A 57,136-nucleotide genomic window follows, 5' to 3' on the forward strand; every position below is an offset into this window, starting at 1 on the left:
CCCGGTAGAGCCGACCGTTGGTCGGCTGCACGTGTCGCCCCACGTGTCTGCACCAACGGCAGCCGACCAACGGTCGGCTCTACGTCGGAGGGGACCACGTATGCGCGCCGGTGACGCTGTACACACTCCGCCGCTGCCTTCAAGACTGCCGCCTGCGCCGCCCATCACCGAGAATGGCCGCATGACCACCGCCATTTTCCGCGACGACACGCTCACCCGCGAGCGCATGCAGGCCATCATTGCCGCGCATCCGCGCGCGGCCGCCTTCGAGAACTGCACGTTCGATCACGGCGACTTCTCGCGGCTGGACATGGATGGGTTCCAGTTCAACCAGTGCTCGGTCACCGGTGCGAACTGGCTGGCCGCCTCGCTGGAAGAAACCCAGTGGACGAAGTGCCGCGGCAGCCAATGCGATTTCAGCTCGGCGCTGCTCAGCGATGCGCGTTTCGCGCACTGCGATCTGAACAACAGTCACTGGCGGCGCGCGACGCTGTCCTCGGTGCAGTTCCAGGACTGCAAGCTGACCGGCGCGCATCTGCAGGAAGTGACCGGCTGGGCGCTGGAATTCCGCGATTGCCTGCTGGTCAGCGCGGACCTGCGTGGGATGTCGTTCCGCAAGGCGCAGTTGGAGGGCATGGATTTTTCCGAGGCCGAGCTGTCCGGCTGCGATTTCCGCGATGCGGTGTTCAACGGCGGCAGCCTGCGCAATGCACAGACGCGGTTGACGCGCTTTGAAGGCGCCGACCTGCGCGGCACCGACATCAGCGGGCTCAACGTGATGGATGCCAAGCTGTTCAAGAAGGCGGTGATTTCACAGCGCCAGGCGGCGGCCGCGTTGGCGTCGTTCGGGTTGATCGTGGCGTAAGGGCGAACCGACCAACGGTCGGTTACACCCGGTAGTGCCGGCCGCTGGCCGGCTCTCATGACTGTCAGACCGACGGAGCAGCCGGCCAGCGGCCGGCACTACCGCGGCCGTCGGTTCCATCGCTGGACTCAGGCCAACAGGCGCTCGATCAAGCGCTGGTACAACGCCGGCAGCGCTTCCAGGTCCGCCACGCGGATGTTCTCGTCGACCTGATGGATGCTCGCATTGACCGGCCCTACTTCGATGCACTGCGCGCCCAGCGGCGCGATGAAGCGCGCATCGGAGGTGCCGCCACCGGTGCTCTCTTCCGGCGGTGCACCCGCAAACTCACCCAGTACCTCGCGGGCGACCCTGCGCAGCGTGCCTTCCGGGGTATAGAACGGCTCACCGCTGCGATGCCACTTGAGCGTGTACTGGAGTGCATGACGCTCCAGCAGCGCAGCGATCTCCTGCTCCAGCGCGGGCGCGTTCCAGTGCGGGTTGTAGCGCAGGTTGAACAGCACCTGCAGCTCACCCGGAATCACATTGTTGGCCCCGGTGCCGGCATGGATGTTGGAGACCTGCAGGCTGGTCGGCGGGAAGCTCTCGAAGCCATCATCCCAGTGCCGTGCGGTGAGTTCGGCCAGGGCCGCAGCGGCCAGATGGATCGGATTGCGCGCCTTGTCCGGATACGCCACATGGCCCTGCACGCCGTTCACCGTCAGCGTCGCCGAGAGGCTGCCGCGGCGGCCCACGCGCAGCAGATCACCCAGCACCGCGGTGGAGGACGGCTCACCGGTGATGCACCAGTCGATTTCCTGACCGCGCTCGCGGAAGATATCGGCCACGCGACGCACACCGTCGATGGCATCGCCTTCCTCGTCGCTGGTCAGCAGCACCGCCAGCGTGCCGGCATGATCGGGATGCGCGGCCACGAACTGCTCGGCGGCGACCACGAAGGCGGCCACGCTGCCTTTCATGTCGGCCGCGCCACGTCCGTACAGCACGCCGTCACGGATCTGGGGATCGAACGGATCGCTGGTCCAGGCCGAGACCGGGCCGGTCGGCACCACGTCGGTATGCCCGAGCAGCACCAGCACCGGTGCGCCCTGCCCGTGTGTGGCCCACAGGTTGTCGACCTCGCCCAGGCGCAGCTGTTCGCAGTGAAAGCCGGCGCGTTCAAGACGGCCGGCCAGCAGCGCCTGGCAACCGGCGTCCTCGGGCGTGACCGAGGCGCGCGCGATCAGGTCGCAGGTCAAGGCAACGACGTCGTTCACGCGCCCACTCCGAACCGCTGCTTGAAGCCGTTGTCCGAGAAGCCCTGGGTCATCACGCCATCGGCGCTCACCACCACCGGGCGCTTGATCAGCTGCGGGTACTCGCGCAGCAGCAGCTTCCATTCGGCCTCCGAATCGGCCGCCTTGCGGTTCTCCGGCAGCTGCCGCCACGTGGTGGAGGACCTGTTGATCAACGCGGGAAAGCCACCGGCCTGGGCCGCCCAGTCGATCAGGGTTTCCGGCGTTGGCTTGTGCTCACGGTAGTCGACGAAGGTATACGGCACCTGGAAACGGTCCAGCCACTTGGTGGCCTTCTTGCAGGTGTCGCAGTTCTTCAATCCATACACGGTGGTGGTCATGGCGTGCCCGGCTCAGTCGGCCAGGCCGCGCAGCAGGTCGTTCACGCTGGTCTTGCTGCGGGTCTTGGCATCGACCTGCTTGACGATCACCGCGCAGTACAGCGAGTGCGAGCCGTCCTTGGACGGCAGCTGGCCGGACACCACCACGCTGTACGGCGGCACCGAGCCGTAGCTGATTTCGCCGGTGGCGCGGTTGTAGACGCGGGTGCTCTGGCCGAGGAACACGCCCATGCCGATCACGCTGTGGTGGCCGACCACGAAGCCTTCCACCACTTCCGAACGCGCACCGATGAAGCAATGGTCTTCGATGATGGTCGGGCTGGCCTGCAGCGGCTCGAGCACGCCGCCGATGCCGGCGCCGCCGGACAGATGGCAGTGCTTGCCGATCTGCGCGCACGAACCCACCGTGGCCCAGGTGTCGACCATGGTGCCCTCGCCCACGTAGGCGCCGATGTTGGTGAAGCTCGGCATCAGCACCACGTCCTTGCCGAAGTAGCTGCCGCGGCGCGCGATCGCGCCGGGCACCACGCGCACGCCGGCGCGGCGGAACTTGGCTTCATCGAAGCCGGCAAAGCGCGATTCGACCTTGTCCCAGAACGGCGCCGGACGCGCGTCGACCACGGCCATGTCGTTGACGCGGAAGTACAGCAGCACCGCCTTCTTCAGCCATTCGTTGACCTTCCAGCCACCGTGGCCATCGGGCTCGGCGACGCGGAATTCGCCGGTTTCCAGGCCATCAATGACGCGGCCGACCAGCGGCTTGGTGGAGCCTTCGATCTCGTGCAGGGTCAGCGTCGCGCGGCGCTCGAAGGCGCTTTCGATGCCGAACTTGAGTTCTTCCACACCCGGCGTGGCCGGCTTGCGCAGCGACTTGCGCGCGATGGTGGCATCACGGCTGGCACTGCGCTTGGCGGCGCTCTCGGCCGGGGTAGCAGCGACCTTGCGGGCCGGCGCCTTTTTGACCGGCGCTTTCTTCACCGCGGGCGCCGCCTTCTTTGCGGCAGCGGTCTTCTTCACCGCAGGCGCGGCAGCAGGGGTCTTGGCCGCCGCGGTCTTCGCGGCAGTCTTCTTGGCAGGCTTGGTGGCCATCAGTGGGGGTCTCCGGCTTTTCGATCAGGGTCCAGGCAGGCGAGCATGGCGTCTTGCAGCTGCTGTCTGGCGGATTCGGTGAGGGCGTGATCATGCTCATCGCTGATCACGAACATGTCTTCGGCGCGTTCGCCGAAGGTGGCGATGCGCGCATCATGCACGCGCAGCCGCTGGTTGCGCAGCACGAACGCCACGTCGGCCAGCAGGCCGGGGCGGTCGGGCGCGACCAGGCTGAAACGGGTGCTGGTGGTCTCGCCATCGGTGACATCGCGGAACTCGATGCGCGGGGCGAAACGGAAGTGCCGCAGCTGGCGCGGAATGACCCGCCGCGACGGACGCAGCCGGGTCAGGTCGCCGGACAGCGCTTCACGCAGGCCGGCCTCCAGGCGCAGCGCATCGCCATCGGCGAAGCTGTCGGCCGGGGTCACTTCAAACGTATCGAAGATGGTATCCACCGGGCCGTCCAGCACACGCGCGCGGTGGATGCCGTAGCCCTTGCGGTCCAGCGTCATCACGATCGCGGCGAACAGGCCATCGCGGTCCGGCGAGTGCACGAACACCTCCAGCGCGTGGTCGTCCGGGGTGATCCGGCGCACCTTGACCAGGGTCTGGCCCTGCTTGACCGGTACCAGCGCGGCGGCCTGCCAGGCAAGCTGCTCGGGCCGCAGCCGGATGAAGCTCTCATCGGGCATCACGGTGAACTGACGCTCGATCGTCGCGTCGTCGTAGCCGCGCTCGCGCACCAGCTGGCGCACTGATTCGCGGGCTTCGGCCACCCGCTCGGCGGCCGGCATCTGGTTCTCCAGCCCGTCGCGCAGCGCGCGCCGTGCCGCGAAATACAGGTCGGCCAGCAAGCGGTCCTTCCAGGCATTCCACAGTTTTGGGCTGGTCCCGGCAATGTCGGCGCAGGTCAGCAGATACAGGTAATCGAGCCGGTCGCGGCTGGCCACCAGGGTGGCGAAGCGATGGATCACGTCCGGATCGGAGATGTCCTGTTTCTGCGCGGTGACCGACATGCGCAGGTGCTGCTCGACCAGCCAGGCCACCAGCTCCGTATCGGAACTGCTCAGCGCCAGCGCCTGGCAGAATTCGCGCGCATCCACCGCACCGAGTTCGGAGTGATCGCCGCCGCGGCCCTTGGCGATGTCATGGAACAGGCCGGCCAGCAGCAGCAGTTCCGGTTTGCGCAGGCGCGGCCAGACCTCATGCGCGATCGAGAAACGCTCGTCGGCGCGGCTGCTGGCGAATAGGCCGATGTTCCGCAGCACCATCAGGGTGTGCTGGTCCACGGTGTAGACGTGAAACAGATCGAACTGCATGCGCCCGGAGACCTGCGCGAATGCGGGGATCCACTGACCGAGCACGCCCAGGCGCGCCATCCGCGCCAGCGTGTCGACCGCGCGCGGGCTGCGCAGCAGGGCCAGGAACTGCTCGCGTGCGGCGGGACTGGCGTCGGTATACGCGGCCAGGTCCGGCAGCGCCTCGGCCAGCGCGCGGGCAGTCAGCGAGTGCAGGCCGCGCACATCCGGGTTATAGGCCCAGCTGGAGAACAGCGCGAACACCTGTTCGATGTCGCCCTCGGGCCAGGCCGGATCGTTGGCCGCCAGGTAACCACGGCGCAGCGAGAACCCCACGCTGACCGGCTCGGGCACCGCCTCGCCATCGAACTGTTCCTCGAAGCGCTGCAGCAGGCGGTCGCTGATCCGCCGCACCACGGTGGCGCTGCGGTAGAAGCCCTGCATCATTTTTTCCACGGCCAGGCTTTCGATGTCGTCTTCGAAACCCAGGCGGGCGGCAAGTGTCTTCTGGTAATCGAAACGCAGGCGCTCTTCGGGCCGGTTGGCGACCAGATGCAGGCCGAAGCGCAGCCGGGCCAGGGCGCAGCGTTCGCGCTTGAGCGCGGCCGCTTCATCCGGGCCGAGGTGGCCCAGGCCGACCAGTGCTTCCAGGTCGCGCACGCCGAAGGCACGCAACGCCATCCAGCCCAGGGTATTGAGATCGCGCAGGCCGCCGGGGCCGTCCTTGATGTCCGGTTCCAGGTTGTCGGCGGTATCACCAAAGCGCTGATGGCGGGCCAGCAGCTCTTCACGCTTGGCGAGGAAAAACTCGCGCGGCGGCCACAGGCCGTCCACGTTCACCGCGGCCTTCAAGGCCGCGCGCGCGATGTCGTCGGCAACCACCGGGCGCGATTCGATCAGTGCGGTCAGCACGGTCTGGTCGGCGCTGGCCTGGGTGCACTCGGCCGGCGAACGCACCGCGTGACTCACGGGCAGGCCGCAATCCCACAGCAGCGCGAAAAAGCGCGCCAGCCCGGATTCGTGCCGCCGCTGCTGTTCCGGCGTACCCAGCACCAACACGTCGATATCCGAGCGCGGGAACAACTCACCGCGCCCATACCCACCGACGGCAAACAAGGCCAGTCCAGACCCGGCCGGCAGGCAGCGGTGCCACGCCAACCGGATCAGGTGGTCGGCCGCGCGGGCGCGCAACGCGAGCAGGCGCTCGATGTTGTCGCCCTGGTCGAAACGGCGGTACAGCCGTGCGTCGGTCTGTTGCAGCGACTGGCGCGCCAGCGCCGCCCAGTCCGGGTCGGCGACGGATTCGGCCGGCGCGTCCAGCATCGGGCTCGCCGGCAGCATGCTCAGACCTGCGATTCGCCGGGCGAGAGGGTCAGCACGTCGACGCCGGTCTCGGTGACCGCGACCATGTGCTCCCACTGCGCCGACAACTTGCGGTCCTTGGTGACCACGGTCCAGCCATCGGGCAGCACCTTGTTGTAGCGGGTGCCCTCATTGATCATCGGCTCGATGGTGAAGGTCATGCCCGGCTGCAGCACCAGGCCCTGGCCCGGACGACCGTAATGCACCACCTGCGGCTCGTCGTGGTAGACCTTGCCGATGCCATGGCCGCAGTACTCGCGCACCACGCTGAAGCGCTCGGATTCGGCATAGCTCTGGATCGCATGGCCGATGTCACCCAGCGTCGCGCCCGGCTTGACCGCGCGGATGCCGCGCCACATGGCTTCATAGGTCGCATCGACCAGGCGCTTGGCCATGACCGACGGCGTGCCCACGTAGTACATGCGGCTGGTATCGCCGTGCCAGCCATCCTTGATCACGGTGACATCGATGTTGACGATGTCGCCGTCCTTGAGGACCTTGGCGTCGCTGGGAATGCCGTGGCAGATCACGTTGTTGACCGACGTGCAGACCGTCTTGGGAAAGCCGCGGTAGCCGACATTGGCCGGCGTCGCCTTCTGCACATTGATGATGTGGTCATGGCAGATGCGGTCCAGCTCTTCGGTCGTCACGCCCGGCTTGACGTGGGGGGTGACGATGTCGAGCACTTCGCTGGCCAGACGGCCGGCGATGCGCATCAGTTCGATTTCCTCGGGGGTTTTCAGATTCACGCTCATGGCGCCCATTATCGCCGATCCGGGGCCAATCTGAACGGGATTGGATGGAACGCTGACAGCCGCGGTTTGGGCCCGGCCCCTGGCCAGCTAGCTGAACAAGCGTGATGCGTATCGCAAAACGCGACCTTGTGCCGAAGACGGCCATTGATTGGGTCCTATCTGCACGGTCCGATACAAGACAGGCGGCAGCCCGTCGGCGCCCCGCCTGCGCCTCTATAATGGCGGCGACGGCCATGCCCACCTGGCCGACCTCGTGTTCGTGGACGCCCACGGGCGTCGCCACCCGCTGATCGAGGGCCTGGCCGGCTATGTGCTGCCGCGCAGCGCCCGCAGCTGGGACCTGCCGCCGCGGCCGGCTACGTCGGCGGCCAGTTCCGGGCCCGGCTCAACGAGGCCGCCGATGCCCCGCTTGCCCCCGTGATTGCGCCTGCGCCCGGCACCGGGCTATAATCGACCGGATCCCTGCCGCCTTGGCGCGGGAACACGTCAACACCGGACGTCACCGGTGAATCCACACCTGCCGCCCATATCCGTGCCGGGGTGCTCCGCAAGGAGTTCGGTCACGGAAGCGACAGGGAAGCCAAACCCCGGAACCCCCCGCCTCACGGCGGACCGCCCAACTATTACCCGTGGCGGCCGGTTCCCTATCAGGAGTTACTGCAATGCCCCAGGTCACCATGCGTCAGATGCTGGAAGCCGGCGTCCATTTCGGCCACCAGACCCGTTACTGGAACCCCAAGATGGGCCAGTACATCTTCGGCGCCCGCGGCAAGATCCACATCATCAACCTGGAAAAGACCGTTCCGCTCTTCAATGACGCGATGAACTTCATTTCCAGCGTTGCGCAGAAGCGCGGCACCATCCTGTTCCTGGGCACCAAGCGCAGCGCCCGCGAGTCGATCCGTGAAGAAGCCGAGCGTTGCGGCATGCCGTTCATGAACCAGCGTTGGCTGGGCGGCACCCTGACCAACTTCCGTACCGTGAAGCAGTCGGTTGCCCGCCTGAAGGAACTGGAAGCCGGTGAGACCGACGGCAGCTTCGACAAGCTGGTCAAGCACGAAGTGCTGGGCCTGCGTCGCGAGCGCGACAAGCTGGAAGCTTCGCTGGGCGGCATCAAGGACATGAACCGTCTGCCGGACGCGATCTTCGTCATCGATATCGGCCACGAAGACATCGCCATCAAGGAAGCCAAGAAGCTCGGCATCCCGGTGATCGCTGTGGTCGATACCAACTACAACCCGGAACTGGTCGACTACGCGATCCCGGGCAACGACGACGCCATCCGTGCCGTGCAGCTGTACGCCCGCGCCGCTGCCGACGCCGTGCTGGAAGGCAAGGCTGCTGCGCCGCACGCTGCCACCGTCCGTGAAGAAGAGTTCAGCGAAGCCGCTGCTGGCGAAGAACCCAAGCCGGCCCGCCGCGCTCCGGCCAAGAAGGCTGCTGCTGCTCCGGCCGCCGACGCGCCGGCTGCTGGCGAAGCCCAGGCCTGATCCAGGCCCGCGGTGGGCGCAGCGCGCCCACCGCTCCTGTCCGCTGCCGATGGCGCGACGACAGGACACTGTCATACGGGCCGGCCACCATGCCGGCCCAACCCCTTTCTTTCGTGAGGAAATTCCGTGGAAATCACTGCTTCCCTGGTCAAGGAACTGCGCGAGCGCACTGGCGCCGGCATGATGGAGTGCAAGAAGGCACTCGTCGAAAACGGCGGCGACATCGACGCCTCGGCCGAATGGCTGCGCAAGTCCGGCCTGGCCAAGGCCGACAAGAAGGCTGACCGCGTGGCTGCCGAAGGCATCATCGTGGCGGCCCAGGACGGCGGCAAGGCCGTGCTGGTCGAAGTCAACTCGGAAACCGACTTCGTCGCCAAGGACAGCAACTTCCTGGACTTCACCAAGGCTGTTGCTGCCACCGCGCTGAGCTCGGGCGCTGCCGACATCGACACCCTGAAGGCCGCCAAGCTGCCGTCCGGCGAGACGATCGAAGAAGCCCGCGCCGCCGTCATCGCCAAGGTTGGCGAGAAGGTCGACGTGCGTCGCATCGTGCGCCTGGAATCGACCAACAACGTCGCTGCCTACGTGCACGGCGGCCGCATCGGCGTGCTGGTCGAGCTGGCCGGTGGCAACGAAGAGCTGGCCCGTGGCCTGGCCATGCACGTGGCTGCCATGAACCCGCCGCACAACAAGGCCGCCGATGTGCCGGCCGAGTTCGTTGCCAAGGAAAAGGAAATCGAACTGGCCAAGATGTCCGACAAGGACAAGTCCAAGCCGGCCGATATCCTGGAAAAGATCATCAGCGGCAAGATCGCCAAGATCGTCAACGAAGTGACCCTGTACGGCCAGCCGTACGTGCTGGACACCAACCAGTCGGTCGAGCAGGTCCTCAAGGCCGTCGGCGCCGACGTGGTCGGCTTCCAGCGTCTGGCGGTCGGCGAAGGCATCGAGAAGGTGGTGGAAGACTACGCCGCCGAAGTGATGAAGCAGGCCGGCCTGGCCTGATCTTCACCGCTCGAATGTGTTACGAAAGAAGCCGCGGACTCCGCGGCTTCTTTTTTTTGTCCACTGGCTTTGCTTTGTGTGCCGGATCAGGACAATACTCCCAAACCGATCTGCCGCGTCAACGCAAGAAATCAAGGACGAAACTGTGATGCACCTCAGGTATTCTTGCCCCAACATACTGACAACCCCGCCATGCCTCCCGAGCTGACAGCCGCCCTGGCGCTCTGCCGCAACCTGCCCTCCCCGCCCGGTATTGCCCTGCGCATCATCGAACTGGCGCAGGATCCGGAAGCGGACATCACCACCGCCGCCGACATCATCGCCATCGACATGGCGTTGAGTGCCCGCATGCTGCGCATCGCCAATTCGCCGCTGTATGCCAGCCGCCGCCGGATCGAGAATCTCGGCCAGGCGCTGACGATGCTCGGCCTGAATGCCACGGTCAGCCTGGCCCTCGGCTTCACCGTGACCCAGAACCTGACCGCCGCCGGCGACGGCCAGGACCTGCGCGAGCGCGCGTGGCGCCGCAGCATCCTCAGCGCCCTGGCCGCCAGCCTGCTGGGGCAGGCGCGCGGCCTGCGCAAAGCCGAAGAGCTGATGCTGGCCGGCCTGCTGCAGGATATCGGCGTACTGGCACTGGCCCAGGCGCAACCGGACACCTACCTGCCGCTGCTGCGCCAGGCCACCGACAACGGCGCGCTGGTCGCCCTGGAGCGCGAACACCTGCAGTGCAGCCACGCCGACGTCGGCGCGTGGGTCGCCGAGGAATGGGGCCTGCCGCGCTACCTGGTGGACAGCATCGCGCACAGCGAATCGCCCGCCACCGGCGATGACAATTTCCAGAACTGCGTCGCCCTGTCCGGCGCGGTGGCCGATATCTGGCTCGGCACCGATGCCGATGCCGCGCGCGAGCACGCCCTGCAGCAGGTGCATGACACGCTCGGCCTGGACAGCGCCCAGTTCGACCAGGTCCTGGCCCGCATCGGTGAATCGCTGCCGGACATCAGCACCCTGTTCGAGACCCCGCTGTTCTCGCCCTCGCGCGTGCAGCAGCTGATCGACCATGCCCAGGAGCTGGCCACCCTGCGCAACCTGCGCGAGATGCAGGACGCCGCCCTGGCCCGCAAGCGGGCGGATGAATTCGAAGCGCGCGCCAACCGGCTGGCCGAGCAGGCGCACCGTGACGCCCTGACCGGCGTGCTCAACCGCCGCCAGCTGGAAGCCGTGCTCGAGCAGGAATTCCTGCGCGCCACCCGGCATGGCTGGCCGCTTTCGGTCGCCTTCATCGACCTGGACGACTTCAAGAAGATCAACGACGCCCATGGCCACCTGATGGGTGACCAGGTGCTGCGCATGTTCGCCACGAAGCTGCAGGAGCAGCTGCGCAACAGCGACACGGTGGCCCGCTTCGGCGGCGAGGAATTCATCGCGCTGCTGCCCAACACCACCGAGCCGGTCGCGCTGGAAGTGGTGCGCCGGGTGCTGGCCAGCATCGTCAACACGCCGATGGCCGAAGTCGCCAGCGGCCCGCTGTTCGTGACCTTCTCGGCAGGCGTGGCGACCCAGGGGGGCTATGAGCGTTTCGCCGATGTCCAGGATCTGCTCAAGGCCGCCGACGACGTGCTGTACCGCTCCAAGAACCTGGGCCGCAACCGGGTCATCGCGCGTTCGCCCAGCACCGCACCGGCCTGAGCGTTACCCCCGCGCGGGGCCGTCATCACGGCCCCCACAGCGCCCCCATGCGCCGCACCGCAGCAAATTTATGCTGCCCGATGGCCCGGCTTCCAGTAGAATCCGGGCGTTTTCCACGCACCCAGAGATCGCCATGTCAAAGCTCGCCTATCGCCGCATCCTGTTGAAAGTTTCCGGGGAGGCGCTGATGGGAGACGAGGACTACGGCATCGACCCCAAGGTGATCCACCGCCTCGCCCGTGAGGTGATGGAAGCCCAGGCGGCCGGCGCCGAAGTGGCCCTGGTGATCGGCGGCGGCAACATCTTCCGCGGCGCCGGGCTGGCCGCAGGCGGCATGGACCGGGTCACCGGCGACCAGATGGGCATGCTCGCCACCGTGATCAACGCGCTGGCCATGCAGGACGCCCTGGAAAAGCTGGGCGCCAAGGCCCGCGTGATGAGCGCGATCAAGATCAACGACGTCTGCGAGGATTACATCCGCCGCCGCGCCATCCGCCACCTGGAAAAGGGCCGCCTGGTGATCTTCGCCGCCGGCGTCGGCAGCCCGTTCTTCACCACCGATTCCGGCGCTGCCCTGCGCGCGATCGAGATCGGCGCGGACCTGCTGCTGAAGGCCACCAAGGTCGACGGCGTGTACGACAAGGACCCGAACAAGTACAGCGACGCGGTCCGTTTCGACAGCCTGACCTACGACGAAGTGATCCGCCGGGGCCTGGAAGTGATGGATACCGCCGCCTTCGCGCTGGCCCGCGACAGCGACCTGCCGCTGCGCGTGTTCGACATGGGCCAGCCGGGCGAGCTGCTCAAGATCCTGCACGGCGACAACATCGGCACCCTGGTCCAGGGCCGCGACAACGCCTGAGCCTGAGCGGCGCCCCACGCCGGGCGCCCTGAACGGCCCGGAAAGGGTCGGTATTCGCCTATAATCGCCCGATTCCCAGTTACATCCAGGATTCGGGCGATGCTCAACGAAATCAAGCAGGACGCGCAGACGCGCATGGCAAAGAGCATCGATGCTCTGAAGCACACCCTCACCTCCATCCGCACCGGCCGTGCTTCCCCGGCCCTGCTGGACCGCATCACCGTCAAGGCCTACGGCACCGACACCCCCCTGAACCAGGTCGCCTCGATCAGCGTTTCCGAGGGCCACTCGCTGGTCATCACGCTGTTCGACAAGGGCATGATCAAGGACGTCGAGAAGGCGATCTACGCCTCCGATCTGGGCCTGACCCCGAACGTGGCCGGCACCGTCATTCGCCTGAACCTGCCGCCGCCGACCGAAGAGCGCCGCAAGGAGCTGGGCAAGCAGGTCCAGAAGGAAGGCGAAGGCGCCAAGATCGCCATCCGCAACATCCGCCAGGACGCCAACAAGGCGATCGCCAACCTGATCAAGGACAAGGCGATCAGCGAAGACGACAAGAAGCGCGGCGAAGATGACATCCAGAAGCTGACCGACAAGTCCATCAAGGACGTCGACAGTGTGGTCGCCGAGAAAGAAAAGGAACTGATGGCGGTCTGAGCCCCATGTCCCAGGCCCCGACCAGCGGCACTGCCGCGCCCATGCCGCGCCACGTCGCCATCATCATGGATGGCAACGGGCGTTGGGCACAGAAGCGTCGTCGCCCGCGCGTGATCGGCCATCGTGCCGGCGCGCGCGCGGTCAACCGCACCATCGATTTCTGCCTCGACAACGGCATCGCCGCATTGACCCTGTTCGCCTTCTCCAGTGAAAACTGGGGCCGGCCGACCGATGAGGTCGATGCGTTGATGAAGCTGTTCCTCAATGCGCTCGACCGCGAAGTGGACGAGCTGCATCGCCGTGGCGTGCGCGTGCGTTTCATCGGCGAGCGCGAGCGCTTCGGCGCCGGGCTGGTCAGCCGCATGCAGCTGGCCGAGCAACGCACCGCCGACAACCGTGCGATGACCCTGAGCATCGCCGCCAGCTATGGTGGCCGCCAGGACATTGCCCGCGCCGCTCGCGAACTGGCCGCCGAGGTCGCGGCCGGCCGCCTGCTGCCCGAGCAGATCGACGAAGCGATGCTGAGCAGCCGCGTGGCCCTGGCAGACCTGCCGCCGCCGGACCTGTTCATCCGCACCGGTGGCGACACCCGCATCAGCAATTTCCTGCTCTGGCAGCTGGCTTACACCGAACTGTGGTTCACCGACGTACTGTGGCCCGAGTTCGACGCCGCCGTCCTGCAGCAGGCGATCGACGCCTATGCTTCGCGTGAACGCCGTTTCGGCCTGACCAGCGCCCAGATCGCCGCCTTGGCCACCGAGACCTCTTCCCCATGACCAAGACCCGAGTCATCGCCGCGCTGATCATGGCGCCGGTCGCCATCCTCGCCATCCTGATGCTGCCGACCCAGTGGCTGGCCGCTGCCGCTGCCGCGGTGTTCCTGATCGGCCTGTGGGAATGGCTGAAGCTGGCCGACGTGGAAGACACCCTGGCCCGCACCATCCTGCTGGTGCTGAACCTGGTGCTGATGGTGCTGATCGTGTGGGCCGATGCCGGCTCGCTGGTGCTGTACCAGATCGCCGCGCTGGTCGGCATCGGGTGGTGGTTGCTAGCCCTGCTGTGGCTGCGCTTCTTCAACTTCGGCGCCAGCCCCAGCAGCCCGGCGCGTGCCCTCAAGCTGCTCGCCGGCACCCTGGCGATCGTGCCGGCCTGGGCATCGCTGGTGCTGATCCATGCCAGTGGCGAGAACGGCCACCTGTGGCTGCTGACCGCGCTGGCCGTGGTCTGGGCCGCCGATTCGGGCGCCTATTTCGCCGGCCGCACCTTCGGCCGCACCAAGCTCGCCCCGCGGATCAGCCCCAACAAGACCTGGGAAGGTCTCGGCGGCGGCATGGTCGCCGGCCTGATCGTGGCCCTGGGCTTCGGCTGGCTGGCCGGGATCGACAGCGGCCACCTGATCGGCCTGATCATCACCGCCGTGGTGACCGTGTTCGCCTCGGTGCTGGGCGACCTGTACGAAAGCCTGATCAAGCGCCACGCCGGTGCCAAGGACTCGGGCCACATCATCCCGGGCCATGGCGGCGTGCTCGATCGTATCGACGGCGTCCTTGCCGCCCTGCCGGTGTTCGCACTCGGCAAGGAAATCTTCGGGTTCTAACCATGGCCAGCGCTTCCGCCCCCCGCCAGGTCGCCGTGTTCGGCGCCACCGGTTCGATCGGCGCATCCGCGCTGGACGTGATCGCACGCCATCCGGACCGCTACCAGGTCACCGTGCTCGCCGCCGGCCGCCAGGTCGATGCGCTGGTTGCCCTGTGCGCCCTGCATCGCCCGGCCCATGCCGTGATCGCCGATGAATCGCGGTACGCCGCCCTGCGCGACGGCCTGCGTGACGCCGGCCTGGCCACCCAGGCCCATGCCGGCGCCGGGGCGCTGGACCAGCTGGCCGCCAGCGATGTCTGCGACACGCTGGTCGCGGCGATCGTCGGCGCGGCCGGACTGTCCTCGACCCTGGCCGCCGCCGCGGCCGGCAAGCGGATCCTGCTGGCCAACAAGGAATCGCTGGTGCTGGCCGGCGAGCTGCTGATGCGCCAGGCCGCTGCCGCCGGGGCCGAGATCATCCCGATCGACAGCGAGCACAGCGCGATCTTCCAGTGCCTGCGTTCGCGCGATGCCAGCCTGGACGGTGCCGGCGTGCGCCGGATCATCCTGACCGCCTCCGGGGGCCCGTTCCGTGGCCGTACCCGCGAACAGCTGGCCCAGGTCACCCCGGCCCAGGCCGTGGCCCATCCGAAGTGGTCGATGGGCCCGAAGATCTCGGTCGATTCGGCGACGTTGATGAACAAAGGGCTGGAAGTCATCGAAGCCCACCACCTGTTCGGCGTCCCGGGCGAGCGTATTGACGTCCTGGTCCACCCGCAGAGCCTGGTGCATTCGCTGGTCGAGTTCGTCGACGGCTCGACCCTGGCCCAGATGGGCCTGCCGGACATGCGCACCACCCTGGCTGTCGGCCTGGGCTGGCCGCAGCGGATCGAATCCGGGGTCGGCGGGCTGGACCTGCTGACCCAGGGCCGGCTGGATTTCGAAGCCCCGGACACCGAGGCGTTCCCCTGCCTGAAGCTCGCCTGGCAGGCCATGGCCGCCGGCGGGACCGCCCCGGCGATCCTCAATGCCGCCAACGAAGTCGCGGTTTCAGCGTTTCTTCAGGGGCGGGCAGCTTTCCTTGCCATTCCAGCGCTGGTCGCTAACGCTCTGTCAACACTGTCGAGCGAGTCCGCCGATACACTGGAGGGCCTGCTGACCGCCGATCAGCGCGCCCGCCAGATCACCCAAGCCGCCATCGACCACGCCTGAATGCCCCACACGCCCCCTTACAGTGCTGATCACCATGGGTGATTTCATCGGATCCGTCTGGTGGATGATCGTCAGCCTTGGCCTGCTGGTGACGTTCCACGAGTTCGGTCACTACTGGGTCGCCCGCCGCTGCGGGATCAAGGTGCTGCGCTTCTCTGTCGGTTTCGGCAAGCCGCTGTGGTCGCGGCGCAACCGCGCGGGCACCGAATTCGCGATCGCCGCCATTCCACTGGGTGGCTACGTGAAGATGCTGGACGAGCGCGAGGTCGAGGTACATCCCGCCGAGCGCGGCCAGGCCTTCAACCACAAGACCGTGTGGCAGCGGATCGCGGTGGTCGCCGCCGGTCCGGCCGCCAACCTGATCCTGTGCATCGCCCTGCTGTGGGCGATGTTCGTGATCGGCAAACAGGATTACTCGGCCACCATCGGCCGCACCACCGGCATGGCCCAGACCGCTGGCCTGCAGGCCGGCGACCGTGTGGTCAAGGTCGATGGCCGCAGCGTGGCCACCGCCGGCGAGGCCAGCATGGCGCTGACCACCGCGGCGATGGATCGTCACGATGCCAAGGTCGAGGTCCTCGACGGTCTGGACCAGGTGCGGACCCGCACCCTGCCGCTGTCGCAGCTGCCGGCCGGCTTCGATGAACGCCGCGTGCCCCAGCTGACCGGGTTGAGCTGGCAGTTCTGGCTGCAGCCGGCGCTGGTGGACAAGGTCCTGCCCGACGCAGCCGCCCAGGGCGTGCTGGTGCCGGGCGACCTGATCGTGGCCGTGGACGGCCAGCGTATCGAAGGTGCCGACCAGGTGCCGGCGCAGATCGCCGCGCTCGGCCAGCGTGGCGGCCCCGGCATGATCGACGTCCTGCGCGGCGGCGAGCGGCTGGCGCTGGAGATCACCCCCCGCCAGGGCGTGGACGGCCGTGGCCAGCCGACCTGGCAGATCGGCATCGGTTTCCCGGAGACCCACGCCCCGTCCTACGACGCCGAACTCAAGTTCGGGCCGTTTGCGGCAGTGCCCGTGGCCCTGCGCGAAACCGCCCGGATGGCGGGCGATTCACTGGGGATGATGCGCCGCATCGTCACCGGCAACGCCTCGCTGCAGAACATCTCCGGCCCGGTCACCATTGCCCGGGTCGCCAATGTCTCGGCCAAACGTGGCCTGGACTGGTTCCTGTATTTCCTGGCCCTGCTGTCGCTGAGCCTGTGCATCATCAACCTGTTGCCCATCCCCATCTTGGACGGCGGGCACCTGCTGTATTACCTTATCGAGTTGGTCAAGGGCAGCCCGCTGAGCGAGCGCGCCATGGCTGCCGGGCAGTATGTGGGCCTGGCGCTGCTGGCCGGGCTGATGGGATTGGCGTTCTACAACGACATCCTCGGCCTGGTCCCGCGATGAACTTTTTTCCTTTTGTCGTCGTCTTATGCGCCGGCATCCCGCAATGTTGAAATCGACTCCAACCGGACGTGACATGACGCGACTCCCCAATCGCCGCCTGCTGGCCCTCGCACTCGTTGCCGGTTTCGGCGCGCCCGCCCTGGCGCAGGCAGCCGAGCCCTTCACCGTCAGCGACATCCGCGTGGATGGTCTGCAGCGCATCACCTCCGGTACCGTGTTCACCTACCTGCCGGTGGAACGTGGCGACACCATCACCGACAACAAGGTCGGTGAAACCATCCGTGCGCTGTACAAGACCGGCTTCTTCGAAGACGTCCAGCTCAACCGCCAGGGCGACATCCTCGTGGTCACGGTCAAGGAACGCCCGGCGATCAACAAGTTGACCGTCACCGGCAACAAGGACATCAAGAGCGACCAGCTGCTCAAGGGCCTGAGCGACATCGGCCTGACCGAGGGCGGCACCTTCGACCGCCTGAGCCTGGACCGCGTGACCCAGGAACTGCGCCGCCAGTACAACGACCGTGGCAAGTACAACGTGGACATCACCCCGACGGTGAGCCCGCTGGACCGCAACCGCGTGGACATCGCCATCGCGATCAAGGAAGGCAAGGCCGCCAAGATCCAGCACGTCAACCTGGTCGGCACCGAGAAGTTCCCCGCCAAGGACATCCTGGAAACCTGGGAATCCAAGGAGCACAACTGGGCCTCGTGGTACCGCCGCGATGACCAGTACTCCAAGGAAAAGCTGTCCGGCGACCTGGAAAAGCTCAACGGCTGGTACCTGGACCGCGGCTACGTGGATTTCAGCATCGATTCCACCCAGGTCTCGATCAGCCCGGACAAGCGCGACATGTTCATCACCGCCGGCGTGACCGAGGGTGAGCAGTACAAGATCTCCGAGATCAAGGTCACCGGCGACACCATCCTGCCGCAGGAAGATGTCGAGCGCATGGTGATCCAGAAGTCCGGCGACACGTTCTCGCGTGCGCTGCTGGAATTCAGCTCGGACCAGATCACCAATTCGCTGTCCAACATCGGCTACGCCTTCGCCAAGGTGAACCCGATCCCGACCAGCAACCGTGCCGACCGCACGGTGGCCATCAACATGCAGGTCGTTCCCGGCCCGCGCGTGTCGGTGCGCCGCATCACCTTCAAGGGCAACACCCGCACCTCCGACGAAGTGCTGCGTCGTGAAATGCGCCAGTTCGAGAACAGCTGGTACTCCCAGGCTGCGATCGACCGCTCCAAGATCCGCCTGCAGCGCCTGGGCTACTTCGAATCGGTGGACGTGGAAACGCCGCCGGTCACCGGCAGCAACGACCAGGTCGACGTGGTCTACAACGTCAAGGAAACCACCTCGGGCAGCTTCGTGTTCGGCCTGGGCTATTCGCAGTCCTACGGCATGACCACCTCGGTGCAGCTGTCGCAGAACAACTTCCTCGGCGGCGGCAACCGCGTGTCGGTCGAAGCCTCGCGCAGCAGCTACCTGCAGCGCTACGGCTTCAGCTACACCAACCCGTACTTCACCGATGACGGCGTCTCGCTGGGCTACAACCTGTCCTGGCGCGAACTGGATTACTCCGACTTCAACACCGCGCAGTACAACAGCACCAACGGTGCCGCGCAGGTGGTGTTCGGCGTGCCGATCACCGAGAACGACACCGTCTCGCTGATGGTGGGCATCGACAGCAACCAGATCACCACCTACCAAGGCTCGACCCCGCAGGCGATCATCGATTACATCGACGCCATCGGCCAGCGCACGTTCCATTCTTGGCGCACCGAGCTGGGCTGGGCGCGCGATACCCGCAACGACTACTTCATGCCGACCCGCGGTACCTACCAGCGCGTGGGCCTGGAAACCACGCTGCCGGGCTCGACCGTCGAGTACTACAAGCTGAACTACCAGTTCTCCAAGTACTGGCCGATCATCCCGCAGCTGGTCATCAACACCCGCGCCGAAGTCGGCTACGGCGACAGCTACGGCAATGACACCACCCGCGTGATCACCAACCCGGATGGCAGCACCCGCGTGGTGACCGCCTCGGGCCTGCCGTTCTACGAGAACTTCTACGCCGGTGGTACCAACTCGGTGCGCGGCTTCGAGGACAACACCCTCGGCCCGCGTTCGGAACCGACCCTGAGCTACAACCGCGGCCAGCCGCTGGGTGGCTCGCTGAAGACCGTCGGTTCGGTCGAAGCCTACTTCCCGCGCCTGTTCGACAGCCCCTCGGCCCGCATCTCGGCCTTCGTGGACTTCGGCAACGTCTACAACGGCGTGGACAACTTCAAGGCCAACGAACTGCGCGTCTCCACCGGTGTGGCCCTGCTGTGGCGCGCCCCGGTCGGCCCGATCTCGATCAGCTACGCCTTCCCGCTCAAGAAGGAAGACGGCGACGAAGTCGAGCGTCTGCAATTTACGTTCGGCGGCCAGTTCTGACCGCCTAACGTGAATTGCCCAAGGTTTGCGCAGCAAACCTTGGGGCCCAACGATTCCTCCTATCCCCCGCGCCGTCGGCGCGGCCCCCTTGACAGAAGGGGGCCTCTCCACCAGACGCGGTACGCATTCGCCGGGCTTTGCCCGGCGTTTTCGTTTTGGCGCTGGGAGCGATCATGGCTCCGTGCCGATCGGGGTTCGAACCGATCATGGATCGGTGCCGCTTTGGGGTGGCACTGGTCGTTCGATGCCGCTCTGGGTAGGTGCCGACCGTTGGTCGGCACGAACGTCCGGGATCAATGCGAGCCGGCCAGCGGCCGGCACTACCCTGCCGCGCGCGGGTTGAACCATCGGGGTCCGTGGGGGCTGTCCGCCACGGAGCCGCGCGATCGCCCCGGATGCGCCGGGCCGCAACAAACCGCCCACCACACCCCGGAACCCCCGCCCCGCATGACCGTTTCGGCATCACACGGTAAACTCCCCCGGTGAACACTCCTACCTATACCGCCCAGCAACTCGCCGAGCAGTTTGGCCTGCAGGTCCATGGTGATGGCAGCACCGCCATCCATGGCGTGGCTACGCTCGCCCATGCCGGCCCCGGCCAGCTCACCTTCCTGGCCAACCCGCGCTACCGCGCGCAGCTGGCCGACAGCCAGGCCGCCATCGTCGTGCTGCGTGCCGAGGATGCCGAGGCCGCGCCCGGCGCCGCCCTGGTCGCCAAGGACCCGTACACCACCTTCGCCAAGATCGCCGCGCTGTTCGACATCGCACCGCCGCGCGCGCCGGGCATCCACCCCAGCGCCTGCATCGATCCGGACGCCCAGGTCGCCGCCAGCGCCCACATCGGCCCGTTCGTCACCATCGGTGCCCGCAGCGTGGTCGGTGAGAACTGCATCGTCGGCCCCGGCAGCGTGATCGGCGAAGACTGCACCCTGGAGACAGGCTGCGAGCTGATCGCCCGCGTGACCCTGGTCACCCGCGTGAAGCTCGGCAAGCGCGTGCGCATCCATCCCGGCGCCGTGCTCGGTGCCGACGGCTTCGGCCTGGCCATGGATGCCGGCCACTGGATCAAGGTGCCCCAGCTGGGTGGCGTACGCATCGGCGACGACTGCGAGATCGGCGCCAACACCTGCGTCGACCGCGGCGCGCTGGAAGACACCGTGCTGGAAAATGACGTGCGCCTGGACAACCTCGTCCAGATCGCCCACAACGTCCAGATCGGCGCCCACTCGGCCATCGCCGGCTGCACCGGCATCGCCGGCAGCGCCAAGATCGGCCGTTACTGCCTGCTGGGCGGCGCCGTCGGCGTCGTCGGTCACCTCGAAATCTGCGACAAGGTCGTCATCACCGGCAAATCGGTGGTGCGCAACTCCATTCATGAGCCGGGCGAGTACTCCTCCGGCACCCCACTGACCGACAACCGCACGTGGCGCAAGAATGCCGCGCGCTTCAAGCAGCTCGATGCGCTCGCCCGGCGCATCCTGTCTGTGAGCAAGGAGAAGGAATGAGCAACAACCAGAATCTGCCGGACATCAACCAGATCCAGCAGTTGATCCCGCACCGCTATCCGTTCCTGCTGGTGGACAAGGTGATCTCGCTCGATTTCGAGAACCGGAAGATCGTCGCCACCAAGAACGTCAGCATCAACGAGCCGTTCTTCCAGGGCCACTTCCCGGGCCAGCCGATCATGCCCGGCGTGCTGATCATCGAAGCCATGGCCCAGGCCGGCGGCGTGCTCACCCAGCTCACCCTTGGCCGCGATGCGCAGTCCAAATTGTTCTACATGGTCAAGGTGGACAAGGCCCGTTTCAGCAAGCAGGTCGTGCCCGGCGATGTGCTGGAAATGCACGTGGAGATCAAGCGCGTGATCCGCAACATGGCGGTGTACGACTGCGTGGCCAAGGTCGATGGCGAGATCGTCGCCTGCGCCGAAGTGCTGTGCGCCGGCACCCGCGAATGATCCTGGCAGGAGAACTGCAATGAGTGACAACGCCCCTCTCATCCACCCCACCGCGGTCATCGACCCGTCGGCGACGCTGGCTGCGGATGTGCGCGTGGGTGCGTTCTGCCTGATCGGTGCGGACGTGGAGATCGGTGCCGGTACCGAGATCGGTCCGCACTGCTCGATCCATGGCCCGACCCGGATCGGCCGCAACAACCGCTTCATCGGCCATGCCGCGATCGGTGGCGAGCCGCAGGACAAGAAGTACAAAGGCGAGCGCACCGAACTGGTGATCGGCGATGACAACGTCATCCGCGAATTCGTCACCATCAACCGTGGCACCGCCGGTGGCGGCGGCATCACCACGGTCGGCAACGACAACTGGATGCTGGCCTATACCCACGTGGCGCATGACTGCCACGTCGGCAACCACTGCGTGTTCTCCAACAACACCACGCTGGCCGGCCACGTCACCGTGGGCGACTACGTGATCATCAGCGGCTTCGCCGGTGCCCACCAGTTCTGCCGCATCGGTGCCCACGCCTTCCTCGGCATGGGTGCGCTGACCAACGGCGACGTGCCGCCGTTCACCATGGTTGGCAGCGACAGCCTGGGCCGCCCGCGCGGCATCAACAGCGAAGGCCTCAAGCGCCGTGGTTTCGACGCCGAACGCATCGCCAGCATCAAGCGCGCCTACCGCACGCTGTACGTGGCCGGCCTGCCGCTGGCCGAAGCCAAGGTGCAGCTGGCCGAACAGGCCAGCCACAGCGCCGATGTGAAGGACCTGCTGGACTTCATCGAAAGCGCCGAGAGGCCCCTGCTGCGATGACGGGTCCAGGCGGGCACACCCCGGGCATCACGACCGCCGAGATCATTCCGCTCGCTGCGATGGCGACCAGCGTCGAACAGACGCTGGCCGTGCGCACCTCCGACCGGCCGGTGCGGATCGCCCTGGTGGCCGGCGAAGCCTCCGGCGACCTGCTCGGTGCCGGCCTGGTCCGCGAGCTGCGCCTGCGCTTCCCGAACGCCGAGTTCGCCGGCATCGGCGGCGATGCCATGCGCAGCGCCGGCTGCCAGACCTGGTTCGATGCCAGCGAACTGGCGGTGATGGGGCTGACCGAAATCCTGCGCCACCTGCCGCGTCTGCTCAAACTGCGCCGCGAGTTCCGCGCGCGTGCGCTGGAGTGGCAGCCGGACGTGTTCATCGGCATCGACGCACCGGACTTCAACCTCGGCGTCGAGCGCTGGCTGAAGGACCGCGGCATCCGCACCGTCCATTACGTCAGCCCTTCCGTCTGGGCCTGGCGTGAGAAGCGGGCCGAGAAGATCGGGGCCAGCGCCGACCTGGTGCTGTGCCTGTTCCCGATGGAACCACCGATCTACGCCAAGCACGGCATCGACGCCCGCTTCGTGGGCCACCCGATGGCCGATGACATCCCGCTGCACAATGATCGCGAACAGGCGCGTGCCGAGCTCGGCCTGCCCTCCAATGCCAAGGTGCTGGCGGTCCTGCCGGGCAGCCGCCTGGGCGAGATCGGCAAGCTCGGCGAGCCGTTCTTCGAAGCCGCCTGGCAGGTCTCCGAACGCATTCCGGGCCTGCACGTGGTGGTGCCGGCGGCCAACGCCGCCTGCCGCCAGCTGATCAGCGAACAGCTCTCCGCCTCGGCCCTGCCGGTCGCCCATTCGCACCTGCTCGACGGCAACGCGCGAACCGCGATGATCGCCGCCGACGTGGTCGTGCTCGCGTCCGGTACCGCCACCCTGGAGACGATGCTGGTCAAGCGCCCGATGGTGGTCGGCTACCGCGTGGCCGAACTCACCTACCGCATCGTCAAAGCGCTGGGCCTGCTCAAGGTTGACCGCTTCGCCCTGCCCAACATCCTGGCCGGCAAGGACCTTGCCCCGGAACTGATGCAGCACGACTGCACGCCGGACAAACTGGCCGCCGCGATCCTGCAGTGGTTCGACCACCCCCAGCGCGTGATCGACCTGCACGACACCTACGAACGCCTGCACCTGCAACTGCGCCGCGATGCCTCCGCACGCGCCGCCGACGCGGTGACCGACCTGCTCGAACGCGGCCCCAACGGCGGTCGCGCCGCATGAGCCGTCGCCACGCCGCTGCCGCCTCGCTGGCCCTGTTCGACGGCGCCGCCCTGGCCACCGTCGCCCCGCGCTACGTGGCCGGCGTGGATGAAGCCGGCCGCGGCCCCCTGGCCGGCCCGGTCGCCGTCGCCGCCGTAGTGTTCTGCCCCGACCGACCGCGCCTGAACGGCCTGGACGACTCCAAGCAGCTCACCGCTGCCCGCCGCGACCAGCTCTACGACAAGATCCTGGACCGCGCCCTGGCCTGGCACGTGGTGATGGTGGACGTCGGCGAAATCGACACGCTCAACATCTACCAGGCCACGATGCTCGGCATGCGCCGGGCCGTCGAAGGCGTCGCCCACGTCGCCCAGTTCGCCCGCATCGACGGCAACGTGGTCCCCAAGGGCCTGCCCTGCCCGGCCCAGGCGTTGATCGGCGGCGATGCCCTGGACCGCGCCATCATGGCCGCCTCGATCCTGGCCAAAGTCAGCCGCGACCGCTTCATGCAGCGCCTGCACGACGCCCATCCGGAATACGGCTTCGACCAGCACAAGGGCTACGGCACCCCGGCCCACCTCGCCGCCCTGCGCAGCCACGGCCCCTGCCCCCAGCACCGGCGCAGCTTCGCCCCCGTGCGCGCGTGCCTGGAACCTGCGCTGAGCAGCCTCCCCGCCTGAGCGCTGCCATGGCCGGACGGCACCCGGCACCACAGCGCTGGACATACGGGGGTTGCCCGCCACCGCGCATCGGCCAGCGGTGGCGTCGGATGCCCCGGCAAACCTGAACCCCAGCGCCCGCGCGCGCCCCCGCAACACCCCTGTCAAGCCTTGTTAGCGTCCACCACCACCGCTACCCTGACCGGGCATCACATTGGTTCGGCATGTCCACTTCCCGTTTCGTACATCTCCACGTCCACACCGAATTTTCGCTGGCGGATTCGACCATCCGTGTCCCGGCGAAGCCGGATCAGGCTGACCCGAAAAAAGCCAAGCAGGCCAACCTGCTCAGCCGCGCGGTCGAACTGAAGCTGCCTGCACTGGCAGTGACGGATCTCAACAACCTGTTCGCGCTGGTCAAGTTCTACAAAGCCGCCGAAACCGTGGGCATCAAGCCCATCGCCGGCGCGGACATCATGATCGCCGAAGAAGGCATGACGCCCTGGCGCATGACCCTGCTCTGCCGCGACCGCGAAGGCTACCTCAGCCTCTCCAGGCTGCTCACCCGCGCCTGGATGGAAGGCCACCGCCCCGAAGGCGGCGTCGCTGTGCACCCGGAGTGGCTCAAAGCCGGCTGCCACAACCTGTTTGCACTGGCCGGCCGCGACAGCCTTGCCGGCCGCCTGGCCGGCGATGGCCGCCATGACCTGGCCGAGCAGCAACTGGCCGACTGGCAGCGCGTGTTCGGTGATGGCCTGCACCTGGAGCTGACCCGTACCGGCCGCGACGGCGAAGAAGCCTTCAACCAGTTCGCCCTGCAGGCCGCCGGCCAGCGCGGCCTGCCGGTGATCGCCAGCAACGATGTGCGCTTCCTGCAGCCGGAAGACTTCAACGCCCACGAAGCCCGCGTGTGCATCTCCTCCGGCCGCGTGCTGGACGACCCCAAGCGCCCGCGCGACTACAGCGACCAGCAGTACCTGAAGTCCGCCGAGGACATGTGCGCGCTGTTTGCCGACATCCCCGACGCGATCGACAACACGCTCGCGCTGGCCGAGCGCTGCAACATCGAAATGCGCCTGGGCACCTACTTCCTGCCCAACTACCCGGTGCCCGAGGACGAAACCCTCGACAGCTGGATCTGCAGCGAATCGCGCAAGGGCCTGGAAGCGCGCCTCGAAAAGAATCCGCTGGCGCCGGGCAAGACCCGCGCCGATTATTTCGAGCGCCTCGAGTTCGAACTGGCCACCATCATCAAGATGGGCTTCCCCGGCTACTTCCTGATCGTGGCCGACTTCATCCAGTGGGGAAAGAACCAGGGCATTCCGATCGGCCCCGGCCGCGGTTCCGGTGCCGGCTCGCTGGTCGCCTGGGCGCTGCAGATCACCGATCTGGATCCGATCCCTTACAACCTGCTGTTCGAGCGCTTCCTCAACCCCGAACGCGTGTCGATGCCCGACTTCGACATCGACTTCTGCATGGACCGCCGCGACGAGGTCATCGACTACGTCGCGCGTAAATACGGGCGTGACCGGGTCAGCCAGATCATCACCTACGGCACCATGGCGGCCAAGGCCGTGGTGCGCGATTCCGGCCGCGTGCTCGGCTTCCCGTACGGCCTGGTCGACGGCGTTTCCAAGCTGATCCCGAACATCCTGGGCATCTCGCTCAAGGATGCGATGGGCGAAGGCAAGGATTCGGAAATGGCCTCGCCGGAGCTGATCCAGCGCTACCAGAACGAAGATGATGTCCGCGATCTGATCGACCTGGCACGCCAGCTCGAAGACCTCACCCGCAACGCCGGCAAGCACGCCGGCGGCGTGGTGATCGCGCCCGAGCCGCTGGCCGAATTCTGCCCGCTGTTCGCCGAACATGACGAAGGCGGCCGTGGCCGCAACCCGGTCACCCAGTTCGACAAGAACGACGTCGAAGAAATCGGCCTGGTGAAGTTCGACTTCCTCGGCCTGCGCACGCTGACCATCATCGACTGGGCGGTCAAGGCGATCAACAAGCGCCACGAACGCGCCGGCATCCCGCCGGTGGACATCACCGCGCTGCCGCTGGATGACGTGCCCACCTACAAGGACATCTTCGCCAACGGCAACACCGGCGCGGTATTCCAGTTCGAATCCTCGGGCATGCGCCGCCTGCTGAAGGACGCGCGCCCCGACCGTTTCGAAGACCTCATCGCGCTGGTGTCGCTGTATCGCCCCGGCCCGATGGACCTGATTCCCTCCTTCAACGCGCGTAAGCACGGGCAGGAAGAGATCATCTACCCCGATCCGCGCACCGAAGCGATCCTGAAAGACACCTACGGCATCATGGTGTACCAGGAGCAGGTGATGCAGATGGCGCAGATCGTGGGCGGTTACTCGCTCGGCGGCGCCGACCTGCTGCGCCGTGCGATGGGCAAGAAGGTGCCGGCCGAAATGGCCAAGCACCGCGAGATCTTCCGCGAAGGTGCGGCCAAGGACGGCGTCGTCGAAGCCAAGGCCGACGCGATCTTCGACCTGATGGAGAAGTTCGCCGGCTACGGCTTCAACAAGTCGCACGCCGCCGCCTACGCGCTGGTCAGCTACCAGACCGCCTGGCTCAAGCGCCATTACCCGGCCGAGTTCATGGCCGCGACGCTGTCCTCGGACATGGACAACACCGACAAGGTGGTCGGCTTCCTCGCCGAAGTGCGCAACCTCGGCCTGACCGTGCTGCCGCCGCGCGTGAACGAATCGGCCTACATGTTCGAAGCCTCCAGCGCCGACACCATCGTGTACGGCCTGGGCGCGATCAAGGGCGTCGGCCAGGGCGCCTGCGAAGCGATCGTGGAGGAGCGCCAGCGTGGCGGCCGCTATGCATCGCTGCTGGATTTCTGCATGCGCGCCGAGTCCGGCAAGCTCAACCGCCGCACGCTCGAAGCGATGATCAACTGCGGCGCGATGGACGGGCTCGGCAAGAACCGCGCCTCGCTGATGCTGCAGCTGCCCGAAGTGCTCAAGGCCACCGACCAGATGGCACGCGAGAAGGCCTCCGGCCAGAACTCGCTGTTCGGTGCGCCCGATCCGGTCACCACCGCGATGCAGCTGGAACTGCCCGAAGCCAAAGAGTGGGCGCTGGGCCAACTGCTGGAAGGCGAACGCGAAACGCTGGGTTTCTACCTCAGCGGCCACCCGTTCGATCCCTACGCCGATGACGTCAAGGATCTGGTCGGCACCGACCTGGGCATGCTCGAGAAGCTGATCCCGCCGGCACGCCCGAGCAAGGATGGCGAGAAGCGTGCCTGGCGCCAGGAAACCCCGGTGATCCTCGCCGGCCTGGTGGTCGGGGTGCGCCGCAAGGGCGAGAGCCAGATCTTCATGCAGCTCGAAGACGGCAAGGGCCGCGTGGAGTGCAGCGCCTTCACCGATGGCCTGGCCGAGTTCGGCCACCTGATGACCAAGGACCGCATCCTGGTGGTCAAGGGTGGCCTGCGCGAAGACGAGTTCAACGGTGGCTACGCGCTGCGCATCCGCCAGGTCTGGGATTACGAAGACATCTGCGCCAACTACGCCACGCGCCTGTCGCTGCGGCTGGACCTGCGCCAGGACGGCGCCGTGTGGAACCGCATCAACGCCCTGCTCGACCGCCATCGCCCGGGCCGCACGCCGCTGCGCCTGGACCTGCTGCTCGGCTCGGCGCAGGGCCCGGTGGCCGGCATGCTCGATGTGGCCGGTGAGATCGCCGTGCGCGTGGACAGCCAGCTGGTCGATGCGCTGCGCGCCGACCCTGCGGTGCGCACGGTGAAAGTGCGCTACAGCCCGCCCTGGGCGAACTGATTCTTTTTTTTCTGTTGCAACACAGGTGTTTTGTTTTGATCAAGCGTTTTACCGGGCTGCTGATCGCAGCCGCTGCCCTCACCGGCTGTTCCAGCCCCGCCCAGACGTTCGAGATCGACAACCCGGGCGATACCCCGCTGACCCTGCGCATCGATGGCAACGAACTGCCGATCGCCGCGCACGCCTCGCGCCCGGTCAAGCTCAAGCCCGGTGAACATCATCTGCAGACCGAACGCCTCGGCGACGTGCGCTTCATCGTCTACGCCAAGGGCAAGGGTGGCCTGATCAACCCGACCCTGGCCGAGTACGTGATCGCCAACGAGATCTACGTCACCGGCGAAGACAAGCTGAAGAACTTCGGCGACCTCAACAACCAGATCGAGCTGGGCGGCGTCCACTTCGAGGGGCCGTACCAGAGTACCCACGCGCTGTTCATCGACAAGACGTGGACCTTCGGCGTCCACGAGCCGTTCCCCGAAGAGCAGACCGTGATGCACGTGGACGCCAGCGGCGGCCGGATCAACGCCAAGATCTTCACGGCCCCGGCCTTCATCGACTATGTCGAAGACAACCTGGGCGACCCCGGCGTCTATGTACGCCACCAGCCCAAGGGCTATGTCGCGCCCACCTACACGCTGGAAGCCGCTCCGACCGCCCTGCCCGCGCTGGACCCGGCCTTCGAGGCCCATGCCGGCCCGCTGCGCGAGCTGTACACCCGCTACCTGCATGCCACCACCGCCGATGCGCAGCTGCAGCTCCAGCAGGAGGCCTTCCAGGCGCAGATGGCCTTCACCGCCGCGACCGCCACGCTGGGCTCGGGCCTGCCCAAGGAGGCCAACGAGGGCTACAACACCTTCGTGCAGACCCGCAGCAGGCTGATGGGCAGTGCGGCGCTGGTCGTGCCCTGACCTGACTGGCGCCCCTGGCCCCGCTGCGCTACCGTCGGTTTCCAGACGACGGCGTACGGGGCTTTTCGGCGCATTCGGCTACACTTTCCCTCTTTTCTTCACGACGGTTTCCGATGAATCCGAACTACCTCGACTTCGAGCAACCCATCGCTGATCTGGAGGCGAAGATCCAGGAACTGCGCAGCGCCAGCGCCGGACCTGCGGTCAATGTCGAGGCCGAGGTCAATGCCCTGCAGGACAAGCTGCGGGTGCGCACCGCGCAGATCTTCCGCAACCTGACCTCCTGGCAGGTCCTGCAGCTGGCCCGGCATCCGTCCCGCCCGTACACCGAGGACTACATCCGCATCATCTGCGATGAGTTCCAGGAACTGGCCGGCGACCGCGCCTTCGCCGACGACAAGGCGATCATCGGCGGCCTGGCCCGTATCGGTGGCCGCTCGGTGATGCTGATCGGCCATCAGAAGGGCCGCGACACCAAGGAAAAGATCAAGCGCAACTTCGGCATGCCCAAGCCGGAGGGCTACCGCAAGGCGCTGCGCCTGATGAAGATGGCCGAACGCTTCGGCCTGCCGGTGCTGACCCTGATCGACACCGCCGGTGCCTGGCCGGGCATCGACGCCGAATCGCGCGGCCAGTCCGAAGCGATCGCACGCAACCTGATGGAAATGGCCGAACTGAAGGTGCCGGTGGTCTGCACCGTGATCGGTGAAGGCGGCTCCGGTGGCGCACTGGCGCTGGGCGTGGGCGACCGCACCGTGATGCTGGAATACAGCGTCTACTCGACCATCAGCCCGGAAGGCTGCGCCTCGATCCTGTGGAAGGACCCGGCCAAGGCCAAGGATGCCGCCGAACAGCTTGGCCTGACCGCCCCGCGCCTGAAGAGCCTGGGCCTGGTGGACAAGGTCGTGCGTGAGCCCACCGGCGGCGCCCACCGCAACCCTAACCAGATGGCCAAGCGCCTGAAGGCCGTGCTGCTCAACGAGCTGGACGTGCTGGAGAAGCTGCCGGTCGATGAGCTGCTGCAGAAGCGTTACGAGCGCCTGCGCAGCTACGGAACCTACGAAGTAGCCTGACCGGGCTGCGGCGGAAACGAAAAAGCCGGACGCGCGAGCGCCCGGCTTTTTTTGTGCTGCACGCCGGCGACCTGGCTCGGCGGTCGTGCCGGCCGCTGGCCGGCTCCTCCATTCCGGCATCCCCGGCATCACCGTGAGCCGGCCAGCGGCCGGTACTACCCGGTTTCGCACGCGGGGTCCTAGGTAGTTGGCCTGCGGCCGGCACCACCGCTGCGGATCGCTTAGACCGGCTTGGCGATCACCAGCCACACCACGCCGATGAACAGCACCAGCGGCAGTTCGTTGAACCAGCGCAGCGCGCGCGAGGACGGCAGCACCCTGCCCTTCACCGCGCCTTTCAACAGCCGGCCGGTCCACGAGTAGTACACCAGCAGCAGCACCACCAGGCCGAGCTTGGCATGCAGCCAGCCTGCCGCACCGGGGGCGACCATGGTCGGGAAGTCCGAAATCACGCGATAGCCCAGCCACAGCACCACGCCCAGGATCAGCGCAAGGCCGAACATCATGTGCCCGAACCTGTACAGGCGCAGGCCCATCAGCTGCAGCCGCTCGGTCACCGGCAGCTGGCCGGCGGTCTCGCTGAGGTTGACCAGGATCCGGGGCAGATAGAACACCGCCGCCATCCATGCCACCACGAACAGCAGGTGGAAGGTCTTGACCCAGTAATAGGACTGCATGCGCTTGCTCCCGCGGCTGGCGTAGGTTGGCCGCCATTCTCGCATGCCCGGTTGCGCCGCCCCACGGGTGGCCGACGCGACCCTTCGCCGCACCCCGGCTGCGCATCCGCGCGCGCCACACCGTACGATAGGCGCCGCTTTCGCCCACCTGCAGATCCCCATGGACAAAACCTACGACGCCGCCTACTTCCAGCGCTGGTACCAGCCCGACCAGACCGGTGGCGCCGCGCGCCTGGCGCGTAAGGTGGCACTCGCCGTGGCCAGTGCCGAGTACTACCTGGAACGCCCGATCCGCAGCGTGCTGGATATCGGCTGCGGCGAAGGCGCCTGGCGTGCGCCGCTGCTCAAGCTGCGTCCGCGCGTGCAGTACCTTGGGTTCGACAGCAGCGATTACGCGGTGCATCGCTACGGCCGCAGCCGCAACCTGCACCCCGCCAGGGTCGGCGATTTCGCCTGGCTGCGTCCGTGCGCGCCGGTCGATCTGCTGATCTGTTCGGATGTGATGCACTACGTGCCCAGCCGCGAACTGCGCCCGGCCTTGGAAGGCTTCGCCGAACTCACCGCCGGCGTCGCGTTCCTGGAGGCGTTCACCGCCGAGGATGACTTCGATGGCGACCATGAAGGCTTCCAGGCCCGTCCGGCGCGCTGGTACCGCAGCCAGCTCAAGCGGGTCGGATTCACCGCGTTGGGCTCGCATTGCTGGTTGTCGCCCGCACTGTCCGGACAGGCGGCGGCACTGGAACGCGGCGCGCCTTGAGTCTCTATAACAATTGAGACAGCCCCCGCATTAACGCGCCCGCGCGACGGGTGCGCTATGCTGCGCGGCAACATAAGACCATACATATCGGACGTCATGCTATATCAGCTGCATGAGTTGACCCGCAACCTGCTCGCCCCGTGGGTGCACCAGGCCCAGGCCAACGCGAAGTTCTTCGCCAATCAAGGTCATTGGTGGTCGCAGATGCCCGGCGCGGATCGCCTGGCCGCTGTGAACGAGCTGTTCCACCGCATTGGCAAGGATTACGAGAAGCCCGAATGGGGCATCAACGAGATCGACGTCGAGGGCGAGCGCGTGCCGATCGTCGTCCACGAAGAGGTCAGCAAGCCGTTCTGCAAGCTGCTGCGCTTCAAGCGCCACAGCAATGAAGCCGACCAGCTGCACACCATGCTCAACCAGCCGTTCGTGCTGGTGGTGGCGCCGCTGTCCGGCCACCACGCCACGCTGTTGCGCGATACCGTGCGCACCCTGTTGCGCGACCACCGCGTGTATGTGACCGACTGGGTCGATGCGCGCATGGTGCCCGGCAGCGAAGGCGAGTTCGGGCTGGAGGATTACATCGCCTATGTGCAGGAATTCATCCGCCACCTCGGCGCGGAAAAACTGCACGTGGTCAGCGTCTGCCAGCCGACCGTGCCGGTGCTCGCCGCCGTCTCGCTGATGGCCAGCCGTGGTGAAGCCACGCCGCGTTCGCTGGTGATGATGGGCGGCCCGATCGATGCGCGCTGCAGCCCGACCGCGGTCAACAACCTGGCCACGCAGAACCCGATGTCGTGGTTCGAAAACAACGTCATCCACACCGTGCCGGCCACCTTCCCGGGTGCAGGCCGCCGCGTGTATCCCGGCTTCCTGCAGCATGCCGGTTTCCTCTCGATGAACCCGAGCCGCCATTTCAGTTCGCACTGGGATTTCTATGCCGACCTGGTCAAGGGCGACATGGAAGATGCCGACGCGCACCGGCGTTTCTACGACGAGTACAACGCTGTGCTCGACATGCCGGCCAAGTACTACCTCGATACCATCCGCGTGGTCTTCCAGGAGTTCCTGCTGCCGCGCGGCGAGTGGTACGTGCAGGGGGAACGCGTGGATCCCAGCGCGATCACCGGCACCGCGCTGCTGAGCATCGAAGGCGAGCTGGACGATATCGCCGGCCTTGGCCAGACCGAAGCGGCGCAGGAACTGTGCACCGGCATTCCGGCTGCGCACCGCGAGCATTTCATCGTGGAAGGCGCCGGCCATTACGGCATTTTCAGCGGCCGCCGCTGGCGCGAAACCGTCTACCCGAAGGTGCGTGATTTCTTCGCCGCCCATGCGCAGACCGTGGCCAGCAAGCCGAAGAAGGCCGCGAAGATCGCGAGCAACGTGACGCCGCTGCGGCGTAAAGCCGGCTGACGCCAGCGCGATATGCGGTAGTGCCGGCCGCTGGCCGGCACTACCGGATCCTCGGGTTCTGCAGCGCCGGTAGGTGACGACCGTTGGTCGTCACCCTCGCCATCCTCGTGTCCCGTTTACAACCGCACCAGCAGATGCTTGGCCATCATTCCGTGCAGGCGGCCGATGCCGCGGGCCAGGTGCAGCGTGGCGAACAGCAGCAGCACGCCGATCACGGCCAGCAGGGGCGTGACCCAGGCCGACAGCATCTGGATGCCGTCGATGTGGATGCCCACGTAGTCGCTGGAGAACAGCGCCGCCACCGGCGCCCAGATGAAGCCGATCGAGGTCGACAGCAGCGTGGTGGCGATCGTGAAGTAGACGATGCCCAGCGGCAGCATCAGCACGAAGTACAGCAGGGTCAGCCAGGTCCGCCCGTCGGTGAACATGTCGCCGATACGCTGCAGCCAAGTGCGGCTGCGGTCGGAGTACGTCGGCCGGCGCGGCATGCGCTCGCCCAGCAGCGCTTCCACCAGGCGCCCTTCCAGCAGTGACAGCCCGCGCACCGAGCCGAAGAACAACACCGCCACCGGGATGCCGATGATCAGCACCATCAGGCCCAGCGACAGCGACAGCCCGGTCACCACCCAGGTGAAGAAAAACGTGCCGGTGGCCAGCGACAGCAGCATGTAGAACAGCGCGCCGTAGGTGCGCGCCTCCAGTGCGACACCGAAGAAGCTGGCCAGCGCAGAGCGCGGCCTGGTCGGGGCATGCGGGGGCGGCACGGCGCCCATGCCGGGGCCGCTGGGCGCGGCCTGGCGCAGCGGTGCCGCGCCGGCGCTCGGCGTGCGCAGCGCGCGGTTCACCGTGATCTCGGTTTCGCGGTAGATCTCGGCAACCTCTTCCGGCGCCCCGTAGCTGCCGGCGACATCGGCGATCACCTCGGCCTCGCTGCGGCCCGGCTGCGCGGCCAACTCCGAGCGCAGGTATTCCTCGGCGTCGTAGAGCGCGTCCTGCACCATGGCCGGATCGGCGTCGTGCAGTGCCGCACGCAGCTGCGCCAGATACGCGGGAATGGTGGTCGGCAAGGCCCGACCGGCCACGGATTCGATGTTCATTCGGTTACCCCTTCCAGGACGGAATCGACGGAATCACGGGTGGCACGCCACGCGGCGGTCCAGTGCCGGAGCACTTCGCGCCCCGTGTCATTGATGCGGTAATAGCGACGCGGCGGACCGGCCACCGACGGTTCAACATGGCTTTCCAGCAACCCGGCCCCTTCCAGGTTGCGCAGCACCGGGTACAGCGCGCTCTGCTTGCCGCTCAACACGCCCTCGCCGACCCGCTCCAGCTCCTTGGCGATCAGGTAGCCGTACAGCGGCTCGCCCGCCCTGGCCAGCACCGCCAGCAAGGCCAGGGAGACCGTGCCGGAGCTGAGCTCTTTCTGGAACTTCTTGAGATGGACCTCGTGGTCGCTCATGGCGGTCTCCGCTAGCGTGGAGTCCACACTAGTCCGAAGTTCGCTATAGCGGATGTGTCGTTAGTCACCGTGCCGGTTGGGCAGGGCCGGGTGGCGGTGGCCGACGTGCTTCGCGCACAATCGGGGAACACCTTCCTGAACGGGTCTGCCATGTCGCCACGTCGTCCTGCCCTGCTTGCCCTCGCCCTGGCCTGCCTGCTGCCCCCCGTGGCCAGCGCCGCCACGCCCTACCGCAGCCCGCAGCAGATTCTGGACGCCTCGCCGGACAGCGACTGGCGCACACCGGACCCGGCCAACCTGCTGTACATGAACCTGCCCACCGGCCGGGTCATCATCGAGCTGGCCCCGGCCTTCGCGCCGCAGCACGTGGCCAACATCCAGACGCTGGCCCACGAGCACTTCTGGGATGGCGAAAGCATCTACCGCGCACAGGACAACTTCGTGGTGCAGTTCGGCGATGCCGACGCCGATGATGCCGCCAAGGCAAAGCCGCTCGGCAGCGCCAAACGCAAGCTCCCGGCCGAGTTCCAGCGCGACAGCAAGGGGCTCACGGTCAGCGTCCTGCCCGACCGTGACGGCTGGGCCGACCAGACCGGCTTTGTCGATGGTTTCCCGGTGGGACAGGACCGCAAGGACGGCAAGACCTGGCTGGCGCATTGCTATGGCGCGCTGGGCGCTGGTCGCAACAACGAGGAAGACAGCAGCATCGGTGCCGAGCTGTACGTCGTGACCGGGCAGTCACCGCGCCAGCTGGACCGCAACATCACCCTGGTCGGCCGCGTGCTGCAGGGCATGGAGCTGCTCAGCGCGCTGCCGCGTGGACCGGCACCGATGGGCTTCTACACCGACCCGGCGCAGCGCACCGCGATCCAGTCGGTCCAGCGCGCCAGCGATGTCCCGGCTGCGCAGCGACCCAGACTGCAGGTGCTGCGCACCGACTCCAGGACCTTCGCCGAGGCGACCGAAGCGCGCCGCAACCGCGTCGACGATTTCTACAAGCGCCCGGCCGACCACATCGACCTGTGCAACATCCCGGTACCGGTGCGCTGAGGATGAGATAACCGACGCGTCAGCGTCCGGATGCCCCGATAGAGCCACCCATGGGTCGCTGCACGCGGCCACGACGGCCTATCGCTGCGACACCGCCACGCTCCCAAGAATCAACACGCCCGCGATGATCATCGCGCCGGTCACCGGTTCGCCCAGGAACAGCCAGGCGAACAGGGCGCCGAACATCGGCACCAGGTAGGTCACGGTCGAAGCGCGGGCCGGGCCGATGCGGGCGATCAGGCGGTAGAACATCAGGAACGCCAGGCCGGTGCAGACCACGCCCAGCGCGATCGCGCAGGCCCAGGACAGCATCGGGATCGGTGCGGCCGGCCAGTGGGTCAGCGCCATCGGCAGCAGCAGGATCGCCGCGCAGCCCAGCGTGGCACCGGCAGAGGCGGCCGGCGGCAGGCCGGTCATGTGGCGCTTCACCAGGTTGACGCCCAGCCCGTACAGCAACGCGGCCAGCGCACCGGCGACCACCGCTGCGCCGATGCTCAGCCCGGCAACCTTGACCGTGGCCAGCACGACCACGCCGGCAAAGCCGACCAGCAGGGCGATCGCGCGGCGCATGCCGATCTTTTCGCCGAAGAACAGGAAGGCAATCAGCGCGGCAAACAACACGGTCATGGCATTGCAGATCGCGCCGATCGCGGCCGGGGCGCGTTGTGCGGCCCAGGCGAACAGCACGAACGGAATGGCCGAGTTGATCACCCCGATGGGCGCCAACCACAACCAGCGCCGCGCCGGGAACTGCACCCGCGCCTGCCACAGGAACGGCAGCAGCACCAAGGCACCAAGCAGCAGCCGTACCTCCACCAGCGCATAGGGCCCGAAGGCGGGCACGGCCACGCGCATGAACAGGAACGAGCAGCCCCAGATCGCGCCGAGCACGGTCAACTCCAGCGGCGTGCGCCAATCACGATCCACGCTGCCCGCCGCCAGCGGCGCCCCGCTCACGCCGGGTCTCCGCAAGGACGCTGACACGCTGGAGTAGCGGTAAAGGACGGCAACATGCGCGTGGATCCGGAGAGGAAGGGCGACAGCATCCGCCTGCCGTCACGCGCCCACAAGCGCGTAGTATCCGTGCAAGCCACAAATATGATTTGGGTCTCGACCATGATCCTTCGCCCTGCCCTGCTGCCCGCGCTGGGGGTGTTCGCGGTGGCTGCACGCCATCAGAATTTCGCCCATGCCGCCCAGGAGCTGCACCTGACCGCCAGCGCGGTCAGCCACCATGTGCGCCGGCTGGAAGAGCTGCTGGGCACGGTCCTGTTCCAGCGCCACGCGCGCGGCGTGCGGCTGACCGCCGAGGGACGCCAATTGGCCGATGCGGCGGCCGCCGCGCTGAGCGATCTCAATGCCGTGGCCGGCAACCTCCACCCGCAGGCGGACATCGTGCCGCTGCGGGTCACCACCATCCGCTCGCTGTCGTACTGCTGGCTGATCCCGCGGTTGCCGCGCTTCACCCGACAGCATCCACGCATGCGCATCGAGCTGCAGACCAGCACGGAGCTGGTGCGCTTCGACGAGAGCGGCCCGGAGCTGGGCATCCGTTACGGCCTGGGCCAGTGGCCGGGCATGACCGCGCACCACCTGATGGACGATGAACTCTGCCCGGTCGCCTCGCCGGCATTGGCGGGGGTTTCGGCGCTGCGCGACGCCGCGCAGATCGCCGCGCTGCCCCTGCTCAGCGACATGTCCCCGCAGGGCTGGCGCGACTGGTTCCGCGCTGCCGGTGTCCGCGGCCTGGACCTGCCCTCGCTGCACACCTTCAGCGACAGCACCGATGCGATGCGCGCAGCGGTGTACGGCATCGGCGCGGTGCTGGCGCGCAAGCACATCGCGCAACCCTATCTGCAGCGTTACGAACTGGTGCGCCTGCCTGGCCCTGCGCTCAAGGCACGCTACGCTTACTACGTGGTGCACGCCGAACACCGTCCGCTCAGCCCGACCGCGCAGGCCTTCATGGATTGGCTCAAGCGCGAAGCGCTGGATGAGCGCACCCCGCTGCCGGCCCTGCCTGACGAACTGCTGGGCCTGCCACCCGCCGACCCGACGCGCGACTGAACCGGACACCACGGCCCAGCGCGCATCCTCACCCGACCTTTTCCGCCCGCTGGCTAGGCTGGAGTCCCTTTCCCCGAGGCTCACCCCATGGCCCTGTTGCGACTGCGAATCACCGGCACCGAAGACGATGCGCGTGCCATCACCGACCTGCTGCAGAGCATCGAGGGGATCGAACACGTCGAAGAAACCGACGACCTGATGCCGCACATGGACGACGACGATTCCAGCTCGGCCGGCCTGTCCGATGACATCGGCCCGGGCACCCACGAACTGGAAGTGGAAGTCGGCAATGCGCTCGGCGCCCAGCGCGTGCGCGACGCCGTGCAGGAACTGGCGCTGGAGCTGGACGTCTTCGTGGAATACGAGCAGGACGAAGGCTGACTCGACCGTCGTGCCGCGCTGTCACGCGCGGCACGACAGGCAGGCTCAGCGTGCGGCCGCCGCAGCCTTGCGTCGCTTGCGGCGGCGCCACAGCGCCACGACCACGGCACCGACTGCCCAGGCCACCACACCAACCGGCAGCAGCGCGGCAACCGCGCGGATCACGAACGCGATGCTGGTGGTGACGATGGAGCCGAACTCACTGACCGCCTTGCCGATCTCGCTGCGGCTGCGCTGCCCGGCCGGGCCTTCGAAACGCATCGTGACCAGCTGGGTATCGATCCGGCGACGCTGCTGCGCGGCGTCCTTGTTGGCCTGTTCCAGCCCCGCTTCAATCTCGGCCATGCGCTGTGAGACCGCCAACAGATCGGCAACCTTCATGTCGCTGCGCTGCTGGTACGCCTGCAACTGGGCATGCTCCTTCTGCAGCCGCGCCTGGGTCAGCGCGGTATCGGCCACCTGCTGGGCAAGATCTTCGGCATGGGTATTGCGCGAGGCCACATCGCCGCCTTCACCGGCCAGGGCGATGATCGGCTCGACACCCTTGGGCGCGATGCGCACGCGGATCGAGCCGGAGCGGGTCTCACCGCCCTCTTCGCCCACCTGCAGCACGGCGCAGTCGCCGAACCGGTTGCTCTGGCACGCCTCGGACACGGCCTTGACCCGCTCGCTGATGCGCTTGGCATCGAGCTGGATGCGGAGGTCATGTTCATAGGCCAGGAACGCACCCTCCGGCGAGGCAACCGCTCCGGCGGCCGCATCGGCCGCGTAATCCTGTCCGCCGCGGCCACAGGCCACCAGGCCCAACAACAGCATCCCTGCCAGCCCGGCGCGGGCCCGTCGTGTCCATCCAGTCACAGTGCAGCTCCAGTCAATGCGATGATCTTCACGGCGCATGGTAATCCAATGGCACGGGGACAACGGGGGCCATCGGCCCTATGCTCGGGGATTGTCCCCAGTACAGGAACACCGATGCGCCAGCATCTGCTTGCCCTCGCCCTGATCGCCGCCCTTGGTGGCTGCCAGCAGGCCGACTCCCCTGCGCCCGCCACCGGCACAGAAACGGCTGCCCCCGCCGGCGATGCCGCGGTCGATACGGCCTTTGCCGATCTGTCCAAGCGCGCCCTGGACACCTGGATGCAGCTGTCCCCGATCAGCGCCACGCAGATCGGCGACCACCGCTATGACAGCGAGATCGATGACCTGAGCGCCGCCGGCCAGCAAAAGGTGCTGACCGCGTACAAGGCCCTGCTCGCCGACCTGGACAAGATCGACGTGAGCAAGCTCTCGCGCGAGAACCAGGTGGACGCGGCGATCCTGCGCAACCAGCTGCAGTCCGAAGTCTGGACCGCCGAAGTGCTGCAGTCGCCGAAGTGGGACCCGCAGATGTACAACGGCATGGCCGGCAGCGCGCTGTACGGCCTGATGGCGCGTGAGTTCGCGCCGCTGCCCGAGCGCCTGAAGTCGGCCACCGCGCGCATGGAGAAGCTGCCGCAGATCTTCGCCCAGGCCCGTGAGAACCTGGACCAGGCCCGCGTGCCGAAGATCCACGCCGAAACCGTGGCCAAGCAGAACCGCGGCATCCTGAGCATCGTCGATACCTTCATCACCCCGCATATCGGTGAGCTGCCGGCCGAAGACCAGAAGCGCCTGCAGGCGGCGATCGAGGGCCTGAAGAAGGCCGTCGAGGAGCAGCAGACCTGGCTGGACAAGACCCTGGTGCCGAATGCCAAGGGCGACTTCCGCATCGGCGCGGACCTGTATGACCAGAAGCTCAAGTTCGCGCTGAACTCCTCGCTGTCGCGTGCCGAGATCGGCGAGCGCGCGCGTGCCGAACTCAAGCGCGTGCGCCAGGACATGTACGGCATCGCGCAGACCGTGCTCAAGGACAAGCCGGGCGCCCCGGCGCTGCCGGCCAACCCGAGTGACGAGCAGCAGCAGGCGGCGATCGAAGCCGCGCTGGAGCTGGCCTATGCCGACAAACCGGCCCGCGACAAGGTCGTTGAAGACGCCAAGGCCGCGCTGGAACAGTCCACTGAATTCGTGCGCAAGCATGACCTGATGACGCTGCCGGATTCACCGGTGGACATCATCCTGATGCCAGAATTCCAGCGCGGCGTGGCCGTGGCCTACTGCGATTCGCCGGGCCCGCTCGACAAGAACCTGAAGACCTTCTACGCGGTCTCGCCGATTCCCGACGACTGGACCGACAAGCAGGTCGATTCGTTCCTGCGCGAATACAACAGCCGCATGATCCACCTGCTGAGCATCCACGAAGGCACGCCGGGCCACTACCTGGAAGGCTGGCACTCGGGCAAGTTCCCCTCCACGCTGCGCGCGGTGCTGCGTTCGGGCCTGTTCGCCGAAGGCTGGGCGGTCTACACCGAGCGGATGATGCAGGAGCAGGGTTACCTGGACAACGATCCGCTGTTCCACCTGGTGCAGCTGAAGTTCTACCTGCGCACCATCTCCAACGCGATCCTGGACCAGGGCGTGCACGTGGACAACTGGACGCGCGAGCAGGCGATGCACCTGATGACCCACGACGCCTTCCAGCAGGAAAGCGAAGCCTCGGGCAAGTGGGTGCGTGCGCAGCTGACCTCCGCGCAGCTGCCCACCTACTTCGTCGGTGCGCAGGAGCACTTCGACACGCGCAAGGCCGTGCAGGACAAGCAGGGGGCCAAGTTCAACCTGAAGGCCTACCACGACCAGATGCTGTCCTACGGCGCGCCGCCGGTGCGTTTCGCGCGCCAGCTGATGCTGGACCAGCCGATCGAGTAAGTACTGCCTGGTTCCTCGTCAGACAGGCAAACGGCCCGGGGTGACCCGGGCCGTTTCTTTATCTGCACAGCGCCCGTGGATGCAGGTAACGGGCACGTGGGGCGAGTGCGACGTGGGTGAATCGAGGGTTACGCGTCGGCGGCCACGAATCCACCGGTCTGCCGCGCCCACAGACGGGCATACAAGCCGCCGGCCGCGATCAGTTCGGCGTGCGTGCCGGTCTCCACGATGCGGCCATGGTCCATCACCACCAGCCGGTCCATGCGCGCGATCGTGGACAACCGGTGCGCGATCGCGATCACTGTCTTGCCGGTCATCAGTTCGTCCAGGTTGTCCTGGATCGCCGCTTCCACTTCCGAATCCAGCGCCGAGGTCGCCTCGTCCAGGACCAGGATCGGGGCGTCCTTGAGCAGCACCCGCGCGATCGCGATGCGCTGGCGCTGGCCACCGGACAGCTTCACCCCGCGTTCGCCGACGTGCGCGTCGTAACCCTGCCGTCCTTCGCCATCACGCAGGGTGTCGATGAAGGCCGACGCCCGTGCCTTGGCCACCGCGGCATGCAGCTGTTCCTCGGTCGCGTCCGGGCGGCCGTAAAGCAGGTTGTCGCGGATCGAGCGGTGCAGCAGCGAGGTGTCCTGGGTGACCACGCCGATCTGGCGGCGCAGGCTTTCCTGGGTGACACCGGCGATGTCCTGGCCGTCGATGCGGATCTGCCCGCTCTCCAGGTCGTACAGCCGCAGCAGCACGTTGACCAGGGTCGACTTGCCGGCACCGGAGGGGCCGACCAGACCGATCTTTTCACCGGGCTTCACCTGCAGGTCCAGCCCGGCGATGACGCCACCGCTTTTGCCGTAGTGGAAATGGATGTGATCGAAATGCACGGCGCCCTGGCTGACCACCAACGGCACGGCATCGGCGCGGTCCTGCACGGTGAGCGGCTGGGAGATGGTGGTGATGCCGTCCTGCACCGTGCCGATATCCTCGAAGATGCCGTTGATCGTCCACATGATCCAGCCGGACATGTTGTGGATGCGGATCACCAGGCCGGTGGCCAGGGTGATCGCACCGACCGTGATGTGCCCGCCGTTCCACAGCCACAACGCCAGGCCGCAGGTGCCCACGATCAGGAAACCGTTGACGATGGCGATGGTGACTTCCAGCCCGGTGGTGACCCGGGTCTGGCCGCGGTGCTTGACCGCCAGTTCGTCGATCGCCTCGGCCACGTAGGCCTGCTCGCGGCCGCCATGGGCGAACAGCTTCAGCGTGGGCACGTTGGTGTAGCCATCCACGATGCGGCCCATCGCCTTGGAGCGCGCCTCCGAGGCGATCCACGCGCGCTCTTTGGCCCGCGGCACGAAGTACCACATGATCACCGCATAGCCGGCCATCCACAGCCCCAGCGGAATCATCAGCCGCCAGTCGGCCTGCGCGAACAGGTACAGCGCGGTGCCGGTGTAGACGATGATGTACCAGAGCGAATCGACCATCTGCACGGCCGATTCGCGCAGCGAGGTACCGGTCTGCATGACCCGGTTGGCCATGCTGCCGGCGAAATCGTTCTGGAAGAAGCTCAGGCTCTGCCGCACCACGTAGTTGTGCATCAGCCAGCGCGAGCGGTTGCTCAACCCCGGCACGATCGCCTGGTTGACCAGCAGGCTGTGCAGCGAGACCAGCAGCGGCCGCGCAATCAGGGTGATGCCGGCCATCCACATCAACGTGTTGGCATGCCGGGCGAAGAAGTCGCTGCCGGGCTGCTCGGCGACCATGTCGACGATGCGGCCCAGGAAATCGAACATCGCCACTTCCACCAGCGCCAGCAGCAGCCCGGCGATCAACGTGGCCAGCAGCACCGGCCACACCGGACGCAGATAGTGGATGTAGAACGGCACCACCTTGCGCGGCGGCATGCGCCCATCGATCGGCGGGAAAACCGGAATCAGCGATTCGAACCAGCGGAACATCGCAGTGCACCGAAAACAAAACAGGCCGCGATTATCCCACCGCGGCCTGCCCTTTTACTCTCACCTCCATCACACGCCGGCGACGGGGTTCAGCCCTTGGTCTCCGGCGCGATCGGGGTCAGCAGCAGGTCCTGGAAATCGAAGCTGAAATCGGTCAGCGACGACACCGCCTGCATGCGCACCTCGCGGACCTTGCCGTCCGGATCCAGGCTGAAATTCACGAAGGCATCGGCATTGAGCGAACGGTCGTCCCAGCGCACCAGGAAGGTGTCGTGCTGCCAATGTTCCAGCGTGCCGATCAACTGCGCGGTCCTGCCGAAGCGCAGGCGCAGTTTGCCGCCCTGCTGTTCAACGAATACGTCGCCGTACCACGCGTCGCGGTAACCGCCCGCGTAGCGTGCCAGCGGCAGCGACGGCGTGGATTTCGCATCGCGCGCCGCCTGGTGCCTGGCCCAGCCCTCGTCCGCCTTCTCCTGCGACTTGGCCACGGCGGCCGCATAGGCGGCGACCCAGTCGGTGGCCGGCGCCTGCAGGTAGGCGTCCAGCGCTTCCATGGTGATTGCGTTGAAGGCGGCACCCACTTCCTGGTTGGTCAGCACCACGATGCCGAGCTTGTGCTCCGGCACCAGGGTCACGCGCGAGACCATGCCGGGCCAGCCGCCGGTGTGCCAGACCAGCTTCTGGCCGCGGTAATCACTCAGGCTCCAGCCCTCGCCATAACCGGCGAAATTCGGCCGTGCCGCCGCAAGCTGCGGCACGCTCGGCTCGGGCACGACCTGCGGGGTGATCATCTGCCACATCGCCTGCTGGGTCTTGGCGGTGAACAGCGCCTGGCCGTTCTCCAGCGTGCCCTGGGCCAATTGCACGTTCATCCAGCGCGCCATGTCATGCACGCTGGAATAGATGCCGCCGGCGCCGGCATTGTTGGACCAGGTCAGCGGTGCGACGGTGCGCAGCTGGCTGAAATCGTACTTGGCATGACCGACCGCGGCGTTGTCGCCGGGCTGCAGATGATCGGCGTTGTAACGTGTGCCGCGCATCCCCACCGGGGTGAAGATGTGCTGCTGCAGGAAGTCCGCATAGGTCTGCCCGGAGACCTGTTCGATCACCTGCTGGGCGACCGCGTAGAGAATGTTGTCGTAGGCGTAGCGATCACGGAACCCGGCCTTGAGCGGCACCTTGCCCAGACGCTGCACCACCTCTTTGTTGCTGTAGGAGGTGGTCGGCCAGAACAGCAGGTCGCCCGCGCCCAGGCTCAAGCCACTGCGATGCGAGAGCAGATCGCGGATCCGCATTTCGCCGGTCACATACGGATCGGACATGCGGAAGCCCGGCAGATGATCGATCACGCGATCGTCCATCTTCAGCTTGCCCTGCTCGGCCAGCAGGTTCAGCGAGGTCGCGGTGAACGCCTTGGTGTTGGAGGCAATCGCGAACAGCGTGTCGGCCTGGACCGGCGCCGGCTTGCCCAGCTCGCGCACACCGTAACCGCGTTCCATCACGACCTTGCCGTCCTTGACCACCGCCACGGCGATGCCGGGGATGTCGAACTCGGCGCGGGCCCGTTCGATGGTGGCGTCCAGCCGCTGCAGTTCGGCCGGCACGGCGGCCGATGCCAAGGGTGCGCATGCGAGCAGCACGGCGCCTCCGATCCAGGATGTGTTCAAGCAGTGTCTCCGGTTGCGTGTGGCGGGGGCGTCGAAGGTGCCGATGCCCCGGTTTCGCACGATGGTAACGCGGGCCGGATCAGGCTCGCCTGTGCCAGAAGGAGGCCCGCCATGACCGCGCCCGCGCAGACCACCGCTACGATCATTCCCTGCCTGCGCTACCGCGATGCACACGCCGCCATTGCCTGGCTGCAGCGCGCGTTCGGGTTCCAGCAACAGGCGGTGTACGCCGAGGGCGATATCGTCCACCACGCCCAGCTGGTGTATGGCCACGGCATGATCATGCTCGGGTCGGTCGACAACGCCAGCGAATGGGGCCGCTACAGCGTGCACCCCGATGAGGTCGGCGGCCGCCAGACCCAGACGGCCTGCGTGATCGTGGCCGACCCGGATGCGCATCATGCGCGCGCGGTTGCCGCCGGCGCCCGGATCGTGATCGACATCGCCGACCAGCCCTATGGCGGCCGTGGCTATGCCTGCCGCGATCCGGAGGGCTACCTGTGGTGGTTCGGCAGCTACGACCCGTGGGCCGGCCACGCGGGCGGCGCATGAGCGCACCGCCTGGCATCATCCGCACCGGTATCGGCGGCTGGGTCTTCCCGGCATGGCGTGGTGGCACCTTCTATCCGGCCGGGCTGCCGCAGCGCGAAGAGCTGGCCTATGCCAGCGAGCAGCTCGGCTGCATTGAAATCAACAGCACCTTCTACCGCGCGCAGAAGCCGGCCATCTATGCACAGTGGCGCGAACAGACGCCCGAGGGTTTCCGCTTCTCGGCCAAGGCGCCGCGCACGATCACCCAGACCCATGACCTGACCACCGTCGGCGAACGTGCCGAGCACTTCATCGAGGGTATCAGCGCGCTGGAGGACCGGCTGGGGCCGCTGATCTGGCAGTTCGGCGAAAACCATCCGGCCGCCGCGGCCGAGTTCGATGCGTTCCTGGGCATGCTTCCGCGCAAGGTTGGCGGCGAGCGCCTGCAGCACGCGCTGGAGGTTCGCAACCCGGCTGCCTGGACACCGGACCTGCTGGCTGCTGCCCGGGCGCACGGCGCCGCGCTGGTGTTCAGCGGCTCGGACGATTACCCCAGCTTCGCCGACCCGACCGCGGACTTCATCTATGCGCGGCTGATGCGCTCACGCGCCAACCTGCGTGCCGGCTATCCAGCGCGGGCGATGGAGCAGTGGTGCCTGCGTGCGATGCGCTGGGCGCGCGGCGAGGACAATGCAGACCTGCCCCACCTCGCCGCCGACGTGCCCGCGCAGTCGCCGCGCGAGGTCTATGTGCTGTTCATTGGCGCCGCCAAGCAGCGCAATCCCGGCGCGGCGATGGCCCTGCGCGACCAGCTGCGGCAGCTCGGCGGCGGCTGACCGTTCACCGCTGCCGGCGGCGCGCCGCGAGCGCCGCATCCAGCCACCACAGCAGGGCACCGGCCACAATGAACACCACCGCCACGGCCAGCACATTGCGCGCGACCAAGCCGATGCCCAGCGCGCCCAGGTCCAGGAACGGGTACGGGTACTGCCCGCTGAGCCGCCCGACCAGCAGCGCCCAGCCCAGATAAACGATCGGAATCGCCAGAACGCCGGCCAGCCCGCGCCGAGGCAGCCGGCCGTGCGGCCCGGCCAGCCAGCCCAGCAGATACATCACGGGCACCGCGTAATGCAGGCCGGCATCGGCCCACCATTGCGCGCCCTGCGGGTGCCACAGCGGACGCAGGATGATCACGTAGATCAACCCGGTGATGCCGATGAACAGCGCCACTGCCACGCGCGGGACCGGCGCGGCCAGGCCAGTGCGACGGCCGCAGGCCAGGGCAACGCAGACCACGGCCACCCCGATGTTGCTGAGGATGGTGAAGTAGCCCAGGTAGCGCAGCGTCGCCTCCGCTGCACCCGGGCCGGGGATGCGCAGCAGCAGGTGATACTGCAGCAGCAGCGAGGCCACTGCGACCACGGCGGTGAGGCCGGCCCAGGCGCGCAGCGCGGGTGGCGTTGTGGGGGCAAGGGAATCGCTGTGCAGAGGTGTCATGGGCGCAGGATGCCACGGCCCGGAAAAGATCACGTGGAAGGCGTCCGCCACGTCGCGGCTTGTCGCACAATACGCCGATGCCGATGACCGATACCCGCAGAGCCCTGCTGCAAATCCATTTCTGTGTGCTGCTGTGGGGCGTCACCGCCATCCTCGGCAAGCTGATCACCCTGCCCGCCCTGCCCCTGGTGTGGTGGCGCATGCTGCTGGTGGTGGCCATGCTGGCGCTGGTGCCACGGGTGTGGCGCGGGCTGCGGCAACTCTCGCCGCGATTGGTCGCCGGGTACTGCGGCGTCGGCGCGCTGGTCGCGCTGCATTGGCTCACCTTCTATGGCGCCGTGAAACTGGCCAATGCCTCGGTGGCCGCGACCTGCATCGCGCTGGCGCCGGTGTTCACGGCGGTGATCGAACCGTGGGTGGCCAAGCGACCCTTCCAGTTCCGCGAGCTGGCCTTCGGCATCCTGGTGCTGCCCGGCGTCGCACTGGTGGTGGGGGGCGTTCCCGATGGCATGCGCCTGGGCGTGCTCATCGGCGCACTGTCGGCATTGCTGGTGGCCGTCTTCGGCTCGCTCAACAAGCGCCTGGTCAGCCATGCCGACCCGCTCACCGTGACCGCGCTGGAACTCGGCGCGGGCACGCTCACCCTGACCCTGCTGGCGCCGGTGCTGCCCTTCCTGCTGCCAGCGCTGGCCAGCGACCTGTGGGTGATCCCGGACCTGCACGATGGCCTGCTGCTGTTGGCCCTGGCCGGTCTCTGCACGCTGCTGCCGTTTGCGCTGGCCCTGGTCGCGCTGCGCCACATCAGCGCCTACACCTCCCAGCTGGTGACCAATCTGGAACCGGTCTACGCGATCCTGCTGGCGATGGTGCTGCTCAGCGAGCAGCGTGAGCTGACGCCGCTGTTCTACGCCGGCGTGGCGATCATCGTCGGGGCGGTGTTCCTGCACCCGCTGCTCAACCGCCGTCGGAAGGTGCAGCACCCGGAAATCCTGGCAACCTCGGAAGCGCGCAACATCGCCGATTGAGCGCGCGTACCGGCCAACACCCGGCACGCCACGGACAAGGCCGTGCGCTTCAGTCGGCGCGCAGGACCCGGTTGCGGCCCTCGCCCTTGGCCCGGTACAACGCCGCGTCGGCCCGTGCCAGGGTCTGCTCGATCGCATCGCCATGGCGGTGCGCGGCCACCCCGATACTGATCGTCAACGGCAGGCCCAACGGCAGGTCGGCCACCGCCATGCGCAGGAAATCACACTGCAACTCAGCGGTGGCCAGCGGCGTATCGGGCATCAGCACTACGAATTCTTCGCCACCGTAACGCGCGGCCAGGCCGTGCCCGGCGAAATGCGCACGCAGCAGCCGGGCCAGTTCGGCCAGCACGTGATCGCCGGTGGCATGGCCGTAAAGATCGTTGACGGTCTTGAAGTGATCGATGTCCAGCAGGGCGACGGCCGTGGCGCGTGGCTGGCCGTCGGCGTCCACCACCGCCGCTTCCAGCGCAGTGCTCATCGCACGGCGGTTCGGCAGGCCGGTAAGCGGATCGGTGCGGCTCTGTTCGGCCAGGTCGGCGTTCTGCTGTTCCAGCAGTTCGTTGTACTCGGCCAGGCGCTGCTCGTACCAGGCGCGGTCGGTCATGTGCTGCTGTATCTCGTGCGCGTAGCGGCGCAGCTCCATCACCAGCGAGACCTGCCGGGACAACGCGGACAACGCATCGCGCTGGCCCGGGCTGAGCTGCCGGGGCGCCGCATCGAACACGCACAGGGTGCCCAGTGGCAGCCCCTCGCTGCTCAGCAGCGGCGCACCGGCGTAGAAGCGGACGTGCGGGTCATCGACCACCACCGGGTTGTCGAAGAAGCGCGGATCGTTGCGGGCATCCTCGACCACCATCACCTGGTCCGGCTGCAGGATGGCGTGGCCGCAGAAGGAGATGTCGCGACTGGTTTCGGCGGCCTCCAGCAGCTGGCGCGCCTTGAACCACTGGCGGTCCTGGTCGACCAGGGTGACCGCGCCCATGCGCGTGCCGCACAACGCCGTGGCGATCGTGACCAGATCGTCGAACGACCGCTCGCGGGGGGAATCCAGGATCTGGTAGCGCTGCAGCGCCAGCAGGCGCTGCGCTTCGTTGTCCGGCTTGGACGGCTTGATCATCGTGGCAGGCAGTAGCGTGTGCCTGCGCAGTCTAGCCCGAGTATCGCGCCATCACGTGACGCACAGCATCACCAGTCCAGCTGTTTGGGCAGCAGGCCCTTGAGCTCGGCGTCGGTGAGGTTGCGCCACTGGCCCGGCTTGAGCGCCCCGAGTTTGATGTTGTCGATGCGCACGCGGCGCAGCTGGGTGACCCGGAAGCCGAACGCAGCCGCCATCAGGCGGATCTGGCGGTTCAGGCCCTGCTGCAGGGTGATCCGGAACCCGAACTTGGCCAGCTTGCTGGTCCGGCACGGCAATGTGACTTCGTCACGGATGCGCACGCCGCGGGCCATGCCACGCAGGAACTCATCGGTGACGGCCTTGTTGACCGCGACCATGTATTCCTTCTGGTGGCCATTTTCGGCGCGCAGGATCTGATTGACGATGTTGCCGTTGCTGGTGAGCAGAATCAGACCTTCGGAATCCTTGTCCAGGCGGCCGATCGGGAAGATGCGCTGCTCGTGGCCGACGAACTCCACGATGTTGCCCTTGACCGAGCTTTCGGTGGTGCAGGTGATGCCCACCGGCTTGTTCAGCGCGATGTAGACGTGCTTGCGGCCACCGGCCTTCTTCGCTTCACGGGCGCGCAGCGGCTGGCCGTCGACCAGCACCACGTCCTGTTCGCCCACCACCGCACCGGTACCGGCCGGATGGCCGTTGACGGTGACGCGGCGCTCGCCGATCAGGCGGTCGGCTTCGCGGCGGGAACAGAAGCCGGTATCGGCGATATGCTTGTTGAGTCGGGTTGTCATCGGCCCATTATCGGGCAAAAGGTGGCCGCCGCTGCGTTTTTCCGCGTGCCGGTGGTTCAGGCCGGCAATGGATCGCCGGCGGTCGTGGTGCGTTCGCCGTCGTGGATCTGGTTGCGGCCGTTGCGCTTGGCGCAGTACATGGCGTGGTCGGCCCGGCGCAGCAACCCGGCCAGATCGTCGCTGCCCGGCTGGAGTACCGCCAGGCCGATGCTGGCCGAGACGGTCAGGCCCGGGATGCCCAGCGTCTGGGTCACCGCCGCCACCTGCTGACGGACCGTCTCCAGCCGGGCCACGGCCGCAGCATGGCCGGCACCGGGCAGCAGCACCAGGAATTCCTCACCGCCCATCCGGATCACATCGTCATGGTTGCGCACCGAGCCGCGCAGCGCGCGCGCCACCGCGACCAGCACCTGGTCGCCCACCTCATGCCCGAACTGGTCGTTGATGTCCTTGAACAGATCGATGTCCAGGAAGCCGATCGCCAGCGCATGCGGCTGCTGGCGCGCCCGTTCCAGGTACTGCGCGAGCAGCCGCAGGCCGGCGCGACGGTTGGGCAGGCCGGTGAGCACGTCGGTGTCGGCCAGCTGGCGCATTTCATCGCGCTGGCGGCGCAGCCTGCCCAGCCGGAGATTCAGGGCGTAGGCGGCCATCATCAAGAACCAGGTGGCCGACAACTGCAGCGCTTCGATCCGATAGGCCACCAGCCAGCGCGCGTCCAGCGCGTCGGCCCCGATCATGATCCACCAGGGGGCCAGCGCGGCCAGCCCCGGCAGCGCATGCGCATCGCCCCGCCACAGCCCCCACAGGCCCGCACCGAGGCACAGCGTGCAGACGACCAGGAAACTGCCTTCCAGCGCTGCCGCCCCGGCGCTCAGCCCGTCCAGCCCCCAGAGCGGCACGCTCAGCCCGAGCGCGATCAGGCCCCACAGCACGAGGTGCTGTGCCGGACGCGAGCGCGGCCAGCGCCGGTCACCGCCGGTGAGGCGCCACAGGATCGGCAGCAGCAAGGCCTGGCTGAACGCGGTGAGTGCGATCAGCCACCAGGAGGCGCGGTCGTGCACCGGCAACCACGGCTCGGGATAGCCGCTCAGCCCGCCAAGCACCGCCTGCCAGAGCACGAACACAATGCAGGCGCCGACATACACCAGGAAAGACCGGTCGCGGGTGGTGGCCCAGCCCATCAGCGCAGACAGCGCCAGGGCGATCGCCACGGCGATGCAGGCTGCGCGCACCAGCAGCCGGGCGGTGTCGTTCTGCTGCACCGGACTGGGCGCGCCAAGCTGGATGGTCGGTACCCAGCGCGGCTTCAGCGGCCGGGTCCAGGACACCACGATCGGCTCGTGATCGCCGGCCTTGGGCACCACCACCAACCCGACCCCGGCCCGGAAGCGCGAATCGCGCGTGCGGGCATCGTGCATGCTGCCGCAGATCTCGCGGTCGCCATGGCTGATGCGGACCTCGCCGGTGAGGACCCCGAATACGTCCACGGCCTGTGGCTTGCCCGACCAGCCGGCGGCGGGCGCCGGGATCGAGAGCACTTCCTGGTGGCGTGCCAGTACATCCGGCGCGCAGGCGCGCTGCGGCGTCACCTCATCGGTGGCCCCGCCCAGCAACAGGAAGTCCTGCCCCACGCGCGGCGCCGCCTGCAGGCTACAGGGCAACAGCCACAGCAGCACCAGCGCGAACGCCATCCACCCGATTGAGTCACCGCCCCCGTTGCTCACACCTGCGTCCTGCCCGCCCGTGTTCGTCCGCGCACACCGTGTCCGGAACCGTCGGCGGCGATTATCGCATCATGGCATGCCCCGCCAGGCGTCGGAGGACAGGCCCGCGCGCACCGGCCGTATCGCCAGCTGGGTCATCCGCTCCAGCGGGATCGGGCGCTAGATCGCATACCCCTGCAACCCCTCCACGCCCATCTGCGCCAGCTGGTCGGCCACCACCGCCGATTCGACCCACTCGGCGACGACCATCATGTGCAGCTCGCGGCCCACCTCGGTGATCGCGCGCACGGCGGCGCGGTTGACCGGATCCACGTTCATGTCGCGCACGAACACGCCATCGATCTTGAGCATGTCTGCCGGCAACTGGCGCAGATAGCCGAACGAGGACAACCCCGAGCCGAAATCATCCAGCGCCATGCGGCAGCCGCGCGCCTTGACCGCGTCGATGAAGGCACGCGCCTGGGCCAGGTTGCTGACCGCGGCGGTTTCGGTGATTTCAAAGCAGAGCTTGCGGGCCAGGCCGCGGTTGCGTTCCAGCAGATCGGTGACGAAGGCCAGGAAGCTGGGCTCGGCGATCGACTGCGCCGACACGTTGACGTTGCACAGGCCCAGTTGCTGCACGTGGCTCGGGCACACCTGCAGATGCCGGAACAGCAGCGACAACACGTGCCGGTCCAGCGCCATGCCCATGCCGTAACGTTCCACCGCGCCCATGAACTCGGCCGGCCCCTGCAGGGCACCCTCCGGGCTGCGCATGCGCACCAGCACTTCGTAGTGCAGGAACTCCGGATCGCCGACCCGCTCGATGCGCTGGGCATACAGCAGCATGCGGTTCTCGGCCATCGCGCTGGAGACATTGGCCAAGCGCTCGGCTTCGCGCCGACGTTCGTCCAGCGCCATGCGGCTTTCGTTGTAGCAATGCACACGGTTGCGACCGGCCTCCTTGGCGGCATAGCAGGCGCTGTCGGCCGCGCTCATCAGCCAGTTCACATCCGGTACCTCGGCAGTCACTTCCACCACGCCGACGCTGCAGCTCACCCGGGGGGCGCCGTCGCCGTGATGCAGGCTGACCTGGCCCAGCGTGCGGATCACCCGTTGCAGCACCTGCTTGGCCTCGTCCTGGCCGGCGTTGGCCAGGAACAGGGCAAACTCGTCCCCGCCCAGGCGGCCCACCCAGTCGCCATCGCGCACGGCGCCGACCAGGTAATCGGCGAAACTGCGCAGCAGCTGGTCGCCCGCGGCATGGCCGAGCCCGTCGTTGACCAGCTTGAAGTAATCCAGATCGATGTAGCACAGCGAGTGGATCCCGCCCTCGGCGCGTACCGCCACCAGCGCCTGATCGAGCAGCCGCTCGATCTCGCGGCGGTTGATCAGCCCGGTCAGCGGGTCATGACTGGCGTGGTGTTCCACTTCCCGCGCCAGCGCATGGTTCTGCGAGACATCCTCCACCAGCGCGAACACCGCCGGCGCGCGCCCCCGGGTATGCACCACCGTCCCGCTCCAGCGCCCCCACATCAGGCTGCCATCGGCGCGCAGGAAGCGCAGCTCGCCCGGGCGCAGCTGGCGTGGCCAGTCGATCCGGCCGCGCTCGTCCAAGACCAGCTCCCCCTCCACCAGCAGATCGGCCAGCGACAGGCTGAGCAGCGCCTCACGGCGATGGTCGAGGATATCGGCCATGGCCTGGTTGGTCTCCATGATGCCGCCCTCCTCGTCGAGCTTGAGCATGCCGACCGTGGCCTGGTAGAACGCCGCGCGGAACCGGCTTTCCTGCTCGGTCAGGTCGTTGCGCACACGCCGCGCGAGCAGCACCGCGATCAGCGTGATCGCCAGCACCGACAGCCCCCCGACGATGAAGGTGGTCATGCGCACCATCGCCGCGGTATGCAGCAACGCGCTGGAGAACGCCCGCGCCTGGTTCTGCATGTCCACGTCCAGCGCCTGCACCCGGCGCAGCAGTGCCTGCTGTACCGCCGGGGTCAGGCTGCCGGCGGCATGTCCGGCCTGGACCCGGTCGGTGATGGCCACCAGCTGCAGCAGATCGTCGTCGGTGTCGCGCCACAGGCGCACCGCGTCGCGGAAATACGGCTGATCGCGCAGGTAGCGATACGACAGGATCAACCGGTTGATGTCGCCGCGGGCGTTGCCGCCTTCGATGAAGCCCCGGCGTGCGGCGGCGATGTCCGGGGCGGCCTGTTCCAGTGCACGGCGGGCGATGAGGTCGCCCAGCGGCACCCGCAGCGCCTGCCGGGTCAGCGCAAGATCGGCCGGATCGGCCGAGGTGATGTACCGCGACAGCGCGTGGGTGGCCTGTTGCTGGCCGCGCGACCAGTGGCTCTGGCCCATGATCCATGCGGTGGAGGCCGCCTGCAGCTCCTGGATCAGGGCGGAAATGCCGACCAGGCCGATGGCCATGCCGGTCAACAGCACGAAGCGCAGGGTCAGGCCCCGCATGGAATACGGTATCGCGGTGCCGCCACTCTCCCTGCGACCTCCATACATCGCCGATCCCCCCCGGGGCTGCGGATGTGGAAACTCATTCCATTGGAGCATGGTCCAACCCGCAGGCTAGGGCCAGTGTTGTTGAGACGGCGCGAAACCGGCAGCCAGGGACGCGGGGGCCGGAAACGACGACGCCAGCCCGGAGGCTGGCGTCGCGTCGATCACCCGAGGGGGATCAGAAGTTGCGCGGACCGCGCGGCTTGAAGCCATCACGGCGCGGCGGACGGTCGTTGCCGCCGGGACCGCTGCGCGGGCCACCCGGACCACGCGGCTTGCCCTGGCCGAACTTCGGCTTGAACGCCGGACGCGGCGACGGGGTCAGGTCTTCACCCGGCTCGACCTTGCGCATCTGAAGCTGCTGGCCCGAGACCCACACCTTCTTCAGGTGGGTCAGCAGGTCCTGCGGCATTTCGGCCGGCAGGTCCAGCACCGAGAAGTCGTCGTGGATGTCGATGCGGCCGATGAAGCGGCTTTCCAGCCCGGCTTCGTTGGCGATCGCGCCGACGATGTTGCCCGGCTTCACGCCGTGCACGTGGCCCACTTCGATGCGGAAGGTTTCCATGCCCGGCTCGGCGGCACCGCGCGGGGCGATGTCACGGCGCGGGGCGCGCTCGAAGCCGCCTTCGCTGTTGCCGAAGTCGCCTTCCGGACGCGGCGGGCGCGGGCCGCGGTCGTCTTCACGACGCGGGCCACGCTCGAAGCGCGGCTCGAAACGGGCCGGGCGCTCGCCACGGTCGTTGCTGCGCTCGTTGCGCTGGTGCGGCGCACGCTCTTCACGGGCACCACGCACCGGCGGGGTCAGCAGGAACGGCGAATCGCCCTGCAGCAGCTTGGCCAGCGCGGCGGCGATGTCGATCGCCGGCACGTTCTTCTCGCCTTCCAGCTTCTGCAGCAGGTCGCGGTAGAACTCGGTACCACCGGCATCCAGGACATCGCTGATGCGGCTCATGAACTTGGTGATGCGGGTATCGTTGACCGCATCCACGCTCGGCAGCTGCATTTCTTCGATCGGCTGGCGGGTGGCGCGCTCGATCGCACGCAGCATGCCCTTTTCGCGCGGGGTGGCGAACAGGATCGCGTCACCGGTGCGGCCGGCACGACCGGTACGGCCGATGCGGTGCACATAGCTTTCGGTGTCGTACGGGATGTCGTAGTTCAGCACGTGGCTGATGCGCTCCACGTCCAGGCCACGGGCAGCCACGTCGGTGGCCACCAGGATGTCCAGCTTGCCTTCCTTGAGCATGCCGATGGTGCGTTCGCGCTGGGCCTGCTGCATGTCGCCGTTGATGGCGGCCGCGGCCAGGCCACGTGCCTGCAGCTTCTCGGCCAGCTCTTCGGTGGCCGCCTTGGTACGCGAGAAGATGATCATCGCGTCGAAGGGTTCCACTTCCAGGATGCGGGTCAGCGCGTCCAGCTTGTGCATGCCGCTCACCCACCAGTAGCGCTGGCGGATGTTGGCCGAGGTCGTCGTCTTGCTGACGATGGTGACTTCAGCCGGGTTCTTCAGGTAGGTCTGCGCGATGCGGCGGATCTGCGACGGCATGGTGGCCGAGAACAGGGCGACCTGGCGGGTCTCCGGCAGCTTCTTCAGCACGGCTTCGACGTCGTCGATGAAGCCCATGCGCAGCATTTCATCGGCTTCGTCCAGCACCAGCGTCTTCAGCTCGGACAGGTCCAGGGTGCCGCGCTCGAGGTGATCGATCACACGGCCCGGGGTACCGACGATGACGTGCACGCCACGGCGCAGGGCCTGCAGCTGCTGGCCATACGGCTGGCCGCCGTACACCGGCAGCACGCGGAAGCCCGGAATGCCGGAGGAATAGGTCTGGAACGCCTCGGCGACCTGGATGGCCAGTTCGCGGGTCGGTGCCAGCACCAGCACCTGCGGCTTGGTCTGGTTGAAATCGAGGTTGGACAGCACCGGCAGTGCGAAGGCGGCGGTCTTGCCGGTACCGGTCTGGGCCTGGCCCAGCACGTCACGGCCTTCCAGCATCGCCGGAATGGTGGCGGCCTGGATCGGCGAGGGGGTTTCGTAACCGACGGTGGCGACGGCCTGCATGACAGCGTCGGACAGGCCGAGATCTGCAAACCGCAGCGGCGTGGTGGAATCTTGGGACATGGGGAACTCCGAAACACCGCCGTTTTACGCGGCAGTGAGATAAAAAAGGGGGATGGTCCGCGCTTTGGGCGCCCTTTCTTATCGCGTGCCCTGGCGCTGCTCGGTCGGAGGAGAATTCACTCACTCAGGGGGCGATGATACCGCATCGTTCCTGAACAACGCGTACAGATTGCCACGTGGATGCCGTTCTGCCGCGTGCTGGCGCACAATACGCGCCCTCTCCCGGCCGGGCCCAACGCCCGCGCCCCTTCCCAGGATACCCGTTTTCATGCAGACCCTCGAATTTGAACTGGACCGCGACTACGTCGAGCTCAAGCAGCTGCTCAAGCTGGCCGACCTGGTCACCAGCGGGGGCGAAGCCAAGACCGTGATCGGCGACGGCCAGGTCCTGGTGGATGGTGAAGTGGAGCTGCGCAAGGCCTGCAAGATCCGCGCGGGCCAGCAGGTGCAGTTCGCCGACACCGTCATCCACGTGATCGCCGACAGCGACGCGCCCTGACCCTGTGTGACGACCAACGGTCGTCACCTACCGGTGAGGTGGGCGGCGATCAACTGGCGGAACGGGGCCACGCCGTGCGCCAGCCGCAGCCCGGCCCGGCGCAGGAGCCGCGCCGGCAGGCGGTCATTGGTATACAGCGAGGCGATCGCATTGGTCGCCTCGTAGAGCGGCCGGGAGGCCAACCGGTGGCCGCGCTCGTACGCGGCCAGCCCGGACGGCGCGGCGATGTCGCGCCCCTGCCCCGCCGCCCTGCGCACGATCCCGGCCAGCCGATGCTGGCTCCGCAGGCCCAGATTGAAGCCATGGGCCGTCACCGGATGCATGCCGACCGCGGCATCGCCGATCAACGCGCAGCGATCGCCGGCAAACGCGTGCGCGTAAACGCCCACCAGCGGATACGCGACCGGCGTGGCCAGCGGCCGCATCGCGCCCAGTCGATGCTCGAAGAACGCGCTGATGCTGCGGCCGAAGTCGCCTTCGTCCTGGGCGATCAAGCCTGCGATCTGGCGCGGCGGCAGGGTGATCACCGCCGAGGCCTGGTCGCCGTTGAGCGGCAGCAGCGCCATCGTGCGGCCATAGCCGAACCACTCCCAGGCCGTGTGCCGGTGCGGCACCTCGATCTGCATCCGGCACACCAGCATCGATTTGCCGAAGTCGCGCATCTGCGCCCCGATCCCCAGCAGGCGCCGGGTCGCGGAGAAGCGGCTGTCCGCAGCGACCACCAGGCGCGCGGCCAATTGGCGGCCATCGGCCAGGGTGACCGTGCTGTGGGTGGGGCCGGGGGCGACGGCCGTCACGTTGGCCTGGTCCACGATGTCCAGCCCGGCCTGGGCCTGCACGCTCTGCCACGCGGCGCGGCGGATCAGATGATTGGGCACCAGCCAGCCCAGGTCATCGCCGGTACGCTCGTGCGCAGCGAAGGTCAGCGCGAACGGCGAGCCGCCGTCCATCACCTTGGCATCGCGCAGCGGGGAAATCTCGGCCGGGTCCAGCCGCTCCCACAGGCCCAACGATTCCAGGATCTGGCGCGAGGCGTGGGTCAGCGCGATCTCGCGGCCATCAAAGGCCGGATCGGCCAGCGCAGCGCGCGGCTGCTGTTCGATCAGCGTCACGCTCAGGCCGGTATCGGCCAGCGCGCGTGCGAAGCACAGCCCGGTCGGGCCGGCACCCACCACCACCACATCCACAGACTGCATGATCCCATCCTGCCGTTACGTGTCAGGTGCAGCTTAGCGCCGCGGCGTCGGCGCCGTCCTTGATCTGGATCAGGCGCGCCAGCACCGGTTCACAGCAACGCCCACAGCAGCATCACGATGCCAAGCAGCGAGACCAGCC

General features: G+C 67.4%; 49 protein-coding genes (1 of these 49 cut by a window edge). 29 read left to right on the forward strand and 20 right to left on the reverse strand.

Annotation, left to right across the window (positions count from 1 at the left end; genetic code table 11):
• The first annotated feature begins 181 nt into the window (after window positions 1–181).
• Window positions 182–865, forward strand: a complete 684-nt coding sequence (locus tag HMPREF3113_RS13170) for a pentapeptide repeat-containing protein (protein WP_070473265.1) — start codon at window positions 182–184, stop codon at window positions 863–865.
• Between the two features lie 128 nt (window positions 866–993).
• Here the strand turns inward: HMPREF3113_RS13170 and dapE are convergent, their stop codons facing one another.
• Genes dapE through map form a run of 5 tightly spaced genes read right to left on the reverse strand, consistent with a single transcriptional unit; the run spans window position 994 to window position 6,984 of the window.
• A complete protein-coding gene (dapE, locus tag HMPREF3113_RS13175) occupies window positions 994–2,121 on the reverse strand; it encodes a succinyl-diaminopimelate desuccinylase (protein ID WP_070473267.1) in 1,128 nt (375 codons plus the stop codon).
• Complete coding sequence (locus HMPREF3113_RS13180; protein ID WP_070473269.1) at window positions 2,118–2,480, reverse strand: arsenate reductase; 363 nt, start codon at window positions 2,478–2,480, stop codon at window positions 2,118–2,120. Before HMPREF3113_RS13180 ends, dapE begins: the two co-directional genes overlap by 4 nt.
• A gap of 12 nt (window positions 2,481–2,492) precedes the next feature.
• On the reverse strand, window positions 2,493–3,569 hold the full coding sequence (gene dapD, locus HMPREF3113_RS13185) for a 2,3,4,5-tetrahydropyridine-2,6-dicarboxylate N-succinyltransferase (protein WP_070473271.1): 1,077 nt from the start codon (window positions 3,567–3,569) through the stop codon (window positions 2,493–2,495).
• On the reverse strand, window positions 3,569–6,208 hold the full coding sequence (locus tag HMPREF3113_RS13190) for a [protein-PII] uridylyltransferase (protein WP_070473272.1): 2,640 nt from the start codon (window positions 6,206–6,208) through the stop codon (window positions 3,569–3,571). The genes dapD and HMPREF3113_RS13190 overlap by 1 nt, the downstream gene beginning before the upstream one ends.
• Before the next feature lie 2 nt (window positions 6,209–6,210).
• Entirely contained in the window at window positions 6,211–6,984 is a 774-nt protein-coding gene (gene map, locus HMPREF3113_RS13195) for a type I methionyl aminopeptidase (protein WP_070473512.1), read from the reverse strand.
• A gap of 662 nt (window positions 6,985–7,646) precedes the next feature.
• On the opposite strand from map, the gene rpsB reads away from it, so the two are divergent.
• The 18 genes from rpsB to HMPREF3113_RS13285 all read left to right on the forward strand — a co-directional run bounded on the left by rpsB (window position 7,647) and on the right by HMPREF3113_RS13285 (window position 29,783).
• Window positions 7,647–8,474, forward strand: coding sequence for a 30S ribosomal protein S2 (rpsB, locus tag HMPREF3113_RS13200; RefSeq protein ID WP_070473274.1), 828 nt, complete (start codon window positions 7,647–7,649; stop codon window positions 8,472–8,474).
• Between the two features lie 126 nt (window positions 8,475–8,600).
• Window positions 8,601–9,479 carry a translation elongation factor Ts gene (tsf, locus tag HMPREF3113_RS13205; protein WP_070473277.1) on the forward strand — a complete coding sequence of 293 codons (879 nt, stop codon included), beginning with the start codon at window positions 8,601–8,603 and terminating at the stop codon, window positions 9,477–9,479.
• 192 nt (window positions 9,480–9,671) lie between these two features.
• Complete coding sequence (locus HMPREF3113_RS13210; RefSeq protein WP_070473279.1) at window positions 9,672–11,171, forward strand: GGDEF domain-containing protein; 1,500 nt, start codon at window positions 9,672–9,674, stop codon at window positions 11,169–11,171.
• A gap of 133 nt (window positions 11,172–11,304) precedes the next feature.
• Complete coding sequence (gene pyrH, locus HMPREF3113_RS13215; RefSeq protein WP_019184398.1) at window positions 11,305–12,033, forward strand: UMP kinase; 729 nt, start codon at window positions 11,305–11,307, stop codon at window positions 12,031–12,033.
• A 99-nt stretch (window positions 12,034–12,132) separates the two neighbouring features.
• Window positions 12,133–12,690, forward strand: a complete 558-nt coding sequence (gene frr / locus HMPREF3113_RS13220; protein WP_046272044.1) for a ribosome recycling factor — start codon at window positions 12,133–12,135, stop codon at window positions 12,688–12,690.
• Window positions 12,691–12,731: 41 nt separating this feature from the next.
• Window positions 12,732–13,466 (forward strand): polyprenyl diphosphate synthase, encoded by a 735-nt coding sequence (gene uppS, locus HMPREF3113_RS13225; RefSeq protein ID WP_087947514.1) that lies wholly within the window; start codon window positions 12,732–12,734, stop codon window positions 13,464–13,466.
• Complete coding sequence (locus tag HMPREF3113_RS13230; RefSeq protein ID WP_070473281.1) at window positions 13,463–14,287, forward strand: phosphatidate cytidylyltransferase; 825 nt, start codon at window positions 13,463–13,465, stop codon at window positions 14,285–14,287. The genes uppS and HMPREF3113_RS13230 overlap by 4 nt, the downstream gene beginning before the upstream one ends.
• Before the next feature lie 2 nt (window positions 14,288–14,289).
• Window positions 14,290–15,480 (forward strand): 1-deoxy-D-xylulose-5-phosphate reductoisomerase, encoded by a 1,191-nt coding sequence (locus HMPREF3113_RS13235; protein WP_070473284.1) that lies wholly within the window; start codon window positions 14,290–14,292, stop codon window positions 15,478–15,480.
• A gap of 34 nt (window positions 15,481–15,514) precedes the next feature.
• Complete coding sequence (rseP, locus tag HMPREF3113_RS13240; protein WP_070473514.1) at window positions 15,515–16,873, forward strand: RIP metalloprotease RseP; 1,359 nt, start codon at window positions 15,515–15,517, stop codon at window positions 16,871–16,873.
• Window positions 16,874–16,946: 73 nt separating this feature from the next.
• Complete coding sequence (gene bamA / locus HMPREF3113_RS13245) at window positions 16,947–19,313, forward strand: outer membrane protein assembly factor BamA (RefSeq protein WP_070426936.1); 2,367 nt, start codon at window positions 16,947–16,949, stop codon at window positions 19,311–19,313.
• A gap of 482 nt (window positions 19,314–19,795) precedes the next feature.
• Window positions 19,796–20,818: a UDP-3-O-(3-hydroxymyristoyl)glucosamine N-acyltransferase gene (gene lpxD / locus HMPREF3113_RS13250; protein ID WP_046272048.1), complete on the forward strand. Its 1,023-nt coding sequence runs from the start codon at window positions 19,796–19,798 to the stop codon at window positions 20,816–20,818.
• Window positions 20,815–21,270 (forward strand): 3-hydroxyacyl-ACP dehydratase FabZ, encoded by a 456-nt coding sequence (fabZ, locus tag HMPREF3113_RS13255; RefSeq protein ID WP_019184406.1) that lies wholly within the window; start codon window positions 20,815–20,817, stop codon window positions 21,268–21,270. Before lpxD ends, fabZ begins: the two co-directional genes overlap by 4 nt.
• A 19-nt stretch (window positions 21,271–21,289) precedes the next feature.
• Window positions 21,290–22,081, forward strand: coding sequence for an acyl-ACP--UDP-N-acetylglucosamine O-acyltransferase (gene lpxA / locus HMPREF3113_RS13260; RefSeq protein ID WP_046272049.1), 792 nt, complete (start codon window positions 21,290–21,292; stop codon window positions 22,079–22,081).
• Entirely contained in the window at window positions 22,078–23,358 is a 1,281-nt protein-coding gene (gene lpxB / locus HMPREF3113_RS13265) for a lipid-A-disaccharide synthase (protein WP_070473286.1), read from the forward strand. Before lpxA ends, lpxB begins: the two co-directional genes overlap by 4 nt.
• On the forward strand, window positions 23,355–24,017 hold the full coding sequence (locus HMPREF3113_RS13270) for a ribonuclease HII (RefSeq protein WP_070473288.1): 663 nt from the start codon (window positions 23,355–23,357) through the stop codon (window positions 24,015–24,017). The genes lpxB and HMPREF3113_RS13270 overlap by 4 nt, the downstream gene beginning before the upstream one ends.
• Window positions 24,018–24,220: 203 nt before the next feature.
• The gene (gene dnaE, locus HMPREF3113_RS13275) at window positions 24,221–27,802 is read left to right on the forward strand and encodes a DNA polymerase III subunit alpha (protein WP_070473290.1); all 3,582 of its coding nucleotides are present in this window, start codon (window positions 24,221–24,223) and stop codon (window positions 27,800–27,802) included.
• Between the two features lie 56 nt (window positions 27,803–27,858).
• Window positions 27,859–28,710: a hypothetical protein gene (locus tag HMPREF3113_RS13280; RefSeq protein ID WP_254665302.1), complete on the forward strand. Its 852-nt coding sequence runs from the start codon at window positions 27,859–27,861 to the stop codon at window positions 28,708–28,710.
• Between the two features lie 113 nt (window positions 28,711–28,823).
• Window positions 28,824–29,783 carry an acetyl-CoA carboxylase carboxyltransferase subunit alpha gene (locus HMPREF3113_RS13285; RefSeq protein WP_019184412.1) on the forward strand — a complete coding sequence of 320 codons (960 nt, stop codon included), beginning with the start codon at window positions 28,824–28,826 and terminating at the stop codon, window positions 29,781–29,783.
• Between the two features lie 221 nt (window positions 29,784–30,004).
• Here HMPREF3113_RS13285 and HMPREF3113_RS13290 read toward each other — a convergent pair whose 3' ends face one another.
• Window positions 30,005–30,460, reverse strand: a complete 456-nt coding sequence (locus HMPREF3113_RS13290; RefSeq protein ID WP_070473292.1) for a CopD family protein — start codon at window positions 30,458–30,460, stop codon at window positions 30,005–30,007.
• 160 nt (window positions 30,461–30,620) lie between these two features.
• Between HMPREF3113_RS13290 and HMPREF3113_RS13295 the strand changes: the two genes are divergently transcribed.
• Window positions 30,621–31,217 (forward strand): class I SAM-dependent DNA methyltransferase, encoded by a 597-nt coding sequence (locus tag HMPREF3113_RS13295; RefSeq protein WP_046272054.1) that lies wholly within the window; start codon window positions 30,621–30,623, stop codon window positions 31,215–31,217.
• 57 nt (window positions 31,218–31,274) lie between these two features.
• Window positions 31,275–32,630, forward strand: coding sequence for a polyhydroxyalkanoate depolymerase (phaZ, locus tag HMPREF3113_RS13300; RefSeq protein WP_172838054.1), 1,356 nt, complete (start codon window positions 31,275–31,277; stop codon window positions 32,628–32,630).
• Between the two features lie 116 nt (window positions 32,631–32,746).
• On the opposite strand, the gene HMPREF3113_RS13305 is transcribed toward phaZ, so the two are convergent.
• Window positions 32,747–33,727 (reverse strand): sensor domain-containing protein, encoded by a 981-nt coding sequence (locus HMPREF3113_RS13305; RefSeq protein WP_070473294.1) that lies wholly within the window; start codon window positions 33,725–33,727, stop codon window positions 32,747–32,749.
• Entirely contained in the window at window positions 33,724–34,089 is a 366-nt protein-coding gene (locus HMPREF3113_RS13310) for a PadR family transcriptional regulator (protein WP_070473296.1), read from the reverse strand. Before HMPREF3113_RS13310 ends, HMPREF3113_RS13305 begins: the two co-directional genes overlap by 4 nt.
• Before the next feature lie 150 nt (window positions 34,090–34,239).
• On the opposite strand from HMPREF3113_RS13310, the gene HMPREF3113_RS13315 reads away from it, so the two are divergent.
• The gene (locus tag HMPREF3113_RS13315) at window positions 34,240–35,139 is read left to right on the forward strand and encodes a peptidylprolyl isomerase (RefSeq protein WP_070473299.1); all 900 of its coding nucleotides are present in this window, start codon (window positions 34,240–34,242) and stop codon (window positions 35,137–35,139) included.
• A 78-nt stretch (window positions 35,140–35,217) separates the two neighbouring features.
• Here HMPREF3113_RS13315 and HMPREF3113_RS13320 read toward each other — a convergent pair whose 3' ends face one another.
• Window positions 35,218–36,096 carry a DMT family transporter gene (locus HMPREF3113_RS13320; RefSeq protein WP_070473301.1) on the reverse strand — a complete coding sequence of 293 codons (879 nt, stop codon included), beginning with the start codon at window positions 36,094–36,096 and terminating at the stop codon, window positions 35,218–35,220.
• Between the two features lie 159 nt (window positions 36,097–36,255).
• Here HMPREF3113_RS13320 and HMPREF3113_RS13325 point away from each other — a divergent pair, with 159 nt between their 5' ends.
• Together HMPREF3113_RS13325 and HMPREF3113_RS13330 are read left to right on the forward strand one after the other, a co-directional pair.
• Entirely contained in the window at window positions 36,256–37,206 is a 951-nt protein-coding gene (locus HMPREF3113_RS13325) for a LysR substrate-binding domain-containing protein (protein WP_070473518.1), read from the forward strand.
• An 87-nt stretch (window positions 37,207–37,293) separates the two neighbouring features.
• A complete protein-coding gene (locus HMPREF3113_RS13330) occupies window positions 37,294–37,587 on the forward strand; it encodes a hypothetical protein (protein ID WP_019184421.1) in 294 nt (97 codons plus the stop codon).
• 45 nt (window positions 37,588–37,632) lie between these two features.
• Here HMPREF3113_RS13330 and HMPREF3113_RS13335 read toward each other — a convergent pair whose 3' ends face one another.
• Window positions 37,633–38,403 carry a DUF4349 domain-containing protein gene (locus HMPREF3113_RS13335; RefSeq protein WP_083279873.1) on the reverse strand — a complete coding sequence of 257 codons (771 nt, stop codon included), beginning with the start codon at window positions 38,401–38,403 and terminating at the stop codon, window positions 37,633–37,635.
• Window positions 38,404–38,559: 156 nt separating this feature from the next.
• Here HMPREF3113_RS13335 and HMPREF3113_RS13340 point away from each other — a divergent pair, with 156 nt between their 5' ends.
• Window positions 38,560–40,368 carry a DUF885 domain-containing protein gene (locus tag HMPREF3113_RS13340; RefSeq protein WP_070473303.1) on the forward strand — a complete coding sequence of 603 codons (1,809 nt, stop codon included), beginning with the start codon at window positions 38,560–38,562 and terminating at the stop codon, window positions 40,366–40,368.
• Between the two features lie 128 nt (window positions 40,369–40,496).
• Here the strand turns inward: HMPREF3113_RS13340 and smrA are convergent, their stop codons facing one another.
• Both smrA and HMPREF3113_RS13350 read right to left on the reverse strand, forming a co-directional pair.
• Window positions 40,497–42,329, reverse strand: coding sequence for a multidrug efflux ABC transporter SmrA (gene smrA, locus HMPREF3113_RS13345; RefSeq protein ID WP_070473305.1), 1,833 nt, complete (start codon window positions 42,327–42,329; stop codon window positions 40,497–40,499).
• 89 nt (window positions 42,330–42,418) lie between these two features.
• Window positions 42,419–43,996: a serine hydrolase gene (locus HMPREF3113_RS13350; protein WP_070473307.1), complete on the reverse strand. Its 1,578-nt coding sequence runs from the start codon at window positions 43,994–43,996 to the stop codon at window positions 42,419–42,421.
• 111 nt (window positions 43,997–44,107) lie between these two features.
• Between HMPREF3113_RS13350 and HMPREF3113_RS13355 the strand changes: the two genes are divergently transcribed.
• Both HMPREF3113_RS13355 and HMPREF3113_RS13360 read left to right on the forward strand, forming a co-directional pair.
• Window positions 44,108–44,548, forward strand: a complete 441-nt coding sequence (locus tag HMPREF3113_RS13355; protein WP_019184426.1) for a VOC family protein — start codon at window positions 44,108–44,110, stop codon at window positions 44,546–44,548.
• Window positions 44,545–45,363 carry a DUF72 domain-containing protein gene (locus HMPREF3113_RS13360; RefSeq protein ID WP_070473309.1) on the forward strand — a complete coding sequence of 273 codons (819 nt, stop codon included), beginning with the start codon at window positions 44,545–44,547 and terminating at the stop codon, window positions 45,361–45,363. The genes HMPREF3113_RS13355 and HMPREF3113_RS13360 overlap by 4 nt, the downstream gene beginning before the upstream one ends.
• A gap of 4 nt (window positions 45,364–45,367) precedes the next feature.
• Here the strand turns inward: HMPREF3113_RS13360 and HMPREF3113_RS13365 are convergent, their stop codons facing one another.
• A complete protein-coding gene (locus tag HMPREF3113_RS13365; protein ID WP_070473311.1) occupies window positions 45,368–46,024 on the reverse strand; it encodes a Pr6Pr family membrane protein in 657 nt (218 codons plus the stop codon).
• Window positions 46,025–46,101: 77 nt separating this feature from the next.
• Between HMPREF3113_RS13365 and HMPREF3113_RS13370 the strand changes: the two genes are divergently transcribed.
• The gene (locus tag HMPREF3113_RS13370; protein ID WP_019184429.1) at window positions 46,102–47,049 is read left to right on the forward strand and encodes a DMT family transporter; all 948 of its coding nucleotides are present in this window, start codon (window positions 46,102–46,104) and stop codon (window positions 47,047–47,049) included.
• Between the two features lie 49 nt (window positions 47,050–47,098).
• Here the strand turns inward: HMPREF3113_RS13370 and HMPREF3113_RS13375 are convergent, their stop codons facing one another.
• From HMPREF3113_RS13375 to HMPREF3113_RS13395, 5 genes are all read right to left on the reverse strand, one after another.
• Window positions 47,099–48,169, reverse strand: a complete 1,071-nt coding sequence (locus HMPREF3113_RS13375) for a GGDEF domain-containing protein (protein ID WP_019184430.1) — start codon at window positions 48,167–48,169, stop codon at window positions 47,099–47,101.
• Window positions 48,170–48,237: 68 nt separating this feature from the next.
• The gene (locus HMPREF3113_RS13380) at window positions 48,238–48,960 is read right to left on the reverse strand and encodes a pseudouridine synthase (RefSeq protein ID WP_019184431.1); all 723 of its coding nucleotides are present in this window, start codon (window positions 48,958–48,960) and stop codon (window positions 48,238–48,240) included.
• A gap of 56 nt (window positions 48,961–49,016) precedes the next feature.
• Window positions 49,017–50,651, reverse strand: a complete 1,635-nt coding sequence (locus HMPREF3113_RS13385; RefSeq protein ID WP_070473313.1) for a sensor domain-containing diguanylate cyclase — start codon at window positions 50,649–50,651, stop codon at window positions 49,017–49,019.
• 192 nt (window positions 50,652–50,843) lie between these two features.
• Window positions 50,844–53,135, reverse strand: a complete 2,292-nt coding sequence (locus tag HMPREF3113_RS13390) for a putative bifunctional diguanylate cyclase/phosphodiesterase (RefSeq protein ID WP_254665297.1) — start codon at window positions 53,133–53,135, stop codon at window positions 50,844–50,846.
• 223 nt (window positions 53,136–53,358) lie between these two features.
• Window positions 53,359–55,302 carry a DEAD/DEAH box helicase gene (locus HMPREF3113_RS13395; RefSeq protein ID WP_070473318.1) on the reverse strand — a complete coding sequence of 648 codons (1,944 nt, stop codon included), beginning with the start codon at window positions 55,300–55,302 and terminating at the stop codon, window positions 53,359–53,361.
• Window positions 55,303–55,570: 268 nt separating this feature from the next.
• Here HMPREF3113_RS13395 and HMPREF3113_RS13400 point away from each other — a divergent pair, with 268 nt between their 5' ends.
• Window positions 55,571–55,801 (forward strand): RNA-binding S4 domain-containing protein, encoded by a 231-nt coding sequence (locus HMPREF3113_RS13400; protein WP_019184435.1) that lies wholly within the window; start codon window positions 55,571–55,573, stop codon window positions 55,799–55,801.
• 23 nt (window positions 55,802–55,824) lie between these two features.
• Here the strand turns inward: HMPREF3113_RS13400 and ubiM are convergent, their stop codons facing one another.
• Together ubiM and HMPREF3113_RS13410 are read right to left on the reverse strand one after the other, a co-directional pair.
• The gene (ubiM, locus tag HMPREF3113_RS13405; protein WP_070473320.1) at window positions 55,825–56,997 is read right to left on the reverse strand and encodes a 5-demethoxyubiquinol-8 5-hydroxylase UbiM; all 1,173 of its coding nucleotides are present in this window, start codon (window positions 56,995–56,997) and stop codon (window positions 55,825–55,827) included.
• Between the two features lie 89 nt (window positions 56,998–57,086).
• Window positions 57,087–57,136, reverse strand: the 3' end of a protein-coding gene (locus tag HMPREF3113_RS13410; RefSeq protein WP_019184437.1) for an MAPEG family protein. Its footprint extends 340 nt past the window's final position; only the last 50 of its 390 coding nucleotides appear in the window; the start codon falls outside the window, past its right edge; the stop codon is at window positions 57,087–57,089.

This window comes from Stenotrophomonas sp. HMSC10F06 (assembly GCF_001807865.1).
Lineage (GTDB): Bacteria > Pseudomonadota > Gammaproteobacteria > Xanthomonadales > Xanthomonadaceae > Stenotrophomonas > Stenotrophomonas bentonitica_A.

Bases quoted from the DNA above. Each gene is read 5' to 3' on its own strand.
- HMPREF3113_RS13170 (WP_070473265.1), top strand. From the start codon at position 182: ATGACCACCGCCATTTTCCGCGACGACACGCTCACCCGCGAGCGCATG.
- HMPREF3113_RS13180 (WP_070473269.1), bottom strand. From the start codon at position 2,480: ATGACCACCACCGTGTATGGATTGAAGAACTGCGACACCTGCAAGAAG.
- dapD (WP_070473271.1), bottom strand. From the start codon at position 3,569: ATGGCCACCAAGCCTGCCAAGAAGACTGCCGCGAAGACCGCGGCGGCC.
- HMPREF3113_RS13190 (WP_070473272.1), bottom strand. From the start codon at position 6,208: ATGCTGCCGGCGAGCCCGATGCTGGACGCGCCGGCCGAATCCGTCGCC.
- map (WP_070473512.1), bottom strand. From the start codon at position 6,984: ATGAGCGTGAATCTGAAAACCCCCGAGGAAATCGAACTGATGCGCATC.
- rpsB (WP_070473274.1), top strand. From the start codon at position 7,647: ATGCCCCAGGTCACCATGCGTCAGATGCTGGAAGCCGGCGTCCATTTC.
- HMPREF3113_RS13210 (WP_070473279.1), top strand. From the start codon at position 9,672: ATGCCTCCCGAGCTGACAGCCGCCCTGGCGCTCTGCCGCAACCTGCCC.
- pyrH (WP_019184398.1), top strand. From the start codon at position 11,305: ATGTCAAAGCTCGCCTATCGCCGCATCCTGTTGAAAGTTTCCGGGGAG.
- frr (WP_046272044.1), top strand. From the start codon at position 12,133: ATGCTCAACGAAATCAAGCAGGACGCGCAGACGCGCATGGCAAAGAGC.
- uppS (WP_087947514.1), top strand. From the start codon at position 12,732: ATGCCGCGCCACGTCGCCATCATCATGGATGGCAACGGGCGTTGGGCA.
- HMPREF3113_RS13230 (WP_070473281.1), top strand. From the start codon at position 13,463: ATGACCAAGACCCGAGTCATCGCCGCGCTGATCATGGCGCCGGTCGCC.
- HMPREF3113_RS13235 (WP_070473284.1), top strand. From the start codon at position 14,290: ATGGCCAGCGCTTCCGCCCCCCGCCAGGTCGCCGTGTTCGGCGCCACC.
- rseP (WP_070473514.1), top strand. From the start codon at position 15,515: ATGGGTGATTTCATCGGATCCGTCTGGTGGATGATCGTCAGCCTTGGC.
- bamA (WP_070426936.1), top strand. From the start codon at position 16,947: ATGACGCGACTCCCCAATCGCCGCCTGCTGGCCCTCGCACTCGTTGCC.
- fabZ (WP_019184406.1), top strand. From the start codon at position 20,815: ATGAGCAACAACCAGAATCTGCCGGACATCAACCAGATCCAGCAGTTG.
- lpxA (WP_046272049.1), top strand. From the start codon at position 21,290: ATGAGTGACAACGCCCCTCTCATCCACCCCACCGCGGTCATCGACCCG.
- lpxB (WP_070473286.1), top strand. From the start codon at position 22,078: ATGACGGGTCCAGGCGGGCACACCCCGGGCATCACGACCGCCGAGATC.
- HMPREF3113_RS13270 (WP_070473288.1), top strand. From the start codon at position 23,355: ATGAGCCGTCGCCACGCCGCTGCCGCCTCGCTGGCCCTGTTCGACGGC.
- dnaE (WP_070473290.1), top strand. From the start codon at position 24,221: ATGTCCACTTCCCGTTTCGTACATCTCCACGTCCACACCGAATTTTCG.
- HMPREF3113_RS13285 (WP_019184412.1), top strand. From the start codon at position 28,824: ATGAATCCGAACTACCTCGACTTCGAGCAACCCATCGCTGATCTGGAG.
- HMPREF3113_RS13290 (WP_070473292.1), bottom strand. From the start codon at position 30,460: ATGCAGTCCTATTACTGGGTCAAGACCTTCCACCTGCTGTTCGTGGTG.
- HMPREF3113_RS13295 (WP_046272054.1), top strand. From the start codon at position 30,621: ATGGACAAAACCTACGACGCCGCCTACTTCCAGCGCTGGTACCAGCCC.
- phaZ (WP_172838054.1), top strand. From the start codon at position 31,275: ATGCTGCGCGGCAACATAAGACCATACATATCGGACGTCATGCTATAT.
- HMPREF3113_RS13305 (WP_070473294.1), bottom strand. From the start codon at position 33,727: ATGAACATCGAATCCGTGGCCGGTCGGGCCTTGCCGACCACCATTCCC.
- HMPREF3113_RS13310 (WP_070473296.1), bottom strand. From the start codon at position 34,089: ATGAGCGACCACGAGGTCCATCTCAAGAAGTTCCAGAAAGAGCTCAGC.
- HMPREF3113_RS13315 (WP_070473299.1), top strand. From the start codon at position 34,240: ATGTCGCCACGTCGTCCTGCCCTGCTTGCCCTCGCCCTGGCCTGCCTG.
- HMPREF3113_RS13325 (WP_070473518.1), top strand. From the start codon at position 36,256: ATGATCCTTCGCCCTGCCCTGCTGCCCGCGCTGGGGGTGTTCGCGGTG.
- HMPREF3113_RS13330 (WP_019184421.1), top strand. From the start codon at position 37,294: ATGGCCCTGTTGCGACTGCGAATCACCGGCACCGAAGACGATGCGCGT.
- HMPREF3113_RS13335 (WP_083279873.1), bottom strand. From the start codon at position 38,403: ATGCTGTTGTTGGGCCTGGTGGCCTGTGGCCGCGGCGGACAGGATTAC.
- HMPREF3113_RS13340 (WP_070473303.1), top strand. From the start codon at position 38,560: ATGCGCCAGCATCTGCTTGCCCTCGCCCTGATCGCCGCCCTTGGTGGC.
- smrA (WP_070473305.1), bottom strand. From the start codon at position 42,329: ATGTTCCGCTGGTTCGAATCGCTGATTCCGGTTTTCCCGCCGATCGAT.
- HMPREF3113_RS13355 (WP_019184426.1), top strand. From the start codon at position 44,108: ATGACCGCGCCCGCGCAGACCACCGCTACGATCATTCCCTGCCTGCGC.
- HMPREF3113_RS13360 (WP_070473309.1), top strand. From the start codon at position 44,545: ATGAGCGCACCGCCTGGCATCATCCGCACCGGTATCGGCGGCTGGGTC.
- HMPREF3113_RS13365 (WP_070473311.1), bottom strand. From the start codon at position 46,024: ATGACACCTCTGCACAGCGATTCCCTTGCCCCCACAACGCCACCCGCG.
- HMPREF3113_RS13370 (WP_019184429.1), top strand. From the start codon at position 46,102: ATGCCGATGACCGATACCCGCAGAGCCCTGCTGCAAATCCATTTCTGT.
- HMPREF3113_RS13375 (WP_019184430.1), bottom strand. From the start codon at position 48,169: ATGATCAAGCCGTCCAAGCCGGACAACGAAGCGCAGCGCCTGCTGGCG.
- HMPREF3113_RS13380 (WP_019184431.1), bottom strand. From the start codon at position 48,960: ATGACAACCCGACTCAACAAGCATATCGCCGATACCGGCTTCTGTTCC.
- HMPREF3113_RS13385 (WP_070473313.1), bottom strand. From the start codon at position 50,651: ATGGCGTTCGCGCTGGTGCTGCTGTGGCTGTTGCCCTGTAGCCTGCAG.
- HMPREF3113_RS13390 (WP_254665297.1), bottom strand. From the start codon at position 53,135: ATGCGGGGCCTGACCCTGCGCTTCGTGCTGTTGACCGGCATGGCCATC.
- HMPREF3113_RS13395 (WP_070473318.1), bottom strand. From the start codon at position 55,302: ATGTCCCAAGATTCCACCACGCCGCTGCGGTTTGCAGATCTCGGCCTG.
- HMPREF3113_RS13400 (WP_019184435.1), top strand. From the start codon at position 55,571: ATGCAGACCCTCGAATTTGAACTGGACCGCGACTACGTCGAGCTCAAG.
- ubiM (WP_070473320.1), bottom strand. From the start codon at position 56,997: ATGCAGTCTGTGGATGTGGTGGTGGTGGGTGCCGGCCCGACCGGGCTG.